At 74.3% G+C, this 56,679-nt stretch carries 58 protein-coding genes (2 of these 58 running past the window's edge); 11 read left to right on the top strand and 47 right to left on the bottom strand.

Annotated elements, in window-relative coordinates; all coding sequences use genetic code 11:
* The 3 genes from CELF_RS03660 to CELF_RS03650 all read right to left on the bottom strand — a co-directional run.
* A protein-coding gene (locus CELF_RS03660; RefSeq protein ID WP_013769901.1) for a MarR family winged helix-turn-helix transcriptional regulator crosses the window boundary here: on the bottom strand, positions 1-389 show its 5' portion. 34 nt of this gene lie to the left of the window's left edge; the window shows 389 of its 423 coding nt (coding positions 1-389); it begins with the start codon at positions 387-389; its stop codon lies beyond the left edge, outside the window.
* A 98-nt stretch (positions 390-487) separates the two neighbouring features.
* The gene (locus CELF_RS03655; protein ID WP_013769900.1) at positions 488-1,090 is read right to left on the bottom strand and encodes a CAP domain-containing protein; all 603 of its coding nucleotides are present in this window, start codon (positions 1,088-1,090) and stop codon (positions 488-490) included.
* Positions 1,087-2,412 carry a UDP-glucose dehydrogenase family protein gene (locus tag CELF_RS03650; RefSeq protein ID WP_013769899.1) on the bottom strand — a complete coding sequence of 442 codons (1,326 nt, stop codon included), beginning with the start codon at positions 2,410-2,412 and terminating at the stop codon, positions 1,087-1,089. Before CELF_RS03650 ends, CELF_RS03655 begins: the two co-directional genes overlap by 4 nt.
* A 317-nt stretch (positions 2,413-2,729) precedes the next feature.
* Between CELF_RS03650 and CELF_RS03645 the strand changes: the two genes are divergently transcribed.
* A complete protein-coding gene (locus CELF_RS03645) occupies positions 2,730-3,863 on the top strand; it encodes an acyltransferase family protein (RefSeq protein WP_013769898.1) in 1,134 nt (377 codons plus the stop codon).
* 16 nt (positions 3,864-3,879) lie between these two features.
* Here CELF_RS03645 and CELF_RS03640 read toward each other — a convergent pair whose 3' ends face one another.
* From CELF_RS03640 to CELF_RS03610, 7 genes are all read right to left on the bottom strand, one after another.
* Positions 3,880-5,082, bottom strand: a complete 1,203-nt coding sequence (locus CELF_RS03640; RefSeq protein WP_013769897.1) for a polysaccharide pyruvyl transferase family protein — start codon at positions 5,080-5,082, stop codon at positions 3,880-3,882.
* Positions 5,079-5,924, bottom strand: coding sequence for a glycosyltransferase family 2 protein (locus CELF_RS03635; protein ID WP_013769896.1), 846 nt, complete (start codon positions 5,922-5,924; stop codon positions 5,079-5,081). Before CELF_RS03635 ends, CELF_RS03640 begins: the two co-directional genes overlap by 4 nt.
* Positions 5,921-6,859 (bottom strand): glycosyltransferase, encoded by a 939-nt coding sequence (locus CELF_RS03630; protein ID WP_013769895.1) that lies wholly within the window; start codon positions 6,857-6,859, stop codon positions 5,921-5,923. Before CELF_RS03630 ends, CELF_RS03635 begins: the two co-directional genes overlap by 4 nt.
* Positions 6,856-8,157, bottom strand: coding sequence for an MATE family efflux transporter (locus CELF_RS03625; RefSeq protein ID WP_013769894.1), 1,302 nt, complete (start codon positions 8,155-8,157; stop codon positions 6,856-6,858). The genes CELF_RS03630 and CELF_RS03625 overlap by 4 nt, the downstream gene beginning before the upstream one ends.
* On the bottom strand, positions 8,154-9,323 hold the full coding sequence (locus CELF_RS03620; RefSeq protein WP_126297659.1) for a hypothetical protein: 1,170 nt from the start codon (positions 9,321-9,323) through the stop codon (positions 8,154-8,156). The genes CELF_RS03625 and CELF_RS03620 overlap by 4 nt, the downstream gene beginning before the upstream one ends.
* Before the next feature lie 167 nt (positions 9,324-9,490).
* The gene (locus CELF_RS03615) at positions 9,491-10,681 is read right to left on the bottom strand and encodes a glycosyltransferase WbsX family protein (RefSeq protein WP_013769892.1); all 1,191 of its coding nucleotides are present in this window, start codon (positions 10,679-10,681) and stop codon (positions 9,491-9,493) included.
* Between the two features lie 67 nt (positions 10,682-10,748).
* A complete protein-coding gene (locus CELF_RS03610; RefSeq protein WP_013769891.1) occupies positions 10,749-12,239 on the bottom strand; it encodes a sugar transferase in 1,491 nt (496 codons plus the stop codon).
* A 277-nt stretch (positions 12,240-12,516) separates the two neighbouring features.
* On the opposite strand from CELF_RS03610, the gene CELF_RS03605 reads away from it, so the two are divergent.
* Positions 12,517-14,082, top strand: coding sequence for a tyrosine-protein kinase domain-containing protein (locus CELF_RS03605; protein WP_013769890.1), 1,566 nt, complete (start codon positions 12,517-12,519; stop codon positions 14,080-14,082).
* Positions 14,083-14,166: 84 nt separating this feature from the next.
* On the opposite strand, the gene CELF_RS03600 is transcribed toward CELF_RS03605, so the two are convergent.
* The 3 genes from CELF_RS03600 to CELF_RS19880 all read right to left on the bottom strand — a co-directional run bounded on the left by CELF_RS03600 (position 14,167) and on the right by CELF_RS19880 (position 17,357).
* Complete coding sequence (locus tag CELF_RS03600; protein ID WP_013769889.1) at positions 14,167-14,685, bottom strand: hypothetical protein; 519 nt, start codon at positions 14,683-14,685, stop codon at positions 14,167-14,169.
* Positions 14,686-14,797: 112 nt separating this feature from the next.
* On the bottom strand, positions 14,798-16,660 hold the full coding sequence (locus tag CELF_RS03595; protein ID WP_013769888.1) for a DUF4012 domain-containing protein: 1,863 nt from the start codon (positions 16,658-16,660) through the stop codon (positions 14,798-14,800).
* Between the two features lie 169 nt (positions 16,661-16,829).
* On the bottom strand, positions 16,830-17,357 hold the full coding sequence (locus tag CELF_RS19880; protein ID WP_013769887.1) for a hypothetical protein: 528 nt from the start codon (positions 17,355-17,357) through the stop codon (positions 16,830-16,832).
* Between the two features lie 122 nt (positions 17,358-17,479).
* On the opposite strand from CELF_RS19880, the gene CELF_RS03580 reads away from it, so the two are divergent.
* A complete protein-coding gene (locus tag CELF_RS03580) occupies positions 17,480-17,932 on the top strand; it encodes a VanZ family protein (protein ID WP_041553768.1) in 453 nt (150 codons plus the stop codon).
* Positions 17,933-17,936: 4 nt separating this feature from the next.
* Here CELF_RS03580 and CELF_RS03575 read toward each other — a convergent pair whose 3' ends face one another.
* A complete protein-coding gene (locus CELF_RS03575) occupies positions 17,937-19,436 on the bottom strand; it encodes an NCS2 family permease (RefSeq protein WP_013769885.1) in 1,500 nt (499 codons plus the stop codon).
* A gap of 125 nt (positions 19,437-19,561) precedes the next feature.
* Between CELF_RS03575 and CELF_RS03570 the strand changes: the two genes are divergently transcribed.
* Positions 19,562-20,179 (top strand): arsenate reductase/protein-tyrosine-phosphatase family protein, encoded by a 618-nt coding sequence (locus CELF_RS03570; protein WP_013769884.1) that lies wholly within the window; start codon positions 19,562-19,564, stop codon positions 20,177-20,179.
* A gap of 10 nt (positions 20,180-20,189) precedes the next feature.
* Positions 20,190-20,468 carry a DUF2530 domain-containing protein gene (locus CELF_RS03565; RefSeq protein ID WP_013769883.1) on the top strand — a complete coding sequence of 93 codons (279 nt, stop codon included), beginning with the start codon at positions 20,190-20,192 and terminating at the stop codon, positions 20,466-20,468.
* Here the strand turns inward: CELF_RS03565 and CELF_RS03560 are convergent.
* The 12 genes from CELF_RS03560 to CELF_RS03505 form a co-directional block, all read right to left on the bottom strand.
* The gene (locus CELF_RS03560; protein WP_013769882.1) at positions 20,432-20,920 is read right to left on the bottom strand and encodes a hypothetical protein; all 489 of its coding nucleotides are present in this window, start codon (positions 20,918-20,920) and stop codon (positions 20,432-20,434) included. The two genes, CELF_RS03565 and CELF_RS03560, sit on opposite strands and share 37 nt — an antisense overlap.
* Positions 20,917-21,279 (bottom strand): response regulator, encoded by a 363-nt coding sequence (locus CELF_RS03555; RefSeq protein ID WP_013769881.1) that lies wholly within the window; start codon positions 21,277-21,279, stop codon positions 20,917-20,919. Before CELF_RS03555 ends, CELF_RS03560 begins: the two co-directional genes overlap by 4 nt.
* A gap of 85 nt (positions 21,280-21,364) precedes the next feature.
* Positions 21,365-21,826, bottom strand: a complete 462-nt coding sequence (locus tag CELF_RS03550) for a chemotaxis protein CheX (RefSeq protein ID WP_013769880.1) — start codon at positions 21,824-21,826, stop codon at positions 21,365-21,367.
* Positions 21,823-22,206, bottom strand: coding sequence for a response regulator (locus CELF_RS03545; RefSeq protein WP_013769879.1), 384 nt, complete (start codon positions 22,204-22,206; stop codon positions 21,823-21,825). The genes CELF_RS03550 and CELF_RS03545 overlap by 4 nt, the downstream gene beginning before the upstream one ends.
* Positions 22,203-23,282 (bottom strand): CheR family methyltransferase, encoded by a 1,080-nt coding sequence (locus tag CELF_RS03540; protein WP_013769878.1) that lies wholly within the window; start codon positions 23,280-23,282, stop codon positions 22,203-22,205. Before CELF_RS03540 ends, CELF_RS03545 begins: the two co-directional genes overlap by 4 nt.
* Positions 23,279-24,427 carry a protein-glutamate methylesterase/protein-glutamine glutaminase gene (locus tag CELF_RS03535; protein WP_013769877.1) on the bottom strand — a complete coding sequence of 383 codons (1,149 nt, stop codon included), beginning with the start codon at positions 24,425-24,427 and terminating at the stop codon, positions 23,279-23,281. Before CELF_RS03535 ends, CELF_RS03540 begins: the two co-directional genes overlap by 4 nt.
* Positions 24,424-24,843: a type 1 periplasmic-binding domain-containing protein gene (locus CELF_RS03530; protein WP_013769876.1), complete on the bottom strand. Its 420-nt coding sequence runs from the start codon at positions 24,841-24,843 to the stop codon at positions 24,424-24,426. The genes CELF_RS03535 and CELF_RS03530 overlap by 4 nt, the downstream gene beginning before the upstream one ends.
* 55 nt (positions 24,844-24,898) lie before the next feature.
* Positions 24,899-26,518, bottom strand: coding sequence for a methyl-accepting chemotaxis protein (locus tag CELF_RS03525; RefSeq protein ID WP_013769875.1), 1,620 nt, complete (start codon positions 26,516-26,518; stop codon positions 24,899-24,901).
* 109 nt (positions 26,519-26,627) lie between these two features.
* Positions 26,628-27,044, bottom strand: coding sequence for a chemotaxis protein CheW (locus tag CELF_RS03520; protein WP_013769874.1), 417 nt, complete (start codon positions 27,042-27,044; stop codon positions 26,628-26,630).
* Positions 27,041-29,470, bottom strand: coding sequence for a chemotaxis protein CheA (locus tag CELF_RS03515; RefSeq protein ID WP_013769873.1), 2,430 nt, complete (start codon positions 29,468-29,470; stop codon positions 27,041-27,043). The genes CELF_RS03520 and CELF_RS03515 overlap by 4 nt, the downstream gene beginning before the upstream one ends.
* 47 nt (positions 29,471-29,517) lie before the next feature.
* Complete coding sequence (gene csrA, locus CELF_RS21360; RefSeq protein WP_013769872.1) at positions 29,518-29,832, bottom strand: carbon storage regulator CsrA; 315 nt, start codon at positions 29,830-29,832, stop codon at positions 29,518-29,520.
* Positions 29,833-29,884: 52 nt separating this feature from the next.
* Positions 29,885-30,340, bottom strand: a complete 456-nt coding sequence (locus tag CELF_RS03505) for a PLD nuclease N-terminal domain-containing protein (RefSeq protein WP_013769871.1) — start codon at positions 30,338-30,340, stop codon at positions 29,885-29,887.
* A 217-nt stretch (positions 30,341-30,557) separates the two neighbouring features.
* On the opposite strand from CELF_RS03505, the gene CELF_RS03500 reads away from it, so the two are divergent.
* From CELF_RS03500 to CELF_RS03490, 3 genes are all read left to right on the top strand, one after another.
* Positions 30,558-34,013 (top strand): hypothetical protein, encoded by a 3,456-nt coding sequence (locus tag CELF_RS03500; protein ID WP_013769870.1) that lies wholly within the window; start codon positions 30,558-30,560, stop codon positions 34,011-34,013.
* 112 nt (positions 34,014-34,125) lie between these two features.
* Complete coding sequence (locus tag CELF_RS03495; RefSeq protein WP_013769869.1) at positions 34,126-34,647, top strand: DUF2243 domain-containing protein; 522 nt, start codon at positions 34,126-34,128, stop codon at positions 34,645-34,647.
* Between the two features lie 5 nt (positions 34,648-34,652).
* Complete coding sequence (locus CELF_RS03490) at positions 34,653-35,534, top strand: cytochrome c oxidase assembly protein (RefSeq protein WP_013769868.1); 882 nt, start codon at positions 34,653-34,655, stop codon at positions 35,532-35,534.
* A 10-nt stretch (positions 35,535-35,544) separates the two neighbouring features.
* Here the strand turns inward: CELF_RS03490 and CELF_RS03485 are convergent, their stop codons facing one another.
* From CELF_RS03485 to CELF_RS03410, 16 genes are all read right to left on the bottom strand, one after another.
* Positions 35,545-36,987 (bottom strand): MFS transporter, encoded by a 1,443-nt coding sequence (locus CELF_RS03485; protein WP_013769867.1) that lies wholly within the window; start codon positions 36,985-36,987, stop codon positions 35,545-35,547.
* Positions 36,988-37,107: 120 nt separating this feature from the next.
* Positions 37,108-37,806 (bottom strand): cation efflux transmembrane domain-containing protein, encoded by a 699-nt coding sequence (locus CELF_RS03480; RefSeq protein ID WP_013769866.1) that lies wholly within the window; start codon positions 37,804-37,806, stop codon positions 37,108-37,110.
* Positions 37,803-38,135 (bottom strand): ArsR/SmtB family transcription factor, encoded by a 333-nt coding sequence (locus CELF_RS03475; protein ID WP_013769865.1) that lies wholly within the window; start codon positions 38,133-38,135, stop codon positions 37,803-37,805. The genes CELF_RS03480 and CELF_RS03475 overlap by 4 nt, the downstream gene beginning before the upstream one ends.
* Before the next feature lie 90 nt (positions 38,136-38,225).
* A complete protein-coding gene (locus CELF_RS20135) occupies positions 38,226-39,497 on the bottom strand; it encodes a hypothetical protein (RefSeq protein WP_013769864.1) in 1,272 nt (423 codons plus the stop codon).
* A complete protein-coding gene (gene flhA / locus CELF_RS03465; RefSeq protein ID WP_013769863.1) occupies positions 39,475-41,532 on the bottom strand; it encodes a flagellar biosynthesis protein FlhA in 2,058 nt (685 codons plus the stop codon). The genes CELF_RS20135 and flhA overlap by 23 nt, the downstream gene beginning before the upstream one ends.
* Entirely contained in the window at positions 41,529-42,731 is a 1,203-nt protein-coding gene (locus CELF_RS03460; RefSeq protein WP_013769862.1) for an EscU/YscU/HrcU family type III secretion system export apparatus switch protein, read from the bottom strand. The genes flhA and CELF_RS03460 overlap by 4 nt, the downstream gene beginning before the upstream one ends.
* Positions 42,732-42,886: 155 nt before the next feature.
* The gene (locus tag CELF_RS03455; protein ID WP_041553760.1) at positions 42,887-43,645 is read right to left on the bottom strand and encodes a flagellar biosynthetic protein FliR; all 759 of its coding nucleotides are present in this window, start codon (positions 43,643-43,645) and stop codon (positions 42,887-42,889) included.
* 14 nt (positions 43,646-43,659) lie between these two features.
* Positions 43,660-43,932 (bottom strand): flagellar biosynthesis protein FliQ, encoded by a 273-nt coding sequence (gene fliQ / locus CELF_RS03450; RefSeq protein ID WP_013769860.1) that lies wholly within the window; start codon positions 43,930-43,932, stop codon positions 43,660-43,662.
* A 5-nt stretch (positions 43,933-43,937) separates the two neighbouring features.
* Positions 43,938-44,705 (bottom strand): flagellar type III secretion system pore protein FliP, encoded by a 768-nt coding sequence (gene fliP / locus CELF_RS03445; protein WP_049791425.1) that lies wholly within the window; start codon positions 44,703-44,705, stop codon positions 43,938-43,940.
* On the bottom strand, positions 44,657-45,148 hold the full coding sequence (locus tag CELF_RS03440) for a flagellar biosynthetic protein FliO (protein ID WP_013769858.1): 492 nt from the start codon (positions 45,146-45,148) through the stop codon (positions 44,657-44,659). The genes fliP and CELF_RS03440 overlap by 49 nt, the downstream gene beginning before the upstream one ends.
* On the bottom strand, positions 45,148-45,864 hold the full coding sequence (gene fliN / locus CELF_RS03435; RefSeq protein WP_013769857.1) for a flagellar motor switch protein FliN: 717 nt from the start codon (positions 45,862-45,864) through the stop codon (positions 45,148-45,150). The genes CELF_RS03440 and fliN overlap by 1 nt, the downstream gene beginning before the upstream one ends.
* Positions 45,861-46,790 carry a flagellar motor switch protein FliM gene (locus CELF_RS03430; RefSeq protein WP_013769856.1) on the bottom strand — a complete coding sequence of 310 codons (930 nt, stop codon included), beginning with the start codon at positions 46,788-46,790 and terminating at the stop codon, positions 45,861-45,863. The genes fliN and CELF_RS03430 overlap by 4 nt, the downstream gene beginning before the upstream one ends.
* 136 nt (positions 46,791-46,926) lie before the next feature.
* A complete protein-coding gene (locus tag CELF_RS03425) occupies positions 46,927-47,439 on the bottom strand; it encodes a flagellar basal body-associated FliL family protein (RefSeq protein WP_013769855.1) in 513 nt (170 codons plus the stop codon).
* Between the two features lies 1 nt (position 47,440).
* The gene (locus tag CELF_RS03420; RefSeq protein WP_013769854.1) at positions 47,441-48,346 is read right to left on the bottom strand and encodes an OmpA/MotB family protein; all 906 of its coding nucleotides are present in this window, start codon (positions 48,344-48,346) and stop codon (positions 47,441-47,443) included.
* Positions 48,343-49,128: a motility protein A gene (locus CELF_RS03415; protein WP_013769853.1), complete on the bottom strand. Its 786-nt coding sequence runs from the start codon at positions 49,126-49,128 to the stop codon at positions 48,343-48,345. The genes CELF_RS03420 and CELF_RS03415 overlap by 4 nt, the downstream gene beginning before the upstream one ends.
* Entirely contained in the window at positions 49,128-49,397 is a 270-nt protein-coding gene (locus CELF_RS03410) for a flagellar FlbD family protein (protein ID WP_376698499.1), read from the bottom strand. Before CELF_RS03410 ends, CELF_RS03415 begins: the two co-directional genes overlap by 1 nt.
* A 291-nt stretch (positions 49,398-49,688) precedes the next feature.
* Here CELF_RS03410 and fucO point away from each other — a divergent pair, with 291 nt between their 5' ends.
* The 3 genes from fucO (at position 49,689) to CELF_RS03395 (ending at position 52,671) form a co-directional block, all read left to right on the top strand.
* On the top strand, positions 49,689-50,840 hold the full coding sequence (fucO, locus tag CELF_RS03405; protein ID WP_013769851.1) for a lactaldehyde reductase: 1,152 nt from the start codon (positions 49,689-49,691) through the stop codon (positions 50,838-50,840).
* A gap of 125 nt (positions 50,841-50,965) precedes the next feature.
* Entirely contained in the window at positions 50,966-51,505 is a 540-nt protein-coding gene (locus tag CELF_RS03400; RefSeq protein WP_013769850.1) for an RNA polymerase sigma factor, read from the top strand.
* Positions 51,502-52,671, top strand: a complete 1,170-nt coding sequence (locus tag CELF_RS03395) for a hypothetical protein (protein WP_013769849.1) — start codon at positions 51,502-51,504, stop codon at positions 52,669-52,671. The genes CELF_RS03400 and CELF_RS03395 overlap by 4 nt, the downstream gene beginning before the upstream one ends.
* A gap of 102 nt (positions 52,672-52,773) precedes the next feature.
* Here the strand turns inward: CELF_RS03395 and CELF_RS03390 are convergent, their stop codons facing one another.
* The gene (locus CELF_RS03390; RefSeq protein WP_013769848.1) at positions 52,774-53,952 is read right to left on the bottom strand and encodes a flagellar hook protein FlgE; all 1,179 of its coding nucleotides are present in this window, start codon (positions 53,950-53,952) and stop codon (positions 52,774-52,776) included.
* Between the two features lie 30 nt (positions 53,953-53,982).
* Positions 53,983-54,438, bottom strand: coding sequence for a flagellar hook assembly protein FlgD (locus CELF_RS03385; RefSeq protein ID WP_013769847.1), 456 nt, complete (start codon positions 54,436-54,438; stop codon positions 53,983-53,985).
* A 73-nt stretch (positions 54,439-54,511) separates the two neighbouring features.
* The gene (locus CELF_RS03380; RefSeq protein ID WP_013769846.1) at positions 54,512-55,942 is read right to left on the bottom strand and encodes a flagellar hook-length control protein FliK; all 1,431 of its coding nucleotides are present in this window, start codon (positions 55,940-55,942) and stop codon (positions 54,512-54,514) included.
* Complete coding sequence (locus CELF_RS03375; RefSeq protein WP_013769845.1) at positions 55,939-56,679, bottom strand: C40 family peptidase; 741 nt, start codon at positions 56,677-56,679, stop codon at positions 55,939-55,941. The genes CELF_RS03380 and CELF_RS03375 overlap by 4 nt, the downstream gene beginning before the upstream one ends.
* Positions 56,676-56,679: the final stretch of a flagellar FliJ family protein gene (locus CELF_RS03370; RefSeq protein WP_013769844.1), read on the bottom strand. Its footprint extends 422 nt past the window's final position; the window shows 4 of its 426 coding nt (coding positions 423-426); the start codon falls outside the window, past its right edge — the gene reads right to left on this strand; it ends in the stop codon at positions 56,676-56,678. Before CELF_RS03370 ends, CELF_RS03375 begins: the two co-directional genes overlap by 4 nt.

The raw sequence follows: 56,679 nt of genomic DNA, 5'->3' as shown, positions 1-56,679 counted from the left end.
GCGTCGGCGAGGAGCTGGCGCTCCTCCTTGGTCATGCCCTTGAGGCGTTCGGTCAGCCAGGCGTCGCGGCGGCGGCGGGTCTCGACGACCTCCGCGCGGCCGGCGTCGGTGAGCGTGACGACGACCTGGCGGCCGTCCGTGGGGTGCTCGTCCTTCTGGACGAGACCCAGCTCGACGAGGCCGTTGACCGTGCGGGTCATGCTCGGCGGCTGGATGCGCTCGGCCTCGGCGAGCTGGCCCGGGGTCATGGGCCCGAGCTTGGTGAGCCACGCGAGGACGACGAACTGCGGGTCCGTCAGCCCCTGCGCGCCGCGCTCCGCCCGGATGCGGCGGGCCGCCTGCCCGACCGCGACGCGGAGCTCTCCGGCGAGAGCGGGGGCGGTGGGCATGGTGATTACTCTAGTTCATTACCTTGCGTAACGACACTCAGGGGGGTCGGCCGGACGGGTGACGCTCACCACCCCGCGGCTCGGCCCAGCCCCGTGGCTCAGCCCAGGAACACCTGCGCGCACGTCAGCTCGCCGTCCGGCTCCCGCGCGCAGCCGATGCCGACCTGCATCAGGGTCGGGTCCAGCAGGTTCGCGCGGTGCCCGGCCGAGCCGAGCCACGCGTCGACGACGTCCCGTGGGCCGGCCGCCGCGCGGCTCAGGTTCTCCGCCGCGAGCTCCACGTCGCACGTCGCCATCGCGTCGTCCAGCGGCGCGTGCTCCAGCTCCGCCGCCCCGACCAGGGCGGTCGCGCGACCCGTCGCCACCTGCGCGGCGCAGTCCGACCACGCGAGCGCAGCGACGCCCTCGTCCGCCCGCGCCTCGTTGGTCGCCGCGAGCAGCCGGCGCGCGTACGCGTCGGGCGCCTCGTCCACCGACCAGCCCGCGAGCGCGTCCGGGGACGACGGCGTCCCGCCCGACGACCCGCCCGACGACGCCCGACCCGACGAGGCGGGGCCCGTCGGCGCACCGTCCGACGACCCACCCCCGACCCAGCCCAGCGCCACCGCGAGCGCCAGCACCGCCCCCAGCAGCCCGAGCGCGACCAGCACCCACCCGACGACGGCCGTCCGCCGCCGGGCCGGCCCGTCCCCGACCGTCAAGGGCGACCCAGCGCCCGGTACGTCCAGCCCGCGGCCCGCCAGTGCGCCGGGTCCAGGACGTTGCGGCCGTCGAGGATCCGCTTGTGCGCCACGACCGCCCCCAGCGCGTCCGGGTCGAGGTCGCGGTACTCCTGCCACTCCGTCGCCAGCAGCACCACGTCCGCGTCGACCGCCGCCTCCAGCGCCGTCGCCGCGAACTTCATGTCGGGCCACTTCGCCTGCGCGTTGCCGATCGCCTGCGGGTCCGTCAGCGTCACGTGCGCACCCTGGAGCTGCATCTGCGCGGCCACCGACAGCGCCGGCGAGTCCCGCACGTCGTCGCTGTCCGGCTTGAACGACGCCCCCAGCACCGCGACCCGGCGCCCCACGATCGACCCGTGGCACACCTCGCGCGCCAGGTCCACGACGCGCACCCGGCGACGCATGTTGATCGAGTCCACCTCGCGCAGGAACGTCAGCGCGTCGCTCACGCCCAGCTCGCCCGCGCGCGCCATGAACGCCCGGATGTCCTTCGGCAGGCAGCCGCCGCCGAAGCCCAGCCCCGCGTTGAGGAACCGCCGGCCGATGCGCGCGTCGTAGCCGATCGCGTCCGCCAGGCGCGTCACGTCCGCGCCCGTCGCCTCGCACAGCTCCGCCATCGCGTTGATGAAGCTGATCTTCGTCGCCAGGAACGAGTTCGCCGCGACCTTGACCAGCTGCGCCGTCGCGTAGTCCGTCACCACGAGCGGCGTGCGGTCCGCGAGCGGTGTCGCGTACACCTCGTCGAGCAGCACCCTCGCCGCCTCGCCCGCCGCCGTCGGCACGCCCTCGTCGTCCGTCGGCAGCCCGTACACCAGGCGGTCCGGGTGCAGCGTGTCCTTCACCGCGAAGCCCTCGCGCAGGAACTCCGGGTTCCACACGAGCGTCGCCCCCGTGCCCTCGAGCCGCGCCGCCAGGTTCTCCGCCGTCCCCACCGGGACCGTCGACTTGCCCGCCACCACGTCGCCGCCCGACAGGTACGGCGTGAGCGCCTCGAACGCCGACTCCACGTACGACAGGTCCGCGCGGAACTCGCCGTGCACCTGCGGCGTGCCCACACAGAGGAAGTGGACCTGCGCACCCGCCGCGTCCGCCATGTCCGTGCTGAACGACAGCCGCCCCGTCGCCTTCGTCTCCGCGAGCAGCTCGGGCAGCCCCGGCTCGAAGAACGGCGCCTCGCCCGCCTCCAGCGACGCGACCTTGCGGGGGTCGACGTCGATGCCGACGACCTCGTGGCCGAGCTTGGCCATGCACGCGGCGTGCACCGCGCCGAGGTAGCCGCAGCCGATGACGGAGATGCGCATAGGGGTCCCCCTGTGAGATAGCGGTGTGTCTGGTCAACGTAGCGTTCGCGCGCGGGCCAGATCTGCCGCCGACCGGGTGGAATCAGTACAAATCCGGGTGATCCGGCCCGGACGCGCACGGCGCTCCCGGCGGCCGATGCCGAGGCACCGTGATCGACGTCGCGACTCTCGGTGCTCACCGCGCGACGGCCTCGTGCCGATGCGTCACCGTAGGGGTCGACGCGGGGTGCTTCGACTCCTCGGCACATCGAGAGCGCGAGACGAGGGACACGCGGTCCGCGCGTGGTGCGACCACGACGACGCGACAGCGGGGGGACATGAAAGAGCAGACGAGAACCAGGCTCGACGGCCTAGAGGCGCTTCGATGGTTCGCCGCTGCGGCGATCATCGTCTACCACGCCGCGACGATCCCCGGCCGAGCGCCGGCAGACGGCGTCGTGGCCGTCGTCCGGTCGTTCGACTACGGCGTGCCGCTCTTCTACGTGCTGTCGGCGTTCGCGATCTGGTACGGCTACAGCCAGCTCGTCCGGACGTGGCCCGGCGCGCGCCACTTCTACCGGCGCCGCTTCTTCCGGATCGCGCCGATGTTCTACGTGATGCTCGCCTTCTACTGCGTGATGCTCGGGTTCGACGTCGAGCCACGCAAGCTTCTGACCTCCGTCATGTTCGTGTTCAACCTCGTTCCGTCCGACGTCGAGGGCATCGTCTGGGCCTCGTGGTCGATCGGCGTCGAGATGCTCTTCTACGCGATCGTTCCGCTTCTCGCGCTGGCGATCCGGAACGGCCGGCGGGCGACGGTCTTCCTCGGAGCAGCGATCGGCGTCCAGGTCGTCTGGCACGCGGCCTTCGAGGGTACGACCGGTACCGCAGCGAAGTTCGGGCAGTTCTCGCTGCTCAACTACCTGTGCTTCTTCGCAGCCGGGATCGCCGCGCTCTACGCCTACCAGCTCGCCGAACGTGACGAGAGGCGGCGCTTGCGCGTCGGCCGAGCCCTGGTTGCCGTGTCGCTGGTCTCGGTCGTCGCGCTAGTAGCCCTGGGCTCCCACTCGGCGCCGCTGGTGCGATCGACGTGGGCGGTCGTGCTCGCCGCCCTCGTCGTCGGCGTCGCCCTGGCCCCCGACCGCGTCCTGGTCAACCGGGCCACGCGGTCGCTCGGAGCGGCGAGCTTCAGCCTGTACCTGCTTCATCCCGTCGTGCTCGGCTTCCTCGATCGGGCCGGGGTGACCGACCGGGCGTACGAGACGGCAGGGGGCGTGGGTGGCTTCGTCGTCATCGTCGCCCTCACCTTCGCGGCGGTCATCCCGGCGTCGCTCATGACGTACCGATGGATCGAGCGTCCGGCGTACCGGTGGGCGGGCCGCGGAGCGCTGCGCGGCCCGCGTCCCGCGCCGAAGGACCGGGAGCCGGTCCAGGGGCCGGCGGACGCCGCTGTGCCGGACCAGGTGCGCTGACCAGCCCCGCCCCTGGTCAGGCTCCGGCGTCCCGACGCCGAAGGAGCTGGGCGCGGGCCGAGCCGAGAGGGCCGGCGGCGATCTGGCGCAGCTCGGCGACGCGCAGGTCCAGTCGCTTCTCGATGCTCGCCCGGCGGTCGAGGGCGTCGGTCACCCGTGCGCGCAGCGCCTCCTCGCTGACGTCATGCATGTCGAGCTCCAGCTCGGCGATGCCGAGGTACGTCGCCGCCTCGTGCATCTTGTTCTCGTAGGAGAGCGACACGCACGGCACGCCCGCCATGCCGCTCAGGACCAGCCCGTGGTACCGCATGGAGACGACGGCCTCGGCCTGCGCGAGCGCGGTCCGGTAGTCGTCGAGTTCACCGACCTCCACGACGCTCGCGGGGCAGCCCGCACTCGCCAGCTCGTCGAGCAGGAGCTCGTGGATCGAGTGCTCGGCCTCGGGCCCGGTCAGGTGCGGGACGATCCGCACCTGGAGCCCGCGCGCGGCTGCTACGTCGGCAACCGCCCGTGACAGGACGGTCCGTAGGAACCGTCCGTCGTCGAAGCCACGAAACGCCGGATGCCAGGTGCCGAGCCGTGTCGGCACGACCGCGATGTACGGCGCGCCGGTGCGGGGTCGGGACGACTCGACCGGCGGGTCGGCGAGCAGGAGCGCCGTGTCCACCCCGAGGTACGCACCGACACGGTGCGAGGCGAGCCAGCGTGCGGAGGCAGCCTCGCGCACGGCGACCTCGGACCGCCGCAGGACGTACAGCGCCAACCTGTCGAAGACCGCGGAGCCGCTCGACACGACGGTGTTCTGCACGAAGCGGAGCCGGACGCCGCTCCTGACGAGGATGACCAGGGTCAGGAGGTAGGTCCAGTCCTTGTACACACCGAGGTTGGAGCCCGCCGGGGCGACGAAGACGGCGTCGGCCGCGCGGCATCGATCGACCATCTCCGCGAGCCCACGGTCGGCCCGCCGCGACAGGGGCCACAGCAGAGCAGTGAGCGCCAGACGCGGCCGCTCGTCGTTCGTCCCCGCGAGCACGCGCGGCATGTGGTGCCTGACTGCCGCACCGCCCGTCGAGATCCGTCGCCCGTTCTTGTGCCAGATGTAGAAGACATCGACCGTGTCGGCACCCAACTCGCGCTGCAGCCCCTCGACCAGCGCCACTCCCGCCGCGTCGTCGCCGTAGTTGTTGGTGTGCTGATGCACGACGGCCACGTGCGTCATCGGGGACCTCCATCGTTCGCTGCGTCCATCCGGCTGGTCACGTCCTGCAACGCCTGGCGTGCGTGGGCCGTGCGGGAGCCGTACCTCGCCCCCGCCGGCCCTCGCCACGGCATCACGAGCAGCGGGTAGGCGGCGAAGAACCGCGCGGCCGACCCGATCTCGTACCTCCAGTGGAGCGGGGACCAGCGAGCGGTGTCGCGGCTCCACTCGTGCACCCAGCGGACGTTCGGGTCGACGAGCACCGGAACCCCCCGCGACCACGCACGCAGGCCCAGCTCGTGGTCCTCGTAGTAGATGAAGTAGCGGCCGTCCCAGCCGCCGAGGCGACGCATGGTCGCGGTGGTGCCGGCTACCGCCGCCCCCATCACCCAGTCCACCGGAAGGAGGTCGGCGCCCGGCGCCGGCGCGTACTCCGCGACGCGCGCGAAGGGCACCCGCACGCCGCGGTGGGCGAGCTTGTCCACCACGAACGGCAGACCGCGCCCGTTCGGCTGCACGCTGCCGTCCGGGAACGTCAGCTGAGGTGCGACGACCGCCCCTGCGCAGGCTGTCGCCTCCAGGCGGTGCAACGAACCGGAGGCCACCGTGACGTCGGGGTTCACGAACGCCACGAACTGCGTCTCGACCTGCCGCAGCGCGCGGTTGTTGGCCCGCGAGAAGCCCACGTTCGACGGCTGTCGGAACACGGTCGCGCCGAGCTCCTCCGCGACCGCCACTGAGTCGTCCGTCGATGCGTTGTCGACCACCACCCAGCGGAACGAACCGTCGAACCCGCCCCAGCACCGACGGAGTGCGCCGGCGCTGTTGTACGTGACCGTGATCGCGGTCCAGTCGTGTGTCACCACTCCCCTTGCCCCTTCCGACGCGGCGCGGCCACGAGCAGCGCGAGGGCGCGGGCCGGCGGCACACGCCTCGCGAGCACGTCCCCTGTCACGAGGCGCACGAGTCGCCACGTCAACGTGCCACCGGCATAGGCCTCGAGGGCGGCACGATCCCGGTCCCGTGGCTCCGAACGCGCCAGAACGGTTCGGGCGACGCGGACGCGCCACCCGAACCTCTCCCTGCGGATCTCGTCGAGCAGGGCAGACGGCTTCACCGACCCCGTCGCTCCCACCAGACGTCGCATCCTGCTCGTCAACCGGCCGGCCACGGGCTCACCGATCACGTTGCCGTCGTGCTGGCGGTAGGTCTGGACGACGGCGTGGCAGGTCGCGATCCCCCGGAGCACATGTGCGCACACGCCGAGCCAGTGGTCGTGGTAGGCCGCAGCGGTGGGAGCAGGGAACGGCAGCGCCAGCTCCAGGACGTCGGGTGACAGCACCGAGAAGCCGCCGGTGACCTGGTTGTCCGTCAGGAGTGCGGACAGACCGAGGTGCGTGCGGCGCGAGGAGCGCCGCGACCCGTGCTGCGAGACGGCCATCGCCTCGCCCTGCGCCAGCGAGGCGGCGGCGAGCAGCGGGGTCAGACGCTCGAGCTTGTCGGCGCACCACACGTCGTCCTGGTCGCAGAGGGCGACCCACTCGGCACGACGAGGCACGTCGCCGAGGAGTCGCTCGAACTGCCGGTAGTGCCCGACGTTGATCTGGTGCTCGATGATCGTGAACCGTGGGTCGCCCTCGCAGGCCGACCGCACCGCTCGCACCGCGTCCGGATCGGCGCCGTCGATGCCGACCAGGCACCGCCAGTCCGTGAGCGTCTGGGCCCTGAGCGACATGACCTGCTCGGCGAGATGCCCAGGGTTCGGCCGGAAGACGGCCATCACGACGTAGCCGGTCACGTCGTCTCCTCCGCGGCGCCGACCACACCCGGAGCGACCGGTTCCCGTCGGCGAGCCACCCGCACCAGCCACCACAGCGCGATCCAGACCGCCGCGATGCGGGCGCCCCAGGTGACGGAGACGCCGAGGACGGACGACCCGGCGACGCACGCGACGAGCGCAAGAAGGTACGGCACGGCAAGAGCGAGCTGCACGAGCGAGACGGCGCGGTGCGCGTCACGGGACTGCAGGTAGGCGATGAACACCTGGCTCGACCAGTTGAGCACCGTCGACGACACCGCGACTGCTGCGACGAGCGACGTCGTGAGGGTCGTGCTGCCCAACGGTTCGAAGAACGCGAGGACGCCCGCCTGAGCCACGGCGTAGGCGAGAGCGAACCCCGAGCCCGCCGCCACGAGCGACGCGAGGGCGAACCGCCCACCGAGGAGACGACCCAGCCTGCCTGAGTGCGACGCGGCGTCCGCGACGAAGCGCGGGAAGAGCACCGACAGCACGGCCGACGGCAGCACGTACGTCTTCATCATGAGCTCGGAGATCGCGACGTAGTAGACCCACAGCTCCACCGGTGGGGAGAGAGCGGCGAGGAAGAGCCTGTCGGCGTAGAGCAGTGCGGGGCCGACGACGCTCGAGACGCCCAGCCAGGTGGCGAGCGAACGCACCCCGTCCGTGGCGTCGCCGCGGGCGCGCAGCCCCGCGCCGACGGCCCCCCCGACGCGGGTCGCCCGGAAGAGGAACGCGGCGGACACGAAGCGGTAGCCGACGATGGAGGTGACGGCGAGTGCCAGACCGTCCTCCGTGACGCTGAAAGCCAACGCGGGCAGCAGGTAGGTGAACATGGCGTTCGCGGTGCGCTGGACGGCGATCGAGAGGAATCGCCCTTGCGCCTCGAGCGTGCCGATCAGCGGGAACTGGATCGATGCGGCGATCGGCACGAGACACAGCGCGACGAGCTCGGGCGGCGGTGGGCCGTCCAGTCCTCGCCGCACCGCCTGGACGAGCCCGAGCGTGACGAGGGCCAGGATGCCGCCGAGCGGAACGGAGATCCGCCAGAGCTGTCCGACGACGAACCCGGGAGAGGCCCCGCCCGACACGAGTCGGGACGCCGTCCTCGTCAGGCCGAAGTCCGTGAGTGCGAGGTAGCCGACGACCGTCCACGCGAGCAACAGCTGCGCCGCACTCGCCGCCGGCACGGCCGTTGCGACGACGACCGTGCCCGTCGCGCCCAGCACGGCCGGGAGCAGGCCGCCCGCGACCGAGGTCGCGAGCGAGCGGTGGATCTCGCTCGTCTTCCGTGTCATCGGACGGGAGAACCCTCGCGAGGGCCCGAGGTCGTGACGGCTTCGAGCCGCTCCGCGCGCGCGGCGGCCCGGGCACGCGCGTCGCGCGCGCGCCGCGAACGGGCCGCCGCGATCGTCACCCAGATGAGCTGGGCACTGAACGCGGTGTAGACGAGCATGTTGCTGAAGAACGAGAAGAAGTACAGCGTCGCAAGGATCGCCATGGCCTCTTCCTGCAACGGGCTGCCACGGACCGCCCGCGTCACGCCGACGCCCACCAGGACGAGGACGGCCAGGACCGCCACCGCACCGACGAGCCCCGCCGTGCCGACCGCCGACCCGAACGTCGTCGACGCCGTCAGCTGCGGAGAGACGAGGAAGGCGTTCTTGTCGAAGGCGTCGACGTCGAGCGCCTGTGCGACCGGGACTCCCACGGTGTCGGGCACCAGCTCGTAGAAGACGAGACCTGCGAGATCACACTCCTGACCGCACACGCCGCCGTCGGCGTACTCGAACGCCGCGTTGAGGTTCGCCAAGGGCGAGGCGAGGTAGAGGTACGGCCACAGCCACACCGTCGGGACACCGGTGCCTGCGAACTCGGAGCTGGCGCGCGCGTAGTTCACGATCGCGCTCGACGACCCCTGCTGGCCGGTCGCCTGCTCGACCTGGAAGCTCAGGCGGGCGTTGCCGAACTGCCCGAACGCGAGCAGGAACACGCCGACCGCGCCAGCTGCCACGACGAGGCCGGAGAAGCGCATCCTGCGGGCCCGCACGAAGACGATCAGACAGGAGAAGGCCAGGAACGACACGGCGCTCCGGCTTGCCATGGAGAGCAGCAGCGCAGTGACCCAGCCGAACATCCCGAGGTGACCGATCGTCCGTTCCAGCATGAGTGCGCGGAAGAGCCGCACCCCGTAGTAGCCGGTGAACGACAGAGCGGCGACATGAAGCCCGGGCAGGCCGAAGCTGTAGATGTCGTAGGGCGCTCCTCGGAGGATCAGCACGAGCGGGATGCCGCCGCTCGCCGCGTACGCCGCCACGAAGTACACCGTGATCCCGGCGACGTTGGCGATCCTGACCCGTTCGCGGTCGGAGGTCGGGGGCATCCAGCGGGAGGCCAGCGCGAGCGTGACGAAGACGACGAGCGCGAAGACGAGCAGCAGCCAGAACTCCGGCCTCGGACTCACGAAGAGCGTCGACCACCTGAGCTGGAGGAGGGCGGCGCCGAGGACCACCCAGAGGCAGAACGCGGCATAGGGGCTGCGCACGGCGCGATAGAGACTGCCGACGGCCGGGCTGCGCTCGGGCCGGGAGGACGGGGCCCCGACCGTGGCGCGGGCGCCACGGACCGCCGTCACGCCGAGCCCCGGCGCAGCCGCTCGACGTGGCGCACGACCGATCTCGCCGACTTCAGCGCGGACCCGAGTGCCGCGAGCATGACGCTGTACAGCTGCGGGCGCGTCCACGTGCGCCGTCCCGACGCGGAGCGGGACCTCGCGGAGGACGGGACGGACGACCCCGCGGTCATCGCCTCGAGGTACGCGAGCCCGCGCCGCGTGTCGGGCTCCAGGTACGCCCCTTCGGCCCACTCGTTCCACGCGTTCACGAAGAGCAAGCCGTCGCGGCCCCGTTGCGCCTCCTCCGCCTTCCGCGCGCGCGAAGCCCACGCGCCGAAGAGCTCGGGAGTCGAACCGACGTAGATCGTCGCGCGCTCCTGCCGCCGGGGCGTGTTGTCCCACCCGGGCGTCACACCGCGGTATCTCACGAACGGGGCGCCGGACCGGGTCGCGAATGTCCGGGCCAGCTTCTCGTACGACATCAGGCGACCACGGAAGTCGCGAGCGACGCCGTCCAGCGCGGCCGTGTGCACGTTCCGGATGGTGTTGCTGCCGACCGGCGGGAACTCGACGACCGCGTCGAAGCCCATCGGACGCGGATCCAGCCCGGGCTTGGTCTCGGCTGCGACGAGGTGCAACCCGCCGACGCCGGCATCCTCGGCCAAGCGCCGGAGCAGGCTCGTGGTGCCGAGGGGGTCAGGCAGCTGGTCGGCCCGGTGCACGACGAGCACGGGAGCTCCGTGCTGCCGGAGATAGTGCGGGGCGCGGAGATGCGGGAGCAGGTCGGCGAAGAGTCTCTCCTCGAAGCCGGCCTGGTAGCTCTGCGGCATCAGGACGTCGCGGGACTTGCCGTCCCAGCGCCGCGTCCATGACTCGTTCGCCCAGGACAAGCAGTACGGCAGCAGCTCGGGGTCCGAGCGCCACGCCTCGACCGGACGCTCCAGGAGGCGCCGGCCGTCGAACCAGTAGAAGTACAGGCAGAAGGCGTCGACCCCGTGGGCGCGCGCCAGGTCGCTCTGACGTCGCAGCACGTCGTGATCGGTGAGCGAGTAGTGCCCGAGCTCGCCCGGCTCGCGAGGCTGGTCGTGCCCGTCGAACTGGGGGCGAGCTCGTCGGACGTTGGTCCACTCGGTGAAGCCCTCACCCCACCACTGGTCGTTCTCCGGGATCGGGTGGAACTGGGGAAGGTAGAAGGCGATGGTTCTCAAGCCGTCCTCAGCTCTGTGTCGTCGCAGGGCGCGGGGGCGCGCAGCCCGCCCGGTCGGGTCGGCATGCCTAGTACGCACCGCTCCGCATAAGGACGACCTTGGCCGTCCGCACGAGGATGAGGAGGTCCGTGAACAGCGTCCAGTTCTCGACGTACGACACGTCCATGCGGACACCGGCCTCCGGGCTGAGGTCGGAGCGTCCGGAGACCTGCCACAGACCGGTGAGACCAGGCTTCACCAGAAGTCGTCGGTGCGCCGTCCTGTCGTAGTGCGCGACCTCCTCGGCGATCTGCGGCCGGGGGCCGACGAGGCTCATCTCGCCGCGCAGGACGTTGAAGAGCTGCGGGAGCTCGTCGAGCGAGAAGCGCCGCAGGAAGCGGCCGACCCGGGTGACGCGCGGGTCCTGCTTCGGCTTGTAGAAGAGTCCGATCTCGGTGACGCCTTCGGCGGCGAGCACCTCCGCGAGACGGTCGTGGGCGTCGGCGACCATGGAGCGGAACTTGTACATCCGGAACCGGCGCCCGTCCCGTCCGATGCGCTCCTGCGTGTACAGGACGGGGCCGCGGCTCGTGCAGGCGACGGCCACGGCGACGAGCGCGAGCAGCGGTGAGAGGACCACGACGGCAGCGGTCGCGCCCACCCAGTCGAAGACGGTCTTGGCGGCGTACTTCGCACCGGTGAACCGGGGCTCGTCGACGTACATCAACGGCAGGCCGGACACCGGCTGCATCGTCACCCGCGGGCCGGCGACGTCGACGAGCGAGAGCGTGAGCGCGAGGTCGACGTGGGACCCCTCCAGGTCCCATCCGAGCTGCCGGACGGCGTCCGAGGTGATGCTGTCCGATCCGGAGACGGCGACGGCGGAGGCGCGGGTCGCGACGGCGACACGCGCCGCATCGGCGAACGAGCCGAGCACCGGGACGCCCGCGACCGTCTCCCCCGTCGAGATCTCCCCCGACGGCACGCACACGCCGACGACGGCGTAGCCGGCACGGGGGTTACGGTGCAGGTCCTGGATGAGGCGGGCGGCCTTCTCGCGGTGGCCGATGACGAGGATGCCGGACTGCATGCGGCCCGCGTCACGACGGCGGTGGAGCCACAGACGCCAGGCGTACCGGCTGACGAGGATGAGGAGAAGACCGAGCGGTGCGGCGACGGCCAGGTACCCGCGGCCGATGTCCATCTTCAGGAGGTAGGCGACGATCGCGACGACCGCGAACAGGCGCCACGTCGCGCCGAAGACGCGTGCGTACTCGACGGGGCCGGTGCCGATGATGCGGCGGTCGCGGGAGCGCACGATCGCGAGCGCGGCGAGCCAGGCGGTCGCCAGCACGGCGGAGACGGCGAGGTAGGACGGGGAGTACTCGCCGGAGACGAGGGTGGGGACGTCGAAGCGGACGACGTAGGCGACGCCCACGGCGACGATGATGCAGAAGGCGTCGGTGATGGTGAGCCGCGCGACGTACCAGGGCCACCAGGGCGCGGTGTCGGCGGCGGTGCGCTCGCCGGCGGGCACGGCCGGGCCGGGCGTCGGTCCCGACGACGGGACGGCGCGCATCTCGACCACCGATTCCCCCAGTCGACGGTGGACACCACGAACGGCGCCATGCTACCCACGGCGACGGATTCACATTCCGGGCGAAGCGCTCGTGAGATACGACGGCGCAGGCCACGGCGGCGCAATTGTGTCGCGCCGCCGCCGGTCCCGCGCGGCGGACGTGGAAGGGGCCGGGCACGGTGTCAGCGTGCCGACCTGCCGGCGGGGCAGGAATGTGGTGCCGTGAGACAATTGCGCGCCGCCGGGAGGGGCCTGCGGCCGGACCGAGGGGCAATTCGTGGAGCTTCAGGACTATCTGCGCGTCCTGCGCAAGCGGTGGGTGTCGATCGTCGCGATCACGGCCCTGGCGACGCTGGGGGCCGTGGCGGCGTCGCTCGCGACGACGCCGATGTACCAGGCGACGACGCAGCTCTACGTGTCGGTGCAGGGCGGGGCGTCGACGTCCGACCTGCTGCAGGGCGCGAACTTCACGCGTCAGCAGGTCACGTCGTACGCGCAGCTCGTGAACAGCCCGAGCGTGCTGGGTCCGGTGATCGACGAGATGGGCATCGACGCGCGCGTCGAGCAGCTCGCGGGCCAGGTGCGGGCGGACTCCCCGCTCAACACGTCGCTCATCAACGTGACCGTCTCGCACGAGAACCCGGCGGTCGCCGCGGCGATGGCCGACGCGATCGCCGCGGAGTTCAAGGACGTCATCGCCGAGCTGGAGACCCCGGCGGGCGGCGGCGCCTCGGCGGTGAAGGTGTCGGTCGTGCGGGAGGCGGCGGCGCCGACGTCGCCCTCGTCGCCCAACCTCAAGCTCAACGTGGCGCTGGGGCTGCTGGTCGGCCTGGCGCTGGGCGTGGGCATCGCGGTGCTGCGCGAGGTGCTCGACACGCGCGTGCGCACGGAGGACGACGTCGCGCGGGTCACGGACACCTCCGTGATCGGCACGATCCCGTTCGACGAGGACGCCCCGAAGCATCCGCTCATCGTGCAGACGAGCCCGCACAGCCACCGCGCGGAGGCGTTCCGGCGCGTGCGCACGAACCTGCAGTTCCTCGACGTCGCGGACCGGCCGCGCTCGATCGTGGTCACCTCGTCGGTGCCCGGTGAGGGCAAGTCGACGACGTCGATCAACGTGGCGATCACGCTCGCGGACGCGGGCACGCGCGTCGTGCTCGTGGACGCGGACCTGCGGCGCCCGGCGGTCGCGAGGTACATGGGCATCGAGGGCTCGGTGGGCCTGACGACGGTGCTCATCGGGCGGGCGGACGTCGCGGACGTCGTGCAGCCCTGGGGCAACGGCAACCTGCACGTGCTGCCCGCGGGCCAGATCCCGCCGAACCCGAGCGAGCTGCTCGGGTCGCAGGCGATGGCACAGCTCCTCGAGACACTGACGTCGCGGTACGAGGTGGTGCTCCTCGACACGGCGCCGCTGCTGCCGGTGACGGACGCGGCGATCCTCGCGAGGCTCACGGGCGGCGCGCTCGTGGTCGCGGGGTCGGACAAGCTGCACCGCAACCAGCTCACGGAGTCGATGAGCTCGCTGGAGACGGTCGGCGCGCGCGTGCTCGGGATCGTGCTGAACCGCCAGCACCGCAAGGCGGGCGACCAGTACACGTACTACGACTACTCGCCGACGCCCGCGGTGGACGGGGCGAAGGGTCGCGCGGGCGGTCGCCGGCGGCGCTCGCGCACGGCCCCGACGGCCCCGACCGCCCCCGTCAACGGCACCCCGACGGGTGCGGTCCCGGTGCCGACGACGACGGGCTCGATCTGGCCGGGCGACGCGCTCAGCGAGGCCCGCGCACGCGGGCTGCAGCCCGGCCCGCAGCACCAGCGCGGCGGCCCCTCGGCCTAGGCAGGCTCCCCGCGCAGCGGGGCGGACGACGAGAAGGGCCCCACCGGAGCGATCCGGTGGGGCCCTTCGTCGGTGCGGGGCGCGTCAGACGCGCACGGCCTGCGCGCGGCGGCGGGCGATGACGACCGCACCGGCGCCGACGGCGAGCAGCGCGCCCGCACCCGCGGCGATCGGCAGGGCGTTCGAGCCGGTCGAGCTGAGCGCGGCGGGGGCGGCGGCACCGGCCACCGTCACGGCCTGGGTCGACAGCACCGCGCCGGAGGCGCCGTCCGTGACGACGAGCGTGAACGTGCCGGACTGCGCCAGCGTCACGGTGAAGACGGCGTCGCCCGCAGCGTCGGTCGTCTTGGTGAGCGACCGGGTGCCGGCGATCGTGATCGTGGAGTCGGGCAGCGAGGCCGGGTTCGACGTGACCGTGAGGGTCACGGGTGTGTTCGCAGGGCCCTTCACCGTGACCGTGAACGCCTGGCCGACGGCGGGCGTCGTGTCGGACACCGTGCCGTCGTTGCTGTAGTCGTCGGCGCCGTAGCCGAAGGCAGCGGTCGGTGCGAGGACGAGGCCGGCGACTGCGGCCGCAGTCACGATGGCGCGACGGGTCTTCATGGTGGTGCTCCCCCACGTTGGAATTCCGGACGTTCGTGCGGGTGCGTCTTTCCGGACATTCCCCCCACGGGCAACCGCTCACGAGGAGCGGTCGCGGTCACGGTACCGATTTTCACGGGCAGCTGGAAGGGATGCTCCAGGGCCCGGAACCGCCCGCAAGAGGAGTTGAACGAATGACCAGATTTCCTTGCGAGGACTTTCCGGTCAGGATCTCCAGGTCCATCGTCGCGTTTTGTCCGGGTGCGAGAGTGAATGTCCGCGCCGCGACGCCCAGGTCGTCGTGCACCTGGGCCAGCACCCCCTGGTCCCCGGAATTCACCCGCACGGACTCGAGGCGGCCGCCGGCGGGTGCATAGACGAGCACATTGGTCCGGACCTCTCCCGGCGGCACGACCCGGTCCGGTCCGACGACGTACTCGGGCAGCTCGGCCGCGTCGGCGGGCGCCGTGGACGTGAGGCTCACGGTCACGTCGACGAGCTGCGAGCCGTCGGGGCGGCAGGACGTCGCCTCGCCCGTCACCTGGAGGTCGAGGTAGTAGCCCATCTTCGCCTGGGTGCCGTCGTTGAGGTACACGCCGACGACGGCCGAGTCGTCCCCGGCGCGCCCGCGCAGCGCCCCGCCGAGCACGGTCGGGGCGAGCAGCTCCTGCTCCTCGGCGTGCGCCGACCACACGAGCAGGCGCCCCTCGCGGGCGGCCTGCGCGAGGGCGTCGACGACGCCGGCCGCGTCACCCTGCCCGCCCGCGACGGCACCGAACACGGTCGCGGCCGTCGACGCGAAGAACGCGTCCTGCTCGGCCGGGTCCTCCAGCCGGAGGTACACGCCGTTGAGCAGCTCGGCGACGGCGTTCTCCCGGGACAGCGTGCTGCCGTCCGCGAGCGTGACCGGCCCGGTGGCACCGAGCACGAGGGCGAGCGCCCCCGGGTCGACCGACAGCACGCCGTCGACCTCGCCGCCGACCTCCTGCTGCCAGATCGCGCGCGCGAGCTCCCCGGTCCGCGGGAAGTCGGGCGTGAAGGTCACGTCGCGCATGTCGGTGCCGAGCAGGGTTCCGAACAGCGCGGTCTCCGTCTCGGTGAGCGGCAGCGCGGGTTCGGCGAGTCCGGCGAGCTCGCCGCCGCGGCGCTGGTCGACGACCTCGACGCGCCCGTCGTCGACGCTCAGCAGCAGGACCGAGCCGGGGATGCCGCCCGTCGCGCGCGGCTCGGCGTTGTTCTGGACGAGGACGAGGTAGGTCCGCGGGCCGTCCGCGCCGAGCATCGGCGGCAGCAGGGCGGCGGCCCGGGCCGCGGTCGACGTGGTGGCGGCGACGTCGGCCACCTGACCGCGCAGCTCCTGCACAGGCTCGGCCACCTGGCCGACGAGCCGGGAGGTGTCCACGCCGTCGAGCTGCGCGACGGCGGCCTGCACGGCGGTGTCGGCCCCGACGATCTGCGGGGCGGCCGCGGCGAGCGGCGCGAGGTCGACGCGCCCGTCGACGGGCGCGAGGCCGGCCGGGTCGACGAGCGACACGGCGTCGACGAGCGGCGGCAGCCCGTGCTGCGCGAGGTTGTCGACGACGTCGGCGACGACCTGCACGGCCTCGGTCTGCGCGCCGACCCACGGCACCACGGCGGCGACCGCCCACACCGGTCCCCGGGTCCGCTCGCGCGCCGTCGCGGCGTCGTCCTGCAGTCGCGTCACAGTCGCCCGCGCACCCTCGACGTCGCCCGCAGCCGCCTGCTCCTGCAGGCGCACGACCTCCGCGCGGGCGGACAGCAGCGCGTCGCGCGCCGCGATCGCGTCGAGAGCGAGCCACCCGGCCGCGGCGAGCACCACCGCGACGAGGGCACCGGCACCGAGCAGGACCCGGGTCCGGCGGCGTCCCCGGCGCACCCGGGCGGGCACCGCGCGACGCCAACGCGGCTCGGGGGCGGCGGGCTGCTCCGGGACGCTCTGCGCGGACCAGGCGTCGCCCCAGTCCGGGTGTGTCACGCAGGGCCTCCCGCTCGGGTGGGTCGGGCGTCGGGCGTGCGACGTCCGGCACGCCGCCGCGCGACGCGGCTCGATGGTAACCACGGCCCCTGAGCGGGCCCCGGCACGCCGACGGCGCGGCCCGGGTCGTCCCCCGGCCGCGCCGTCGGTCGGCGCACGTGGGCGCCGCTCAGAGGGCGGCGCTGCGCCGGCGCGCGAGCAGCAGCGCCCCGACGCCCACGACGAGCAGAGCGCCGGCACCGACGACGTACGGGAGCGCGTCGGCGCCGGTCGAGCTCAGCGTGCCGCCCGTGCCGGTCGTGGTCACCGCGAGCACCTCGGTCGCGATCACGGCACCCGTCGCGGCGTCGCGCGCGGTGAGCGTGTACGTGCCTTCCTGGGCGAGCGTGACGGTGAAGGACACCGCCCCGGACGCGTCGGTCGTCCTGGTCAGCGACCGGGTGCCCGCGATCGTGATCGCGCTGTCCGGGATGGACGCGGGCGACGACGTCACCGTGAGCGAGACCGCCGTCGACGGCCGGTACTGGATCGTCACGGTGAACGGCTGGCCGGGCGCCGGTGTCGGGTCGGACACCGTGGCGACCACGCTCGGCGCCCGGTAGCCGTCGTCGGTGACCGCTGCGGTGGCCGCGCTCCCTGCGGACAGGAGCAGACCGCCTGCGACGAGCGCGGCGGCGAGATGGCGTCGAACGTTCATGTTTTTCCCCCTCGGCTTCCCCCATGGGCCGGTGGCGCGAGCACGCGCCTCGTCGAACGTACAACTGCCCGAGGCATCCGGAAAGTGGGAGCGTGACTCTCCGTGACGGCTACGGTGACCGGGTGCACCGCCTGCTCCACGCCCCACGCCGCGCGCTCCTCGTCGCCCTCGCCGTCTACCTCGCGTGCGTCGTGCGCGTCACGCTGTGGCCCGAGCCGGCGCCCGACGAGGCGTTCGGCGTGGTCAGGACGGTGCTCGCGTGGCTGCAGGGACGAGGCGTCGCCGTCACCTACGCGGGCGTGGAGGCGGTCGCGAACGTCGTGATGTTCGTGCCGTTCGGGCTCCTCGTCGCACTGCTGCTGCGCCGGCCGTGGCTCACCGTCGCGCTGGGTGCGCTCACGTCGACAGCCATCGAGGTCGCGCAGCTCGCGTTCCTCCCGACACGCGTGCCGACCGTGCAGGACGTCGCCATGAACACCGTCGGCACCGCGCTGGGCGTCGGCGCGCTCGCGCTCGCACGCAGACGAGCGGGCCGGGACCTCCCGACGGAGACCCCGGCCCGCGTGGGCGCCTGAAGCGTCAGATGCCCAGGGCGGTCTTGATCGGCCCGAGCAGGAAGTACAGGACGAACAGCACCGCGGCGCCCCACATGAGCGGGTGCACCTGCTTCGCCTTCCCGAGCGCGAGCTTGATGACGACGAACGAGATGACGCCCGCGCCCATGCCGACGGTGATCGAGTAGGCGAACGGCATGAGGACGATCGTGAGGAACGCCGGGATCGCGACCTCCCAGTTCTTCCAGTCGATGCCCGTCACCTGCATGACCATGAGGAAGCCGACGACCACGAGGGCCGGCGTCGCGGCCTCGAACGGGATGACGTCGACCAGCGGCGCGAGGAACGTCGCGAGCAGGAACGCGACACCCGTGGTGATCGCGGCCAGGCCCGTCCGGGCGCCGTCGCCGACACCGGCGGCCGACTCGATGTAGGACGTGTTCGAGGAGACCGAGCCCGCACCACCCGCCGCCGCGGCGAGCGAGTCGACGATGAGGATCTGCTTGGTGCGGGGCGGGTTGCCCTCCTTGTCGAGCAGCTCCGCCTCACCGCCGATCGCGACCATCGTGCCCATCGTGTCGAAGAAGTCCGCGAGCAGCAGCGAGAAGACGAGCAGGACGACCGCGACGACGCCGATCCTCTCGACCGAGCCGAACAGCGAGAACTGGCCGAGGAGCGAGAAGTCGGGGGTCGCGACGACCTGCTCCGGGATCTTCGGGACGTTGAGCTTCCACGCCTCCGGGTTGGGCGCGTCGGGCGTCGAGCCGCCGATCTTGAGGAAGTACTCGAGCACGATCGACAGGACCGTCGCGACCGCGATCGCGATGAGGATCGCGCCCTTGACCTTGCGGACCATGAGGATCACGGCCGTGAGCAGGCCCACGACGAACACGAGCAGCGGCCACGAGCCGAGCGACCCGGCGATGCCGAGCTCGACAGGCGTCGCCAGGCTCGACGGGATGCGCACGAAGCCGGAGTCGACGAGGCCGATGAAGGCGATGAACAGGCCGATGCCGACGCTGATCGCGGTCTTGAGCTCCAGCGGGACGGCCTTGAACACGGCCTCGCGGAACCCGGTGAGGACCAGCACGAGGATGATGAGGCCCTCGAGCACGACGATGCCCATCGCGTCCGGCCACGTCATGCCGGGCAGGAACGCGATCGAGTACGTGACGACGGCGTTGAGGCCGAGACCGGCCGCGAGCGCGAGCGGGAAGTTCGCGACCGCGCCCATGAGGATCGACATGACGCCCGCGACGAGCGCGGTGGTCGCGGCGACCGCGGCGAGGTTCGGGGCGTCGCCGCCGCCCAGGAACGCACCGTTGCCGCCGTCCGACTGGACGGTGCCGATGATGAGCGGGTTGAGGACGATGATGTAGCTCATCGTGAAGAAGGTCACGAGGCCGCCGCGGACCTCCGTGCCGATGGTCGAGCCGCGCTCGGAGATCTTGAAGTAGCGGTCGATCGCGTTGCGGGGTGGCGCGGGACGCTCGTCCTGCGCGACGGGGGCGCTGGGGGAAGCCATGCGCGCATCGTAGGAGAACGACCGGGAACCGCGGCCGGTTCCCTCACTCCGCAACATGATCGTCACACGCGGCCGTCCGGGTGGCCCTGCGCGGACCGTCCGCGGCCGCCCGGCATCATGGGACGGTGACCGTCTCCCCCGGCCTGCCCGGCGCCCCGTTCCGCGTGCTCACGGTGTGCACCGGCAACATCTGCCGCTCCCCCGCGGTCGAGCGGCTCCTCGCGGCCGGGCTCGCGGGCGGCTTCCGGGGCGGCCCGCCCGGACCGGGCGGCGTCGAGGTCGGGTCGGCCGGCACGCGCGCGGTCGTCGGTGCGCCGATCAGCCCGCAGATGGCCGTTCTGGTCGCCGGCCGGGGCGTGGCCGCCGACGCGTTCGCGGCCCGCCAGCTCCAGGAGTCCGTGGTCCGCGAGGCGGACCTCGTGATCGCCCTCACGCGCGCGCACCGCTCCGCGGTCGTCGAGCTGGTCCCCGCGGCCGTGCGCCGCACGTTCACGCTGCGCGAGCTCGCCCGGCTCGCCCCCCTCGTCGACCCCGCACAGCTCGCGGCGGCCGGACCGCGCCCCGCCGAGCGGCTGCGCGCCCTGCTGCCCCTCGCGGCCGCGCAGCGCGGCCAGGTCGCCGCGACCCCGCAGGACGACGACGTGACCGACCCCATCGGCGGCAGCGACGCACTGTACGCGCGCGTGTTCGCGCAGATGGAGCAGGCCGTCGAGGTGGTCGTCGGCGCGGTGCGCCGGCCGTAGGCTCGGCGTCGTGCCGTCGCTCGTCGAGAAGCTGCTGCGCCCCGAGCGCACCCCGCCCGCCCCGGTGCACGTCGACCTCGGTCCCGTGCTGCTCGTGGGCACGGCGACGTGGTTCGTGGCGCTCCTCGTGACCGGCGTGCTGGCTGCCCTGGGCGCGACCGGGTGGACGCCGGCCGTCGTGTGCGCGGCCGGCGTCGTCATCGGTCTGGGCGGCGTCGTCTGGGCGCGGCTGCACCCGACGACGCCCCCCGCTCAGACCACGACCAGCGAGAACCCGCCCCTGCCGTAGCCCGCCACGTCGACGTCGAGGTCGCACCGGCGCCCGAACGCCTGCGCGTGCCGCGCGACGTCCGCCGGGACGGGGTGGCCCGGCTCGAACACCGTCTCGAGCCGCACGTGCGGCGCGCCCTCGGCGTTGAACAGCGAGCCCATGACGTTGAGCACCTCGCTCGCGTTCTCGAGCAGGCCGTCCGGCAGGCCGCCGTGGTCGACGGCCTGCTGCGCCATCCGCACGGGCACCAGGCCGAGCGCACCACCCAGGTACGCGGCGAGCGGCACGTCGAGCAGCACGAGCGCGGCGACCGCGCCGATGTCGTCGACGTACATGCCCACGAGGCACCCGTCGCCCTTCGCGGGGTCCTGCGCGGACGCCCCCGTGAGCACCTCGACGTCGCGCCCGACGAGGCTCTCCAGCAGGCTGCGGACCTCGACCGCGTCCGCGAGCGGCGTCTGCGCGCTCATGCCAGCACCGGCTCGATGACCTCGCGGAACGCGTCCGCGGTGAACGGCTTCGCGATGAGGAACAGCGCGCCGGCCGCCTCGGCCGTGGCCCGCATCTCGGGCGAGCCCTCCGAGGTCACGAAGCCGAACGGCGTCTCGAAACCCGAGGCGCGCAGGGCCTCGAGCAGCTCGATGCCCGACATGTTGGGCATGTTCCAGTCCGACAGGACGACGTCGGGCTCGTCCGCGCGGACCGCCTCCAGGGCCTCCGCCCCGTCCGACGCCTCGCGGACGTCCCAGTCGTAGCCGGCCTGACGGAGCGTGCGGATGACGATCTGCCGCATGACGCGGCTGTCGTCGACGACGAGGACGCGGATCATGAACGGTTCCTTCCTTCGGTGCCACGCCCGCCGGTGGGTCCGGACGTGACGGCGGTGCAGGGGACGTGGGGCGCGAGGGTGCTCGTCATGCGGCCCCCAGCAGGACCCAGAGCTCGACGACGATGGGCCGGCCGCGCCACGACAGTGCCAGCTCCTGGACGCGCAGCGCGCCGTCGAGCACGGGCACGGTGGCCGCGACCGTCGGCAGGCCCAGCTTCGCGGCGTCCGGCATGAGGGCCTTGATGTTCCCGCCCACGACGTTCGCGAGCTCGCCGAACGCGTCGACCAGGTCGTCGTGCGAGACCTCCTCGTCGGCGGGCAGGCCGAGCAGCGCACGGGCCAGGTCGTGCGCGGTCGGGGTCGCCGTCGTCAGCACGGCGCGGCCGCTGATCTCGCCGAACATGTCGACCCACGCGTGCACGGCGTCCTCGACCTCGGGCGTCGGGCCGTCCCACGCGTTCAGGTGGCCCTCCTCCCCGTCGATCATCGACGAGAACACGTCGCGGGCGATGAGCAGGACCTGGTCGGTGGCGACGTCGGTGCTCATGCGGGTTCCTCCACGGGGACGAGGCCCAGGAGGTCGAGCTTGGCCCGGATCTCCTCGGCGGTGAACGGCTTGATGAGGTACTCGTGGGCGCCCGCCGCGAGCGCGCGCACGATCTGGGACTGCTCCGCCTCGGTGGTGACCATCATCAGCGTGACGGACCGCCAGTCGCGGTTCTTGCGGACGTGCGTGACGAGCTCGAGACCGTCCATGACCGGCATGTTCCAGTCGACGGTCACGAGGTCCACGGCGCCGTCCTGCGCGAGCACGTCGAGGGCCTGCTGCCCGTGCTCGGCGTGGGTGGTCTCGAAGCCGAGACCCTCCAGGACGTTCGAGACGATGCGGCGCATCGTCCGCGAGTCGTCGACCACGAGTGCTCTCATCGGCTCTCTCCTCGGACGGGTGCGGGCACGGGCGTGCGGGTGGTCGGCAGGACGCCGCGGGGTGCGGCGCCCGGGGGGACGGTGGGTGGGGCGACCGGGCGGACCGTGGCCGCGGGCGGGGCGGCCGGCGCGGGCACCGCGCGCACCGGGACGGACGGCGGGCTCGCCGGGCGGGGCAGCGTCCCGATCGACCCGGCGGCGGGCGTGAGCGTGCGCGGGGCGGCGAGGAACGGGCGGACGGCGGGCGCGCCCGCCGTCCCCGGGGACCCCGCCCGGTACACCGCGCCGCGGCCCACGGGGATCCGCTCCCACGAGTCGTCGAGGCCGATGGTCGTCTCGGCGGCGCCCAGCACGAGGTAGCCGCCGGGGCGCATGGCCGCCAGGACGCGGTCGAGCACGGCCTGCTTGACCGGCAGGTCGAAGTAGATGAGCACGTTGCGCAGGAACACGACGTCGAAGCCGCCGACGAACGGCGGGGCGTCGAGCAGGTTGTGCCGGTGGAACGTCACCTGCCGGCGCAGCGGCTCCTTGACGCGCCACCCCATGCCGTCGGCCTCGAAGTGCCGCACGAGCATCGGCGACGGCAGCCCGCGGTTCGTCTCGAGCCGCGAGTACGTGCCCGTGGCCGCGCGGTCGAGCACCGTCTGGTTGATGTCGGTCGCGACGATCTCGACGGCCGTCTCGGGGCCGAGCGCGTCCGCGAGGGTCATCGCGATCGAGTACGGCTCCTGCCCCGTCGAGCAGGCGGCGGACCAGATGCGCAGCCGCGGCAGCGAGCCGTCGGGGCGGCGCAGGCCGGGCAGGATCTCCTCGGTCAGCGCCTGGAACGGCGAGCCGTCCCGGAAGAAGGACGTCTCGTTCGTGGTCAGCGCCTCGACGACGGCCTGCTCGTCCGCGGCCCGCGCGCTCGTGCGCACCTGCCGCACGTAGGCGTCGACGCGTGCGTGCCCCGCGGCCTGCGCGAGCGGCAGCAGGCGCGACTCGACGAGGTACTCCTTGCCGCTGTCGAGCTGGATGCCCGCACGGCGCTGGACGAGGTCGGCGACGTACTGGAAGACGTCGGAGGCGAGGCTCATCGCGGTGCTCCGCTCGGGTCGGGTGATCGGTGGTCGGTGCCGCGGGCCGACAGGACGTCCTGCACGGCCCCCGCGACGTCGTCGATGGGCAGGACCCGGTGGGCCAGCCCGGCCGCGGCGACGGCGCCCGGCATCCCCCACACGACGCTCGTCGCGCGGTCCTGGACGAGGACGGTGCCGCCGGCCTCGACGACGTCGGCGCACCCGTCGCGCCCGTCCGCGCCCATGCCGGTGAGGACGACGGCGAGGATCTCGCCGCGCACGGCCTTGACGGCGGAGCGGAACAGCACGTCGACCGCGGGGCGGCAGAAGTTGATCGGCGGCGCGTCCGTCAGCGCGGTGCGCAGCATGCCGGTGCGGGTGTCGACGACGAGGTGCCGGTCGCCGGGGGCGATGTACACATGCCCGGGGCGCAGCGGCTCGTCGTGCGCGGCCTCGACGACGGTCGTCGGGCCGAGCCGGTCGAGGCGCGCGGCGAGCTGGCGCGTGAACACGGGCGGCATGTGCTGCACGACGAGGACCGGCACCCGCGGCGGCGTGGTGAACCCGCGCAGCAGCCGGGACAGGGCCTCGGGCCCGCCGGTCGACGACCCGACGACGACGAGCTGCACCGGGTGCGGTGCGGGCTCGCGCAGCGGGCGCCGGGCCGGTGCGGCGGTCGCCGGGGCGCCCGTGGCGGCGCGCGGCGCGGCGAGCCGCGGCAGCGGGCGGCCCGTGGGCGCGACGGGTTCGGCGTCGCGCGGGACGAGCGCGATGATCTTCGGCACCAGCTCGCGGGCCACGCGCGCCAGGGCCTCGGCGACCGAGCCGGTGCCGTGCGGCTTGGTCACGTAGTCCGTGGCGCCCGCGGCGAGCGCGTCGAGCGTCGCGATCGCGCCCCGCTCGGTGAGCGTGGAGAACATGACGACGGGCATGCGGTGCCCGGCGGCACGCAGCGCGGCGACCGCCTCGATGCCGTCCATCTCCGGCATCTCGACGTCCATCGTCACCAGGTCGGGCTGGAGCTGCTCGACCTTCGCCTGCGCGAGCCGGCCGTTGGCGGCGACGCCGACGACCTCGATGCGCGGGTCGGCGGCGAGGACGTCGCTGACGATGCGCCGCACCACGACCGAGTCGTCGACGACGAGCACCCGGACGCGGCTCACGCGGCGCCCCCGAGCGCGAGCTGCACGTCGTGGGCGACCTCGTCGTCGTAGGGGACGACGACGACGCCCTGCGTGCGGGCCTGCGCGAGCACGTCGTCGAGCGAGCCCGAGTCGACCGGCACGGCGACGAGCGCGTGCGCGCCACCGTCGAGCAGCGCACGTACCTGCGTGACCTGCGTGGGGGCGTCGGCCGCGTAGTGCACGCGCACGCCGTACCCGAGCTGTGCAAGCCGGTGCACGATGACGTCCCCCTCCTCCTGCCAGCCCACCGCGGGCAGCGCGACCCCGACCAGCCGGGTCGACTGCCAGCGCGCGAGGGTGTCGCCGTCCAGCTCCCCGCCGCCCGTCTGGTGGGCGAACGCGGCTGCCACCGCGAGCGCCATCACCGACGCGGCCCATGCCTTGCGTCGCGACATCCCTGTCTCCTTCGTACCGCCGGGCCGTCCGTGACCCGGGGGGTGTGCACCTTCGTCAGAAGGTGAACGCGGACACCCGCTCACGCAGGTCCGCGGACATCCGGGCCAGCTCGGTGACCGAGCCGCCCATCTGCGCGAGGACTTGCGAGCTCGACGCGGCCGAGGTGGCCACGCCCGTGATGTTCGCGGCGATCTCGCCGGAACCTGTGGCGGCCTCGACGACCCCACGGGACATCTCGTTGGTCGTCGCGGTCTGCTCCTCGACGGCCGACGCGATGGTCAGCTGGTAGTCGTTGATCGACGCGATGATCGTGCCGATCTCCCCGATCGCGGCCACCGCCCCGGTCGTGTCGGCCTGGATCGCCTCGACCCGACGCGCGATGTCCTCCGTCGCGCGCGCCGTCTCCGACGCCAGCTCCTTGACCTCACCCGCCACGACCGCGAACCCCTTGCCCGCCTCACCCGCACGGGCCGCCTCGATCGTCGCGTTCAGGGCGAGCAGGTTCGTCTGCTCCGCGATCGACGTGATCAGCTTGACGACCTTGCCGATCTCCTGGCTCGACGAGCCGAGCCGGGACACCGAGTCGTTGGCGGTCGCGGCGGCGCCGGTCGCGGCCTGCGCGACCTTCGTCGCCTCGGTCGCGTTCTGCGCGATCTCCCGGATCGACGCGCCCATCTGCTCCGCACCGGCGGCGACGGCCTGCACGTTGCGGGACACCTGCTCGGCGGCCGCCGCGACGACGCCGGCCTGCGCGCTCGTCTCGTCGGATCCCGCGGCGACCTGGCTGGACGACGCGGACAGCTGCTCGGCGGCCGCGGCCACCTCGTCGGCGGTCTTCTGGACCTCCTCGAGCGTGGACCGCACGCCGCGCTGCGCCTTGGCGAGCGCGTCACGCATCTGGCCCATCTCGTCGCGGGACGTGCCGGGCACGGTGCGCGTGAAGTCGCCGACGGCCATGCCGTTGAGCGCCCGGCACACGTCCCACACGCTCTTGCGGATCCCGGCGGCGACCTTCACCCCGAGGAACAGCGACACCGCGAGGCCGACCAGCAGGGAGACCCCGAGGATCAGTCCGGCCCGGTCGACGCGGGCCTGCGCGGCGTCCGCCGTGCTCTGCACCTGCGCCGCCATCTCCGCCTCGACGTCCCGGAACGCACGGTCGAACTCGTCGATCGCGGGCTGGCCGATCGACTCGAGCGCCGAGGAGTACGCGTCGCCGTCGGACAGCGCCGCCGGCACCACCGACTCGTCACGCACCTCGACCCACATCCCGTACTTCTCGACGAACGTCGGCCACGTCTCGAGGCTGCGGCCGACGGGCGACTCGCCGAACGCGGTCATCGCGTCCGCCGTCTCGAGGTCGTTGCGGCGCTGCAGCTCGACCCACGAGCGGCGCACCACCGGGTTCTGCACCGCCGCGATCTGCGCGACGACCAGGCGCGACGTGTGCTGGCCCTCGTCGACCGCGCCGGCGAGGTCCGCGACCTCGGTCGCGATGACGTCGATCTCCCCCACGTCCTGCGCGGCGCGCTGCAGCGCGGTGAACGCGTACGCGCCCGACCCCAGCGCCACGACGGCCACCAGGCCGAGCAGCAGGAGCATCTTGGTCTGGATGCCGAGGTCGTTCAGGCTCTTGCGACGGTGCGGGGCACCGTCACGGGAGTTCTTGGTCATCACGTGCTCCTTGTGGGGGCTTCGTCGCCGTCGTCTCTCCGATCGGTCGCACCGGTGGCGCCGTGAGGCCTCACCAGGCACGTCACCCGGGCGGCGGCCGGTCGCGCGGTCAGGCGGCGGCGGCCTCGTCGACGTCGAGCACCAGGAGCAGGCGCTCGTCGAGCGTGCACGCCGACCGGATCAGCGGGCGCAGCTCGGCGTCCAGCGTCTCGGGCGGCGCGCCGACCTGGTCGGCCGGGACGTCGAGCACGTCACCGATCTCGTCGACGAGCAGGCTGACGGGCTCCCCGTCGACCTGGACGACGACCATCATCGGCTCGGCGTCGGCACCGAGCGGCGGAAGCCCGAGCCGCGGGCGCAGGTCGACCGTGAGGACGACCTGGCCGCGCAGGTTGACGAGCCCGGCGATCCCGGGAGGCGCGAGCGGGACGCGGGTGCGGGCGTGCGCCCGCAGCGCCTCCTGGACGCGCAGCACGTCGACGCCGTACAGGCCGTCGGCGATCGTGAACGTGACGTAGCGGCTCACGCGGCACCCTCCAGCGGGTCGTCCTCGAACTCGTGGTCGGCCGCGAGCAGCGCGGCCCGGATGTCGAGCAGCTCGGTGACGCGCCCGTGCACGATGGTCGAGCCGACCAGGCCGGGGGCGTCGATGTCGGAGTGCTCGGCGTGGTCCTCGATGATGTCGACGATCTCCTCGACGACGAGCGCCGCGCTGCGGGCCCCGCGCTCGTACACCACGAGCAGCAGCTCCTCGCGGTCGTCGCGGCGCGCCCCGACGAGGCCGTCGACGCGTGCGAGCGGCAGGATCGACCCGCGGTACTGCACGACCTCGCGTCCCCCGACCGTCTCGACGTCGGCGGCGCGCACGTGCTCGAGGCGGGCCACGCCGGCCAGCGGCATCCCGACCAGCCGGCCCTCGCCGATGCGGGCGACGAGCAGCTGCGCGGTCTGCGCGGCCTCCTCCGCCGCGGACCGGCTCGTGCCGCCGACGCTCGCGTGCTCGGTCTCGCGGAGCATCGCGCGCCGGGCGATCGCCTGGACGTCGAGGATGAGCGCGACCCGGCCGTCGCCGAGCACCGTGGTGCCCGAGTACGTGCCGACGGACTTGAGCTGTGCCGCGAGCGGGGTGACGACGATCTCCTCGGTCGCCAGGACCCGGTCGACGAGCAGCCCGAACCGGTGGTCGTCGGCCTGCACGACCACGATGACGCCCGGGCGGGACCCGGTCTCGTCGGTCAGCGCGAGGACGTGGCGCAGCGGCACCAGCGGCAGCAGCTCGCCGCGCAGCCGGTAGACGGGCGCGTCGTGCACGTGCTCGACCGACTGCTCCGCGCGCTCGTCCAGCGCCACGAGCTCCAGCACGTGCACCTGCGGCACGGCGTACACGTCGCCGTCGCACTCGACGGACAGCGACGGCATGATCGCGAGCGTCAGCGGGATCCGCAGCCGCCACGACGTCCCGACGCCCACGGTCGACTCGACGTCGACGGTGCCGCCGACGGCCTCGATCCGGGTCCGCACGACGTCCATGCCGACGCCGCGGCCCGACACGTTCGTGACCTCGGCGGCCGTCGAGAAGCCGGGCAGGAACAGCAGGCCGAGCATCTCCGCCTGACCGAGCGACGCGACCTGCTCGGGCGTGCGCAGGCCCTTGCGGACCGCGGACGCCGCGACCTTCTCCGGGTCGATGCCCCGGCCGTCGTCCCGCACCTCGACGACGACCTGGCCGCCCGCGTGGTACGCGCGCAGCTCCAGCACGCCCTGCGCGGGCTTGCCCGCCGCGACGCGCTCGGCCGGCGGCTCGATGCCGTGGTCGACCGCGTTGCGGACGAGGTGCGTCAGCGGGTCCTTGACCGCCTCGAGCAGGCTGCGGTCGAGCTCGGTGTCGCCGCCGACGAGCTCGAGGCGCACCTCGCGCCCGCACACCGCGGCGAGGTCGCGCACGACGCGCGGCATCTTCGACCAGACGTGCTCGATCGGCTGCATGCGCGTGCGCATGACGCCGTCCTGCAGCTCGGAGGCGATGAGGTTGAGCTGCTGCGCGGACCGCGTGAGGTCGACGTCCTGCGCCTCCGACGCGAGCCGGCTGAGCCGGTTGCGGAACAGCACGAGCTCGCCGACCTGGCGCATGAGGCGGTCGAGCAGGTCGACGTCGATGCGGACCGACGACTCGGCGGCGCCGCGCAGTGCCGCGACCTCCTCGAGCGGGGCCGCCGGCGGGGCCATGGTCGGCTGGTACGCGGGACCGGCGCCGAGGTCGGCCAGCGACGCGGCGGCGAGCGCCTGGACGGCCGCGGCCTCGATCGCGGCGTCGGCCGCACCGGGGGCGGCGCCCGCGGCGGGCGCGTGGGCGGCGGAGTGCACGAGCGCGGCCTCGGCGACCGGGGCCTCGCGGGGATGCGGCACCTGGGCCACGCGCGGCTCGGCGTGCTCGGCGTGCTCGACGACGGGTGCGGTCCGTGCAGCCTCGGCGGTTGCGGCCGGCGCAGCCTCGGCGGGTGCCGCCTCTGCGGGTGCCGCCTCGGCGGTCGGGGCCGGCGCGGCGGCCGTGGCGGGAGCGTCGGCGCGGCCCTCCTGCACGGCCACGATCGCGGTCACGACCGTGTCGACGTCCACGTCGCCCTCGCCGCCCGTGCGCTCGATCGCGTCGAGCAGCAGCCGGACGGTGTCGACGGTCCGCAGCAGCACGTCGGTCGTCGCCTGGTCCATCTGGCGGCGCCCGTCGCGCAGCTCGACGAGCAGGTTCTCCCCCGCGTGCGTGACCCGCTCGAGCCGGCCGAACGCGAGGAAGCCGCTCGTGCCCTTGATCGTGTGGATCGTCCGGAAGACGCTGCTCAGCAGTGCCCGGTCCCCGGGGCTGCTCTCGAGCGCCACGAGGTCGCGGTCCAGCTGGTCGAGGTTCTCGTGACTCTCGACCAGGAACTCGCGGACGATCTCGTCGATGTCCTCCACGTTCGCCTCCCCACCGGGGGGCGAACGGCGCCGGCCCGGCGCTCACCTCATCGGCCGGAGGGGGCCTCTGCTGAGGAGTCGGGGGCACCGGCCGCGCCGGGTGCGGGAGCCGCGGGGGGTGTCGCGGACGGGGTGCCCGGCGGGACGAGCCGCCGCAGCGCGGCGGCGGTGCTGTCGTCGGCGGAGGCGGCGTCGGCGTTCGCCGCGGTCAGCGCGTCGAGGACCTCGGCGCGGTGCACCCGGACGTCCCGCGGGGCGTCGATGCCCAGACGGACGCCGTCGCTGCGGACCTCGATCACCGTGACGACGATGTCGTCACCGATGACGAGCCGCTCACCGACGCGTCTGCTGAGCACGAGCATGCGGCCGACCCTACCGTCCGTGCGCCGTGCGGCCCGAGCGGCACGGGTCGCGTCACGCCTTCGGCGACTCCCGTCCCGGTGCACCGCCGGGCTCTCCACGGCGCTCGGGACCGCGCTCCCCCTCGGGACCACCGAGGCGTCGCTCGCGGTCGCGCAGCTGGGCCTCCCAGTCGCGCAGCATGCGTTCGTGCGTCGCGTCGGACTCGCGGTCGCGGCGCAGCCGGTCGAGGAACTCGGGGTCGTCGTCGGGTGCCGTGCGGCGCGGACGCTCGTACTCCGGGAACCCGGCGGTCCGTGTCGACGGCCACGGCACGTCCCGGCGGGGCACGTCGCGCGGGCGCCCGGCGACGAGCCACGCGACACCTCCGGCGATGGGCAGCAGCACGACGAGCACGATCCAGCCGACCTTGGGCAGGTTGCGCACGCGACCCTCGTCGGCCTGGATGCAGTCGATGAGGCAGTACACGAGGAGCCCGACCTCGACGACGATCGGCAGGTAGCGCAGCACGGAATCCCCCTCGGCGCCTGCGGTCCCGCGCCGCGGCGCTCGCAGGCTAGCGGAGCCGTGCGGCGCTCCGTGGGGGTTCGGCCGCCGTCTCCTCCGCCCGGACGTTGCTTTCGTCGGTGACACGTGTCACCGTATGGGAGCGCATCCACGGCCTCCCCGGCCGGCCGGTCGCGGGACCGGCGCACGCGCCACGACACACGACACGAAGGACACGGCAATGGCGTCGCAGACCCTCACGCCCGCACGGACGGACGAGCCCGACGGCACGTCGTCGCCCCTGACCAGCGGGCTCGTCGACCTCGACGGTCGGCGGTTCTACCGCATCGCGTCGTACGACGAGATGCCGCCGTTCTTCATGACGCTCGTGGGCGCGAGCGACCTGTGGCTGTTCATCTCGAGCACGGGCGGCGTGACCGCGGGCCGCGAGGAGGCCGACCGCGCGCTGTTCCCGTACGCGACCGACGACAAGGTGTCCGCGGGTGCGGGCCGCACGGGCGGCCTCACGCTGCTGCGCGTCGGCACGCCCGACGGGGTCCGGTTCTGGCAGCCGTTCGCCGACCGGCGGCCCGGCGACCCCGACGTCGAGCGCCACCTCTACAAGGACCACCTCGGCACGACCCTCGTCTTCGAGGAGACCCGTCCCGACGTCGGCCTGCGCATCCGGGTGACGTGGCGGACGTCCGCCCGCTACGGCATCGTCCGCGAGGTCGAGCTCGCGTCCGCGACCGACCGCGCCGTCGACGCCGACGTGCTCGACGGGTTCGTCGACCTGCTGCCCCCGGGCGTCACCGTGCAGACGCAGTCGGAGTTCAGCCGGCTCCTCGACGCGTACAAGCGCGCCGAGGTCGACGCCGCCACGGGCCTCGGGCTCGTCTACCTGAACTCGACGCTGACCGACAAGTCGGACCCGAGCGAGTCGCTCGCCGCGACCGTGGCCTGGCAGGTCGGGCTCGACGACGTCGAGCACCTGCTGTCCGCGCGGCAGGTCGGCGCGTTCGCCGCGGGCCGCCCGATCACGCCCGAGGACGAGGTGCGCGGCGAGAAGGGCGCCTACCTCGTGCGCACCCGCGTCACGCTCGCGCCGGGCGAGGTGCGGCGCTGGAGCGTCGTCGCCGACGTCGACCAGAGCGCCGCGGACGTCGTGCGCCTGCAGACCGAGCTCGCCGACCGCACCGCGGCCGCCGCCGCGCTCGCCGCGGACGTCGAGACGACGCGCACCGAGCTCGACCGGCTCGTCGGCACCGCCGACGCGGCCCAGCTCACGGGCGACGAGCTCGCGGCCGCCCACCACCGGGCGAACGTGCTGTTCAACGTCATGCGCGGCGGCGTCCTCGTCGACGGCTACACCGTGCACACCGACGACCTGCGCGCGTTCGTCGCCCAGCGCAGCCCGCGCACCGCCGCCCGGCAGGCGGACTGGCTCGCGGCGCTGCCCGCGACCGACCTCCTCGACGCGCTCGTCGAGCGCGCGGACGCGACGGGCGACCCGGACCTGCTGCGCCTCGTGCGCGAGTACCTGCCGCTCACGTTCAGCCGCCGGCACGGCGACCCGAGCCGCCCGTGGAACAAGTTCAAGATCGCCCTCACGGACGCCCAGGGCCGCACGCGCGTCGACTTCCAGGGCAACTGGCGCGACATCTTCCAGAACTGGGAGGCGCTGGCCTGGTCGTTCCCGGAGTACGTCGAGTCGATGGTCGCGGTGTTCCTCGACGCGACGACCGCCGACGGCTACAACCCGTACCGGATCTCGCGGTCCGGCATCGACTGGGAGGTCCCCGAGCCCAGCAACCCGTGGGCGAACATCGGCTACTGGAGCGACCACCAGATCATCTACCTGGTCAAGCTGCTCGAGGCGTCGCGCCGCTTCCACCCGGGCCGGCTCGACGCGCTCGTCGACCGGCCGCTGTTCACGCACGCCGACGTGCCGTACCGGATCGCGTCCTACGAGCAGACGCTCGTGGAGCCGATCGACACGATCGCGTTCGACACCGACGCCGAGGAGCGCGTGCTGCGCCGCGTCGAGACGGAGGGCGCCGACGGGCGGCTCGTGCACGGCGCCGACGGGGACCTCGTGCGCGTGTCCCTCGGCGAGAAGCTGCTCCTGCTGCTGCTCGCGAAGACGGTCAACATCGTGCCCGACGGCGGCATCTGGATGAACACCCAGCGCCCCGAGTGGAACGACGCCAACAACGCGCTCGTCGGCAAGGGCCTGTCCGTCGTCACGCTCGCCTACCTGCGCCGCGGCCTGGCGCTCGCCCGTGAGCTGCTCGCCGACGACCTCACGGTGACCGCCGAGCTGGCCGACCTGCTGGCCGACGTGCACGAGGCGCTGCGCGCGCACGCCGCACGCGTCGAGGACGGCTTCGACGACACCTCCCGCCGGGCCGTCATGGACGCGCTCGGCGCCGCGGGCACCGCGTACCGGACCCGCGTGTACGCGGGCTTCGGCGGCGCGCGCACCACGGTCGCCCTGGCCGACGTGCAGGGGTTCCTCGACCTCGCGCAGCGCTACGTCGACGCGGCCCTGCACGCCAACCGCCGCCCCGACGGGCTGTTCCACGCGTACAACCTGCTCGACCTGCGCGACGGCCGCGCCCGCATCGGCCGCCTGCAGGAGATGCTCGAGGGCCAGGTCGCGGTGCTGTCGTCCGGCGTGCTCACGCCCGGGGAGGCGCTCGACCTCGTCCAGGCGCTGCGCCGCAGCGCGCTGTACCGCGAGGACCAGCACTCCTACCAGCTCTACCCGGACCGCGAGCTGCCGACGTTCCTGCAGCGCAACCGCATCACCGCCGAGCAGGTCGCGACGGCCCCGCTGGTCGAGGCGCTCGTCGCGGCGGGCGACACCTCGCTCGTGCTGCGCGACGTGCGCGGCGAGCACCGGTTCGCCCCCGGGCTGCACAACGCGCGCGACGTGGAAGCGGCGCTCGACGCGCTGCCGGGCCGCGTGCCCGGGCTCTCGGCGGACGACCTGGCCGCCGGCCGCCAGGGCGTGCTCGACGTGTTCGAGCAGGTGTTCCGGCACGCCGAGTTCACCGGCCGGTCCGGGTCGTTCTTCGCGTACGAGGGCCTCGGCAGCATCTACTGGCACATGGTCTCCAAGCTGCTGCTCGCGGTGCAGGAGAACCACGAGCGGGCCGTCGTCGAGGGTGCGGACCCCGCCGTCGTGCAGGGCCTCGCGGACGCCTACGAGGACGTGCGCCTCGGCCTGGGCTACTGCAAGACCCCCGAGGTGTACGGCGCCTTCCCGGTCGACCCGTACTCCCACACGCCCGCGGGCCGCGGCGCGCGCCAGCCCGGCATGACCGGGCAGGTCAAGGAGGAGGTCCTCACCCGCCTCGGCGAGCTCGGCCTGCGGGTCGAGGACGGGCGCGTGCTCGTGCGCCCCGTGCTGCTGCGCCAGGAGGAGTGGACCACCGCGCCGGCGACGTTCACCTACCGCGACGTGGCGCAGGCCGAGCAGTCGCTCCCGCTGGATGCCGGGCAGCTCGCGTTCACGTTCTGCCAGGTGCCCGTGGTCTACCGGCGCGGGTCGGCCGTGCGGGTCGTGGCGCACCTCGCCGACGGGTCGCAGGTCGAGGGTGCCGACGGCGTGCTCGACGCGGCCGTGAGCGAGCAGGTGTTCCGGCGTACCGGTGACGTGGTCCGGATCGACGTGGAGGTCCCGGCCCGCTGACACCTCCCGGCTGCGCCCCCGTCCCTCGTGGGGCGGGGGCGCAGCCGTCGCATCCCCGGGGCACGCACGCACCCGGCGCGCGCCCGCCCGCGGGCCGGGTGATCCTGGGCCGATGACGGGGGGCGTGGTCGGGACCGACGGCCGGCGGCGGCCGGACCGCCGCAGGTCGCGGCTGTCCGCGCTCCTGGTCGGCGCCGGTCTCATGGCCGCGGTCGACGAGATCGTCTTCCACCAGCTCCTCGGCTGGCACCACTTCTACGACCGGGGCACGCCGCAGCTGGGGCTGCTGTCCGACGGCCTGCTGCACGCGGCCGAGCTCGTCGCGCTCGTCGTGGGTGCCTTCCTGCTCGCGGACCAGCACCGGCGGCGGACCCTCGCCCGGCGGGCGGCGTGGTCCGGCGCCCTGCTCGGCGCCGGAGCGTTCCAGCTGTTCGACGGCGTCGTCAACCACAAGGTGCTGCGCCTCCACCAGGTCCGGTACGACGTCGACCTGCTCCCCTACGACGTGGCCTGGAACGCGGGCGCCCTCGCCCTGCTCGCAGCGGGCGCGGTGCTGGCGCTCGTCGACCGGCCCGGCCGGACCGGTCGCGCGGGCGTCCCGGAGCCGCCCGGTGCAGGAGCCGGGGCGGGCTGAGCGCCGTGCTGCTCCTCGGAGCCCACGCGCACGGGCCGGGCGGTGACCTGGTCGGGTGGCTGCCGGCGGTCCTCGTCGCGGCGGTGGGCGTCGGCGCGTACCTGACGGCCGTCGCGCGCCGCGCACGGCCGGGCCGGCGACCGTGGAGCGGGCTGCGCGTGGCCGCGTGGGTCACGGGGACGGTGCTCGTCGCGGCGACGGTCGCGCCTCCCGCCGTCTCCCTGGCGCACGACCCGCGGGGCCACATGGCACAGCACCTGGTGCTGGGGATGCTGGCACCCCTCGCGCTCGTGCTCGGCGCGCCCGTGGCCCTCGCCCTCGCGTCCGTCCGTCCGGCGCGTGCCCGCCGCTGGGCCGCCGCCCTGCGCAACCCGGCAGTGCGCCCGCTCGCGCACCCCGTCGCGGGTGCGGTCCTCAGCGTCGGGGGGCTGTACGTGCTCTACCTGACGCCGCTGTACGCCGCGACGCTGCGCAGCCCCGCGGTGCACGCGGCCGTCGGGGTCCACCTGCTCGTCGCGGGCACGCTCTTCACGTGGTCGGTCGCCGGACCGGACCCGTCCCCGCTCCGCCCCGGACTGCGGACGAGGCTCACTGTCCTGGTCCTCGCGGCTGCTGCGCACGCGGTGCTCGCAAAGCTGCTCTACGTGCACGCCGCCGCGCTGCCCCCGGGCGGGAGCGGCTCGGTCGCCGAGCGCGAGGTCGCGGCGCGGTGGATGTACACGGGCGGCGACGTCGTCGAGGTCCTGCTCGCGGTCGCGGTGCTGGCCGGGTGGTACCGCCGCACGCGCCCACGGCGCGGCCCGTCGCCGGGAACGCGGGCAACGAGGGGAACGCCGGAACGGTCGCGCGGCGGGGCCGGCACGGTCCTGCCCGTCCCCGGGCGGTGAGCGGGCGCCGTCACGACGAGGTGTCGGCCGCGGCGGGGCCGCGCACCGCGGGGGTCGCCTCCGTCGGCGGCACGCCGACGCGGGGCGCGACGAGCGCCGCGGCCGCCGCGAGCACGACGGTCAGCGCGAACGCCACGACGAAGCCGCCCTGCGCGTCCGCCACGGCAGCAGCGCCGTCAGGTGCGGCGCCGGCCGCGACGAGGGCGAACAGCACGCCACTGACCGCGAGCGCGAGCGCGGCGCCGACGGAGTCGCCGATGGACAGCGCCGAGCTGTTCCTGCCCTGCGTCCCGGGCGGCGAGTAGCCGAGCAGCAGCACGTTCAGCCGGGAGGACGCGAGACCCATGCCGGCGCCCGCGAGCGTCCAGGTGGTGACGAGCACCGCGGGGTGCAGGTCGGCGGCGGCGGTGGCCCACGCACCGACGGTCGCGGCGACGACGAGGGCGGTGCCGACGCGGACGGCGTCGCGGCTCATGAGCCGCTGGCCGAGGCGGCCCTGCACGGCCGACATGGCGGACCACGCGAGGGCCGCGGTCGTGAGCGCGAGCCCGCTCGCGGTCGGGCCCCAGCCGTCGCGCGTCGCGAGCAGGTACGGCACGTACGCCTGCGCGCCGAAGAAGGCGCCGGACACGAGCAGCCGGGTCGTCAGCACGCTCGGCAGGCCGGGCCGTGCCCGCAGCGACCCCGGCGGCAGCAGCGGACGGACGGCGACGAGCGCCCCTGTGCCCGCGACGGCGGCGAGCGTCGCGGCGGCCGGCGGCGGCAGCTCGACGGCGAGGTTGAGCGCGAGGACCGCGGCCGCGACGAGCACCGCGAGAAGCACGCGCACGCGGGCCTGCGCGGCCGTGACGTCGGAGCCGGTCTCGGGGGGCCCGAGGGGACGCAGCGTGCGCAGCAGCGGCAGGCTCGTCGGGACGACGAGGACGGCGACGGCCAGGAACACCCACCGCCACCCGGCGGCCTCGGCGACGATCCCCGCGACCGCGGGGCCCACGAGCGACGGCAGCACCCACGCCGCGGAGAACCAGGCGAACGCGCGCGGGTGCAGCACCGGCGGGTACGCGCGCGCCAGCGTGACGAGCAGGGTGACGTTGACGGCGCCGCCACCGAGCCCTTGCGCGAGCCGGCCCGCGACGAGCACGGGCATCGTGGTCGCGAGGCCCGCGACGACGAGGCCGGCGACGAACAGCAGCGCGCCCGCGAGGAACGGCCGGAACGGGCCGCCGCGGTCGGACCACGACCCGGCGACGACCATCCCGACGACACCCGTGGCGAGCGGTCCGGCGAACGCGAACGCGTACAGCGCGTGGCCGTCGAGCACGTCGGCGACGCGCGGCATGACGGTGGCGACGGCGAAGGACTCGAACGCGACGAGGACGACGAGCGTCACGAGCGCAGCGGTGGTCGTCCGCCGCTCCCGCCACAGCGCGTCGACCGACGCCGGTCCGGTCACGGCGTCGGTCCGGGACGGTCGGCCGCGCCCGGGCGCGGCGGGTCGGTTGGTCGGGGCACCTGGCGACCCTAGCCCGGGCCGGGCGGCGATCCGCAGCGCGATCCGCACCCGGCGCACGGCTCAGCGTGCGCCCGCGTCGGGATCCGGGCAGCAGCTCCGGTCGGGGGTCGGCACGCCGGTGAGCGCGGCTCCGGGGGCGCACGCGTCGCCGCGCCACGCCTCGAGTCCTTCGCGAGCGGCGAAGCCGGCGATGGCGAGGGCGGCGACCGGATCCGCCCACCACCAGCCGAGCGCGGCGTCGAGGACCAGCCCCAGCAGGAGCACGGCGGAGAGGAAGGAGCACAGCAGGGTCTGCTTCGAGTCGGCGACCGCGGTGGCCGAGCCGAGCTCGCGGCCCGTGCGACGCTCGAACCAGGACAGCGCGGGCATGACGGCGAGCGACACGGCGGCGAGCACGATCCCGACGGTCGAGCGGTCGGCGTCGTGCCCGCCGAGCAGCGACCGCACCGCCTCGACCGTGACGAACACCGCGAGCGCGCCGAAAGAGAGCGCGATCGCCCGCAGCGCGACGCGTTCGCGCGTCTCGGGGTCGGGGGCGGCGAACTGCCACGCGACGGCGGCGGCGGACAGGACCTCGACGACCGAGTCCAGGCCGAACGCCACGAGCGCGGTCGACGACGCGACCGTCCCGGCGGCCAGCGCCACGGCGGCCTCGACCACGTTGTAGGTGATCGTCGCCGCGACGACCCAGCGGACCCGCCGCTCGAGGACCCTGCGCCGCGCGGCGGTGGGCGCGGGACGCGGCGCGGGCGCGGTCATCGGGTGCAGGTGCAGGCCGGGCCGCAGCACGTCGGGTCGACGACGAGCAGCAGCTGGAGCAGGTCGTCCAGGGCGGGGGCCAGGTGGGGGTCGGCGAGCCGGTACCACGTGCGCCGGCCGTCGGGCACCGACTCGACGAGCCCGCACCCGCGCAGGCACGCGAGCTGGTTGGACATGACCTGCCGCGAGACGCCGAGGGCGTCGGCCAGGTCGGACGGGTAGGCCGGTGCCTCGCGGAGCGCCAGCAGGACCCGCGCGCGGGTCTGGTCGGACAGGGCGTGCCCGAGCCGGGCGAGCGCGGCCGCGTGCGTGAGGGTGACGGTCTCCACCCCGCGAACAGTACAGAGGATCCTGAATCCACGACAGGCTGAACCGTCTGCCCGCGGAGCGGAGGACCGGCGGCGCGGGACGGGCGCGTGTCAGTCCCAGCGCGCGCGGTCCCCCAGCGCCTGGCTCAGCGCCGCCGCCCACGCGACCGGGGTCGCGGGCACGCCGTCGATCCACGCGACGGGGATGCCCAGCGCGAGCGCCGCGCCGGGCTCGGCGGTGTCGAGCAGCCCGCGCATCGCGACCGCGTCGACACGTGGCGCGACCGACCGCAGCCAGCGCCGCGCGTCGGCCGTGCGGGTGCGCGCGTCGAGCACCGCCCACACCTGGTCGGCGTCGCACGCGGCGAGCAGGTCGCGGGCGGCGGCCCGGTCCTCGGGGTCCGCGCCCACGGTGAGGGCCACGACCCACGGGTGCTCGGCGGCGGGTGCGCCTGCACGCCACGACGCGACCTGCTCGGGCGAGCCCATCCGGCCCGGAGTCCGGCCGCGGCCGCGACCACGGCCCGGCAGGGTCCCCGCGAGCCGGACCGCCTCCGCGGGGAGGCGGAGGCGCTCGGCCAGCAGGCCCGCGGCGGCGTCGGCGTCGTCCTCGGTGCCGAGCACGACGAGCACCGAGCCCGCGCTGCGCGGCAGCGGGGGCGCGGCGGGGACGGCGTCGAGCACGCCGGACAGGGTCAGGCGGTCGCCCACCAGGAGGGTGGCCGGGACGCCGATGTCCGCGAGCGCGGTGCGCAGGTCGTCGTCGGCGTCGTCCGTCCCGCCCTGGGTCGGCGGCGCGGCGGGCAGCGGGTCCGCGGCCGGGGAGGTGACCGGCGCGGTGACCGGCGCGGTGACCGGCGCGGTGGGCGGGGTCGCCGGGACGAACCCGTCGGCCGGCTCGCGCGGCTCGGGCAGCACCGGGGGCACGAACGCGGACGGCGGCTCGGCCGCCGCGGGACGCGGGACCACGGCCTGCAGCGCGCGGGCCGGCGGCGGGGCTGCCAGGCCCGGGTCGGGCAGCGGGTCGGCGGTCACCGCGCGGACCTGCTCCAGGACGTGCTCGAACGTCGGCCCGTCGTCGGCGGCGTCGGTGCCCGGGCCGTCCGAGCCTCCCGCGCCGCCGACCTGGTCCGCCTCGTCGGCCGCGGCGAGCAGCGCGGGCAGGCCGCCCGCGGGCACCGCGCGCAGCGCGGCCGGGCGCGCCACGGGCGGCGGCGGCACGTCGACCGTCACCTCGTACCGCTCACGCGCGAAGAACCCCCCGATGCCGCCCGTCCGGACGCGCTCCGCGCGGACGACCCGGGCCTGCGGGCCGAGCTCGGCGCGCACGTGCGCCATGAGCTCCGCGAGGTCGGTCCCCTCAAGCAGCAATCGCGTGGTCACCGCGCACCACCCCCACGGTCTCGACGGTCAGGCCGCCGCCGGTCACCTCGGCGTAGGACAGCACGGGCAGGCGCGGCAGGCCGAGCGCGACGAGCCGGCGCAGCGCGGGCCGCACGACCGGCGCGCACACGAGCACGACGGTCCGGCCGTCACCCTCCGCGTCGGCGACCGCGGCGCGCAGCTGGTGCAGCACGGCCTCGACACGCGTCGGGTCGACGAGCAGCTGCGTGCCGCCGTCGCCTGGCCGCAGGGACTCGACGAGCGTCTGCTCGAGAGCCGGGTCGAGCGTCAGGACGCGCAGCACACCGTCCTGGACGTAGGGCGCGGCGAGCGCGGGACCCAGCGCGCCGCGCGCCGCCTCGACGAGCCCCTCGGGGTCGGTCGAGAGCTTGGCGCGCAGCGCGAGCGCCTCGTAGATGCGGCCCAGGTCGCGGATCGGGACCTCCTCGGTGAGCAGACCCTGCAGGACGCGCTGCACCTCGCCGAGGCTGAGCAGCGACGGCACGAGCTCCTCGACGACGGACGGGTTGACCTTCTTCACGGACTCGGTGAGCACCCGCACGTCCTCGCGGCCCAGGAGGCGCGCGGCGTTCTGCGTGATGAGCGCGCCGAGGTGCGTGATGAGCACGGACACGCGGTCGACGACCGTCGCGCCGGACATCTCCGCGGCGTGCCGCAGCTCGGACGGCACCCACTTGCCGGGCAGGCCGAACACCGGCTCGTGCACCGTGGTGCCGGGCAGCGCGGACAGGTCGTCGCCGAGCGCGAGCATGTACCCCGCGGGCGCCTCGCCGCGGCCGACCTCGACGCCGGCGATCTTCACGACGTAGGTCGCGCGGGGCAGGTCGACGGAGTCGCGTGTGCGGACCGGCGGCACGACGATGCCGAGCTCCATGGCCGTCTTGCGGCGCAGCCCGCGCACGCGCGCCAGCAGGTCCTGGTCCGGGCCCGTGCCCACGAGGTCGACCAGGTCGGGCGCGAGCAGGATCTCGAGCGTGTGGACGCGCATCTGCTCGATGAGCTGCTCGGGGGTGTCCGACGGCGCCGCGACCGCGGCCGCCGCCGGGGTGGCCGCCGCCGCGTCGGCCTCGCGCTGCTCGCGGGCCTTGACGCGCTGCGCGACGAGGATGAGCGTCGCGCCGACCAGCAGGAACGGCAGCTTCGGCATCCCGGGCAGCAGCGCGAGGGCGACGGCGGCGCCGCCGGAGATGAGCAGCGCGGTGCGGGACTGGCCGAGCTGCTTCGCGGCCGCGGTCCCCATGTCGCCCTCGGCCGTGGCGCGCGTGACGACGATGCCGGTGGACACCGAGAGCAGCAGCGCGGGGATCTGCGTGACGAGGCCGTCGCCGATCGTCAGCAGGCTGAACCGCTGGAGCGACTCGCCCGCCGACATGCCCATCTGCACCATGCCGATGACGAAGCCGCCGACGAGGTTGATGACCGTGATGATGATGCCCGCGATCGCGTCGCCCTTGACGAACTTCGAGCCACCGTCCATCGCGCCGTAGAAGTCGGCCTCCGCGGCCACGTCGGCGCGACGGCGGCGCGCCTCGTCCTCGTCGATGAGGCCCGAGTTGAGGTCGGCGTCGATCGCCATCTGCTTGCCGGGCATCGCGTCGAGCGTGAACCGCGCCCCGACCTCCGCGACGCGGCCCGCACCGTTGGTGATGACCGCGAACTGGATGACCACGAGGATCAGGAAGATCACGAGGCCGATGACGAGCGAGCCGCCGATGACGAAGTGCCCGAACGCCTCGATGACCTGCCCCGCGTAGCCGTCGCGCAGCACGAGCCGGGTCGAGGCCACGTTGAGGCCCAGCCGGAACAGCGTGAACACGAGGATCAGCGACGGGAAGACGGAGAAGTCGAGCGGCCGCTTGACGTACATCGACGTCAGCAGGATCACGAGCGACGCCGTGATGTTGACGGCGATGAGCACGTCGAGCAGCGCCGCGGGCAGCGGCACGACGAGCAGCAGCACGATGCCGACGACGCCGGCGGGGACCGCCATGGGTGCGATGGACCGGGACTTCATCGGGAGGTCTCCTGAGCGGTGCGGGGCTCGGCGGCGGCGGGGCGGCGGCCGGCACGTGCGGCGTCGCGCACGGCGGCCCGTGCCGTCGCGCGGTGGTCGGTGGTGTCGTCGGGCGGCAGGGTCGAGCCGCCGGGGACGCGGTGCTGGCCGGACGCGGCGCCGCGGCGGCGCAGCGCCATGACGAACGCGAGGACGCGCGCGACGGCCGTGAACAGGTGCGCGGGGATCTCCTGGCCGAGCTCGCACGCGGCGTGCAGCGCGCGGGCCAGGGGCACGTCCTCGACCATGGGGACGCGCGCGTCGGACGCGGCGCTGCGGATCTTGGCCGCGACCGCGCCCGCGCCCTTGGCGACGACGCGCGGCGCGCCCGTACCCGGCTCGTAGCGCAGCGCGACGGCCACGTGCGTCGGGTTGACGAGCACGACGTCCGCGTTCGCGACCTCGGCCATCATGCGGTTGCGGCTCATCGCGAGCTGCTTGGAGCGGATCGCGCCCTTGAGCATCGGGTCCCCCTCGGTCCGCTTGTGCTCCTCCTTGACCTCGCGGAGCGTCATGCGGGTCTGCTTGCGGTTGCGCCGCCACACGACCACGACGTCGGCGACCGCGAGCAGCACGCCCGCGGCGATGCCGGTGCGCAGCAGGGTCGCCGTGCCGTCGGTGGCGATGCCGATGAGGTGCGACAGCGGCAGCCGGCCGGACGCGAGCAGCGCGGGCGCGATGGCCTGCACCGCGGCGAGCAGCACGAGCGCGACGGCCGCGGTCTTGAGCAGCGTCTTGATGCCCTGCCACCACGCCTGCCCGCCGACGAGCCGGCTCGCGACACCCTTGGGCTTGAGGTGGTCGGCGTGCAGCCGCAGGCGGTGCAGGTGCACGCCACCCTGCGCGGCGCTCACCGCGACCGCCGCGACCACCCCGACCGCGAACAGCGGCAGCAGCGTCGTGAGGATCGTCCCGAGGCCGTCGCCCAGCACCTGCACGACGTCCGTGCCGTCGGGGTCGGCGGCGACGTCGCGGAACGCCGCCATCTGGTCGAGCGCGGCCGCCCGCGCGCGGTCGACGACGAGCGGCAGCACCGCCGCGGCTGCGCCGAGGCCCACCCACGCGGACAGGTCCTGCGACCGGCCGAGCCCGCCCTTGCGGCGGATCTCACGCATCCGCTGAGGCGTGGCCTTCTCGGTGCGGTCTCCTCCTTCGCTCACTGTGCCCTCCTGCTCGCGAACCTCCGGGCGCGCGCGCCCTCCGGCGCGCTCACTGTGCCCTCCTGCTCGCGAGCCTCCGGGCGCGTGCGCCCTCCGGCGCGCTCACTGTGCCCTCCTGCTCGCGAACATCCGGGCGCGCGCGCCCTCCGGCGCGCTCACGGGAGCACCCCGAGCATCTCCCGCACCGAGCGCCCGGCGAGGGACTCGACGACGCCCGGCAACGCGAGGAAGGCGAGCGAGCCGAACGAGAGCGTGAGCAGGATCTTCAGCGGGAAGCCCATCGCGAACGCGTTGAGCGCGGGCGAGACGCGGGTCAGCAGACCCAGGCCGACGTCGGCGAGGAACAGCACGACCAGCAGCGGACCGGCGATCTGCAGCGCCGCGAGGAACATCTGCGTGAGGCCCTCGGTGAGGGTCGAGGCGAGCGCGGCGGGGTCGAGCAGCGCGCCGAGCGGGAGCGCGTCGAACGTCCGCACGAGCCCGGCGACGACGACCTGGTACGCGTCGGAGGCGAACAGGAGCACGAGCGCCGTCATCTGGTAGAGCCGCCCGAACTGCGCGCCGCTCGTCTGGCTCAGCGGGTCGTAGGCCGTCGCGAGCTGGAAGCCGCCGAACAGGTCGATGAGCGAGCCCGCGGACTGCACCGCGGAGAACACGAGCGAGACGAGGAACCCGAGCCCCGCGCCGATGACCGCCTGCGCGACGAGCGCGCCGACGAACGCGGGCGTCGTGTCGGACGGCACGGGCTCGAGCCGGGGCGCGACCGCGAGCGCGAGGCCGAGCGCGAGCGCGACCTTGACGAACGGCGGGACGGCGCGCTGCGAGAACGGCGGCGCGATCACGAGGAACGCGGCCATGCGGACGCTCGCGAGCATCGTCGTCTCGACGGCCTGCACGGGCAGCGTGATGCTGATCGGGTCCACGCGCCTCAGCCCCCGACGAGGGTCGGGATGCGCTCGAACAGCTCGTGCGTGAACGTCACGAGCTCGGAGATCATCCAGTGCCCGCACACGACGAGCGCCACGGCCGCGGCGACGGCCTTCGGCACGAAGCTGAGCGTGACCTCCTGGATCTGCGTGACGGACTGCAGCAGGGAGACGACGAAGCCGACGACGAGAGCCGTGACCAGCACGGGCGCGGAGAGCTTCGCGGCGAGGATCAGGGCGTCGACGCCCACGTCGAGGACGGCGGTCGTGTCCACGGCCGCTACCCGCTGCCCGTGTAGGAGCCGACGAGCGACGTGACGACGAGCCCCCAGCCGTCGACGAGGACGAACAGCAGGATCTTGAACGGCAGGGAGATCATCACCGGCGGCAGCATCATCATGCCCATCGACATCAGGGACGCCGAGACGACGAGGTCGATGACGAGGAACGGCACGAAGATGACGAAGCCCATGATGAACGCGGACCGCAGCTCGGACAGCAGGAACGCGGGCACGAGCGTCGCGAACGGCACGTCCTCGGGGGACGCCGGGTTCTCCTGGTCGGCGGCGCGGGTCAGCAGCGCCAGGTCCTGCTCGCGCGTCTGACCGAGCATGAACTCGCGCAGCGGGCCTGAGCCCACGTCGACGGCCTGCGAGAACGTCAGGGAGCCGTCGAGGTAGGGCTGCACGCCGACGCTGTTGATGTCGCTGACGACCGGGGCCATGACGAACAGGCTGAGGAACAGCGCGAGGCCCGCGAGCACCTGGTTGGGCGGCACGCCCTGCAGGCCGAGCGCGTTCCGGGTGAACGACAGGACGACGAAGATCTTCGTGAAGCTCGTCGTCATCAGGATGAGCGCGGGTGCGACGGACAGCAGCGTGATCGCGAGGAGCACGACGATCGAGCTGCTCGGCGTGCCGTTGACGCCGTTGACGGCGACCGTGACGGTGTCGCCGAGGGCCGGGGCGAGCGGCGCCGTCGGCGGGGTCGGGGCGTGGATCATCGCCGGACCGTGCGGTCCTGCAGCGAGCGGACCGCCTGCTTCCACGTGCCCGGGTCGAGCACCGAGCCGTGCAGGGGTCCGTGCTTGACGGCACCCAGCGGGGGCAGGGTCTGCACCGGCAGCGCGCCGGCGTCGTCGGCCGCAGGGCGCGGTCGAGGCGTCTCGACCACGGGACGCACGACGGGCGCGGGCTTGGCCGGGGCCGCCGGCGCGGGCTGCTGCACCTCCACGACGGGCGCCAGCTCGGTGAGGAACGTGACCTGCTGCTCGCCGTAGCCGACCAGGAGGCGGCGCGACCCGACGGCCACGACCGCGACCCCGGCGTGCCTGCCGACGGACTGGCGCCCGACGACCTGCAGCTGCGGCTCGCGGGACCGTCCGCCGCCCGCCGCGCGACCCGCGCCCCAGCGGCGTCCGACCCACCACACGAGGCCGACGACGCACGCGAGCGAGAGCACGACGCGCAGGAGCAGCATGACGGAGTCCATCAGCCGACCGAGCCGCCCGCGTCGTTGCCGGCCACGATCTCCGTGACGCGGATGCCGTACACCTCGTCGACGACGACGACCTCGCCGCGCGCGACGAGCCGGCCGTTGACGAGCACGTCGGCGGGGCTGCCGGCGGTGCGGTCGAGCTCGAGCACCGCACCGGGGGCGAGGTCGAGGACCTGCCGCACCGGCAGCCGCGTGCGGCCGATCTCCGCGGTGAGCGTCATCTCGACGTCGTAGAGCATCCGCAGGTTCGCGCGCGGCGTCGGGACCTGCGACGTGGTCGGGGTCGCGACCTTGGGGCTGCGCAGCCGCAGCGCGAACCACGCGGCGGGCTCCTCCGCGCCGTCGGCCCGCAGCGCGAGCACGTCGACGTCGTCCGCCAGCACCTCGGCGACCGCCTCGGCGCGGACCGTCTCCAGGACGCCGGCCCCGAGCGTGCGGGCCGCGGCCTCCAGGGCGGGACGCAGCGCGTCGGCGAGGTCGAGCGGCACCGCGGACGCCGCGACGGCGTCGGTCACGGCCGCACCCGCGACGAGCACGAGCTCCGCGCTGGGCGAGCCGACGAAGGACGCGACGAGCGCGGTCGCACCCGCGGGCACGTCACGGTGCGACGCGGCGACCGCGGCGAGCGGCAGGGCCGAGGGCACGAGGGCGGCCGCGGCGTCGGCGGCGGCCTGCGCGACGGGCGCGCCGGTGGCCGGGGTCTGGGTCATGCGGGGTTCTCCTCGACGGTGACGACCTGGCAGGCCAGTCGGGACCCGTGGCTGCCGGCGGCGGCACGGGCGAGCACGATGCCGTCGACGACCACGTCCAGCGGCTCGCTCGACGGGTGGGACAGCGGGAGGACGTCGCCGACCGTGAGGTTGACGACGTCGCGCGGGTGCACGGTCACGGGCCGGAACTGCACGGCGACGTGCACGGGCACGTCCTGCACGGCGCGCTCGAGCTCGGCGTGCGCGATCCGGGCCACCTGCCGCTCCTCCTCGGAGCGGGCGTCGGCGCCCTCGGACGAGCGCAGCGCACCGAGCAGCAGGTCGGACGGCAGCATGAACGTCATGCGGTCCTCGCGCTCGCCGACGCGGAGCAGGAACACCGCGACGAGCACGGTCTCCTGCGCGGCGACGACCTGCGCGAACTGCGGGTTGTACTGCACGGACCGCACGGTCGCGCTCATGGGCGTGACGCCCGCGAAGGAGTACTCGAGGTCGCCGATCGCGTGCTGGAGCAGGTCACGCACGAGCGTCCACTCCAGGTCGGTGAGCTCGCGGCCCTCCCGCTCGTCGCCGCGGCCGTCGCCGCCGAAGAGGTAGTCGATCCACACGAGGGTCGCGCCGACGGGGATCTGCAGGACCGCGGTCTGGCGGCTCGGCTCCATCGCGCACATCACCATCGCGGTGGGCGTGGGCAGGCCGCCGGTGTACTCGTCGTAGGTGCGCAGCTCGAGGTCCTCGAAGGTGACCTGGCTGACGACGCGCAGGCGAGCGGTGAGCTGCGTCGCGAACTGCCGGGCGACACGCTGGAAGGCCATCTCGAGGTGGCGGGAGTGCTCGCGCGCGAGGGTGAGCGGCCGGCGGAAGTCGTACGGCTCCGGCTCGGCGGTGCGCAGCCGGCGGACGGGCTGCGGCGCGGTGGGTGTCACGACCACCCCTATCGGCGGGCGCGCAGGGGTCGTGAGCGAAACCCCTGACTTCATCCCCGCCGTCGCGTCCTGCGACGGCACTGCGGGGCGGTGCGGGCACCCTCCGTGGTGCCCTGGGTCGCCGGCTGCGGCCGGCCTACTGCGTGACGTAGTTCGTCAGGTAGACGTCCATCACCTCGCCCTCGTACAGCTCCTCGAGGTGGTGCGCCAGCTCGCTCGTGAGCTGCTCGCGGACCGCCGGGTCGGACACCTCGGCGATGCTCCGGCCGGAGAACAGGGCGATGGCCGCGTCGAGCGCCTTGGACGGGTCGGGCGACTCGTGCGCGTCGGCGGTGACCTGCAGCGCGAGGCCGAGCCGCAGGTAGTGGCCGTCGGCCAGGTTGAGCGAGATGGGGTCGACGGTGACGACCTCGCCCGGCTCGGGCGGCGGCTCGACCGGCTCGGCGCCGCCCTTCGCGAACACCAGGAAGTACGCAGCTGCGGCAGCCCCGAGCAGCACGACCACCGCGACGACGACGATCAGCAGCTTCTTGGACAGGCCGCGCTTCTTCTTCTCCTCGGCGGGCGGCGGCGTGGGCGCCGCGGACGAGCCGCCGCCGATCTTCGCGCCGATCTTGGGGCCCGAGATGACCCTCTGCTCGATGGGCATGTCAGCCTCCGGTGAGCGACGGGAGCAGCGCCCGCACCTGCTCGGGTGCGGCGCTGAGGATGACGAGGTCGACGCGGCGGTTGGCCGCGAGCGCCTCCGGGCTGTCGCCCGCGACGAGCGGGCGGGTGTCGCCGAAGCCGACGGCCATGATCCGCGGGCCGGGCATGCCGTCGACCTCGACGAGGTGCCGCAGCACCTGCGTGGCCCGGTCCGCGGACAGCTCCCAGTTGGTCGGGTAGCGCCCGGAGACGGGGATGACGTTGGCGTGGCCCTCGACGGACACGTTCTCGCCGATGCCGACGATGAGCGGCGACGCGACGTCGAGGACGCGGCGCGCGGTGTCGGTGAGCTCGGCGCGCGCGGGCGCGAAGAACACGTCGTCGGCGACGAGGCCGAGCACGAGCCCACGCTCGTCGATCCGCATCCGCACGGCCTGGTCGAGGCCGTTCGCGGCGAGCGCCTGCGCGATGCGGTCGCGCAGCTCGGTGAGGTGCGCGGCCTCGGCCTGCGCGGCGGCGAGGGTCGCGGGGTCGACGGACGCGTCGGTCGTCGGGGTCGCGGGCACGGGCGGGACGGCGGCCTGCTGGCCGAGCCCGTCGTCGGCGCTCACCATGCCGGCCGTGCCGTCCGCGGGCGTGTTCTCGCTCTGGGTGCTCTTGCCGTCGAGCGTGCCGTCGGTGCCGTCGAGCACCGAGGGGGACGTCGTGGTGTCCATGAAGCCGGCCGCGAGGGAGTCGCGCAGCGCGATGTACTTCTCCTGGTCCACCTGGCTGATCGCGAACAGCACGATGAAGAGCGCCATCAGGACGGTGATCATGTCGGAGTAGCTCACGAGCCAGCGCTCGTGGTTGACGTGCTCCTCCTCGTGGCCGCCGCGGCTGCGCCGCCGCCCGCCGTGGCTGCTCACGCCGCCGCCTTCTTGGACTTGCCCTTGCCGGAGTCGGCGTCGTCGGGCAGCAGGCTGCGCAGGCGCTCGCCGACGAGCCGCGGGTTCGCGCCCGCCTGCACCGCGAGCAGCCCTTCGAGCGTCATCTCCATCTGCGTGCACTCGAGGTCGGAGATGCGCTTGATGCGGGTGCCGAGCGGCAGCCAGACGACGTTCGCGGACAGGATGCCCCAGAGGGTCGCGACGAACGCCGCGGCGATGGAGTGGCCGAGCGACGCGGGGTCGGACAGGTTCTCCAGCACGTGCACGAGCGAGATGACCGTGCCGATGATGCCGATGGTCGGCGCGTAGCCGCCCATGTCCTGGAAGTACTTGGCGTGCGCCCGCTCGCGCGCCCGCTTGGTCGCGATGCGGTCCTCGAGGATCGTGCGCAGGTCGTCCGGGTCGGTGCCGTCGATCGCGGCCTGCAGGCCCGCGCGCAGGAACTGGTCGTCGATGCTGCGGGCGGCGTCCTCGAGCGCGAGCAGGCCCTCGCGGCGGGCGCGGTCGGCGAGGCTCACGAGCGTGTCGACGGTCTGCGTCGGGTCGGGGATGCCGCTGCGCAGTGCGCGCGGCACGGCGGCGAACGACTCCTTGGCGTCGCGCAGCGTGTGGCCCGCGAGCCCGACGCCGAGGGTGCCCACCCAGACGAGCAGCAGGGGCGCCGGCAGCATGATCGACATGGGCTGCGCGCCCTCGAGGATCATGGCGCCGAAGATCGCCACGAGGGCGACGACGAGCCCGATGACGCCCGCGGGATCCATCACACGCTCCTGGGGCGCAGGGGCACCGCCGGGGCGATGGAGGGCTGCGCGGGGTCGTCGTCCTCGTCGCCGAGGTCCGGCACGAGGCCGATGTGCGGGTGGTGCTCGGCCTGGATCTCACGGGCGCGGGCGAGGATGGTCGCGCGGTGCTCGTTGACGAGCTCGATGACCTCCGCGAGCGACTCGGTGACGATGTACTTCGTCCCGTCGATGAGCGTGAGGATCGTGTCCGGTGCTGAGTCGATGCGTTGGATCAGGTCGGGGTTCACCCCGATCTGTCCTCCGTTGAGGCGCGTCACGACGATCACGGCGATACCCGTCCCTGGTCACCTGGTCCTGCAGCGGCTGTCCGCCGCCCGGGTCCGTCCGTGGACCCTGGTGCTCCTCCGATCGGCGGACCGCCGCACCGTATGAGGGTTTCCGGCCGACGAGCCGCGCACTCGTGTCACAGCGCGGCGTGTCGCCGCAGGTCGCAGGCCTGTCGGGACCTTGATCCCGCCCGTGGGACGCCCGGGTGGCGTGGAATGGTTGGAACGTTTCACGCAAAGGAGCGGTGCATCGTGGCGCAGCGGATGATCTGGAACCAGACGGCCTACTTCGGCGCAGGAGCGATCGAGGTGATCCCCGACGAGCTCGCCCGCCGCGGCGTCACCAAGGCGTTCGTCGTCACCGACCGGGCGCTCGTCGAGAGCGGCGTCGCGGGGCGCGTGACGGCCCTGCTCGACGCGGCGGGCCTCCCGTACGACGTCTACGACGACGTGCGGCCCAACCCGCCCATCGAGGACGTCCAGGCCGGCGTCGCCGCCTTCGCCGCGTCCGGCGCGGACGTGCTCGTCGCGATCGGCGGCGGCTCGCCGCAGGACACCTGCAAGGCGATCGGCATCATCACCGCCAACCCCGAGTTCTCCGACGTGCGCTCGCTCGAGGGCGTCGCCCCCACCCGCAACCCGTCGGTGCCGATCGTCGCCGTCCCCACGACCGCGGGCACCGCGTCCGAGACGACCATCAACTACGTCATCACCGACGTCGAGCGGCAGCGCAAGTTCGTGTGCGTCGACCCGCACGACATCCCCGTCCTCGCCGTCGTCGACCCGCAGATGATGTCCACCGCCCCGCGCGCCCTCAAGGTCGCCACGGGACTGGACGCCCTCACGCACGCCATCGAGGGGTACGTGACGAAGGGCGCCTGGGAGCTGTCCGACCTGTTCCACCTCAAGGCGATCCAGGTCATCGCCGGGTCGCTGCAGGCCGCGGCCGACGGGGACGCCGCCGCCGCCGAGCGCATGGCCCTCGGGCAGTACGTCGCGGGCATGGGCTACTCCAACGTCGGGCTCGGCCTCGTGCACGCCATGGCGCACCCGCTCGGTGCGTTCTACTCGGCACCGCACGGCGTCGCCAACGGCATCCTGCTCGCGCCCGTCATGGCGTTCAACGCCCCCGCGACCGGGGAGAAGTACCGCGACGTCGCCGCCGCGTTCGGCGTCGAGGACGCGCACACGCTGCCGCTCGAGGAGGCCCGGTCCGCCGCCGTCGAGGCCGTCGCCGCCCTCACGCGCGACCTCGGCAACCCGACCCGGCTGTCGGAGGTCGGCGCCACGGAGTCGGACGTCGCCGCGCTCGCCAAGGCCGCGTTCGAGGACGTGTGCGCGGGCGGCAACCCCCGCGAGGCGTCCGTCGCCGACATCGAGGCCCTGTACCGCTCACTCCTGTAGCGGCCCGCGGGCCGGTCGGGCCGAGAGGCCCGCGGCGTGGCAGGTCGGTCGCCCCCTCCGCGACAGACCTTCCACGCCGCGACCGGTGCCTGTTACCCCTGGCCCGTGCCGGACACTTCCCCGGTGTGAGCACCTCACCCCCGACCGACGCGCAGCGGTTCGCCGCCCTGTGGGAGCAGCACGCGCCGCGCGTGCAGGCGTGGACCCTGCGGCACGTCGACCGCGACACCGCGCAGGAGGTCGTCGCCGAGACGTTCCTCGTCGCGTGGCGCCGGCTCGCCGACGTGCCCGGCGACGCCCTGCCGTGGCTCCTCGTCGTCGCCCGCAACACGCTGCGCAACCACCGCCGCTCCGCCTACCGCGCGCGCCAGCTCCACGGGGTGCTCGCGGCTCTCGCACCACCACCGCCCGACGACCCCGCCGCCGCGGTCGCCGAGCGGCAGGCGCTGCTGCGCGCCCTGGCCGACCTGAGCACGTCCGACCGGGAGGCAGTCCTGCTCGTCGCGTGGGACGGGCTGACCGCAGCCCAGGCCGCCGAGGTGCTCGGCTGCTCCCCCGCCGCGTTCAAGATGCGCCTGTCCCGCGCCCGCCGGCGGCTCACCCGGGCCGCGGACGGCACCCCCGACACCACCGCCCTGCGCCTCGTCCCCGGGAGCACCCCGTGACCGACATCCTCGACCGCGTCCGATCGCTCGCCCCCGCCGCGCCCGTCGACCCGGACGGTCTCGCCGCCGCCCACGAGCTCGTCGGCAGGTGGGCCGCCGACGGGCACGCGGACCTGCCGCTCGGCGGCGCCGTCCGGCCCGGCCGCACCCGACGGGCCGGGCGCGTGGTGCTCGTCGGCGCGGCGGCCGTCGTGCTGACCGGCGTCGCCGTGGTCGTCGGCCCTGCCCTGACGGACCGCGGCACCGACACCGCCCCGCCCGCCGGCGCGATGTCCGGCATGTTCCCGCTGCCCGCCGCGGCGGCCGGCGACGCCCGGTGCCTCACCGACGTCCTGCGGGGCGGCGGCGGCTACCAGCAGCCCGCGCGGGAGCTGCTCGACACCCCCGGCCTCGACGCGGCGGCGCGCACGCTGCGCGACGTCGAGCCGGTGCGGCTCGGCATCGAGGTGTCCGACTTCCCGTGCGGGCAGGCCGTGCCGGCCGCCGTGTTCTACGCCCCCGACGGCTCAGGCGGGATCTCGCTGTACCCCGACGTCGCCGACCCGTGGCCCGGCCTGCAGGCCCCCGACGACCTCACCGTCCGCGGGCAGTCCGGCCGCACGTTGTCGCCCGACGCCGGGCACCACTTCGTGACCTGGGTCGAGCCCGACGGGACCCGCTGGTTCGTCGTCGCGAACGGCCTCGACGTGCCCGCGCTCACCGCCTGGCTCGACACCGTGCCGCTGTCGGGCACGACCGTCGCGCCCGACGCGACGGCACCGGGGATGCAGCGGGTGGCCGACCAGGCGGCGCCCGCGCCCGGCCCGAGCCGGGTCATCGCATGGGACCTCGGGTACGGGGATGCGGAGCCCGTCGACGCGGACGGCGACGGGTACGACGACGGCGTGCCCGCGGGCGTGATGTCGCTGCACGTCGAGGTCGGTGCGGCCGAGCCCGTCGAGTCCGCGCTGTCCTGGGCGATCCCCGGGCGGCAGGTCACGACCCTCGACGGCCGCGTGGCGGTGTGGAGCTCCGGGCACGAGGGCGGCTCCGCTCTGCGCTGGTCCGACGGCACGCGCACCTACCTGCTCATGGGTGCACCGACCCTGGACGACGCCCTCGCGCTCGCGCAGACGGTCCAGCCGGTCGCGCTCGACGACCCGCGCGTGGTCGCCCTGCTCGGCTGACCCGCTCGCGCGGACAGGGCAGCCGCTGCCGGCGCAGACGAGAGGGACCCGGTGCACGCGCACCGGGTCCCTCTCCGTCACGTCGCCGGGGGGCGGCGCGGGTCAGCGCTTGAGGTTCACCAGCTCCTGGAGGACCTCGTCGGACGTCGTGATGACGCGGCTGTTCGCCTGGAATCCGCGCTGGGCGATGATCAGGCTGGTGAACTCGCTCGACAGGTCGACGTTCGACATCTCCAGCGCACCGCCCGCGAGCGTGCCGCGGCCGCCCGTGCCCGCGGGGCCGACCTGCGGGTCCCCCGAGTTCACGGACGTGCGGAACAGCGAGCCGCCCGCCTTCTCCAGGCCCGACGGGTTGGTGAACGAGCCGATCGCGAGGCGGCCGATGGTCTGCTTGAGGCCGTTGCTGAACGCGCCCGTGATCGTGCCGTCGGCGCCGAGGGCGAACGACTGGAGCGTGCCCGCCGCCTGGCCGTTCTGCGTGCGCGCCTTCACCGAGTCGATGCCCGCGAAGCCCGTGAGGTCGGAGATGTCGACCGCCACACCACCGACCGTGAGGGTCGTCGGCGTGGTGAGCGAGCCGTCGGCAGCGAACGTCATGGGCGCGGCGACGACCGTCGCGGTGCCGTCCGTGGCGGCGACCGACCAGCCCGCCGCGGCCTTCGTGAACGTGAGCTGCAGCTCGCGCACGTTGCCCGTCGCGTCGTAGACGTCGATCGTGCGGTTGAGGATCGTGCCGTTCGCGGCCGCCGCGTCGAGGTTGCCCTCGTAGGACGCGGTCGACGTCGCGACGGCCGGCATGAGCGTGCCGGCCGGGACGCGCAGGTCGCTCAGCGGGCCGTTGGTGTCGACGACGCCGTTCACCGCGGCCCAGCCCTGCACGAGCGCACCCTCGCCCGGCAGCACCATCTGGCCGGTCGAGTCGAAGTCGAACGACCCGGCGCGCGTGTAGTACGACTCGGCACCCTTGCGGACCACGAAGAAGCCGTCGCCCTGGATCATCATGTCGGTGCTGCGGCCCGTCATCTGCGACGCGCCCTGCGTGAAGTTCGTCGTGATGCCCGCGACGCGCACGCCCAGGCCGACCTGCGCCGGGTTGGTGCCACCGACGCCGTCCTGCGCGCCGCCGCCGTTCTGCAGCATCTGGCTGAGCGTGTCCTGGAACTGCGTCTGCGACGACTTGAAGCCCGTCGTGTTGACGTTGGCGATGTTGTTGCCCGTGACGTCGAGCATGGTCTGGTGGCTGCGCAGACCGCTGATGCCGGAGAAGAGCGAGCGGAGCATGAGGGATTCCCTTCGGTCAGTGCTGCGCGGTCAGGCGCTGGCGCCGGTGGCGGTGGTCGTGCCGGCGGTCCCGGCGGAGGTGACGGAGGAGACCGCGTCGAGGGTGACGTCCGTGTCACCGATCTTCACGGTGGGCACCGAGCCCGCGTAGGACACCGCCGTCACGACGCCCTTCTGGGTCGCGCCGGCGGCGTCGGTCCAGGTGACCTGCTGCCCGACGAGCTGGGCGGCGGCCATGCGCATCTGGAGCGCGAACGACTCCCGCTGCGTGTCGGCCAGGGCGACGAGCGACTCCATCGTGGACAGCTGCGTCGTCTGGGTCATGAGCTGCGAGGAGTCCATCGGGGCCGACGGGTCCTGGTTGCGCAGCTGGGCGACGAGCAGGTCGAGGAACGCCTGCTTGTCGAGCTCCTTGGTGGGGACCTTCGTGCCGGAGGCGTCGGTCGTGCGGCTGGTCGCGCCGAGGAACGAGACGTCGATGCTCATGCTGCCTCCTGCGGGAGCGGGTGCGGGTGCCGGCGCCCGGGGGCGGCGACGCGGTCTGCGGCGGGACGGGCGGTCACAGGTCGACCTCCAGGCCCTGGCTCGTGCGCGCCGGGCCGGTGGCCGGTGCGGCCGGGGCCGCGTCGACGCCGGACGTGCGCGAGGGGGCGAACGGCGACGCCGGGGTGCGCTCGGCGTCGCGCGGGTCGCGGGACGGCCCGTCGCCACCGACGCCGACCTGCACGTCGAGTCCCCCGAGGTCGCGGCTCAGGTCGCGGCGCAGGTCGGCGAGCGACCCGCGCAGCGCCTCCCGGGACGCCTCCGTCCCGCCGACGAGCTCGACGCGCACCGACTCCGGGCCGATGTGCGCGACGACCCGGACGGGCCCGAGGTTCTCGGGGTCGACGGGGACCGTGAGGACGTGCCGCCCGTGCGCCAGGCCGCCGAGCGCCGTGAGCCGCGCACCGAGCTGCTCCGCGAACGGTGCCGGGGTGGCCGCGGGTACGGGGGCCGACGGGGTCGTCGGCGCGGCGGCGGTCGTGGTGGTCGCGGACGGGACCGGCACGGCCGGGAGCGGCGACGTCCCGGACGGGGCGGGCGTCGACGGTCCGGCCGCGGGGGCCGCCGGGTCCGCGGGTGCGGGCGCCGACGGTCCGGCGTCACCCGACGCCGTGGCCGTGACCGCGTTCCCCGGCACGGCGGTCGTCGTCGTGGTGCCGCTCGTCGTGGCGGCCGGCGCACCCGTCGCGGGGGCGCTCGTCCCAGGGGTCGTGGCCGTCGTCGACGCAGCCGCGGCCGTGGTCGTGGTGGCCGCGCCGGTCACCGCGGCGTCGGTGAGCGGCCCGGTGGCCGGTGCGGTCGACGCCGCATCGGTCGGCAGCGCGGCGGCGGTGGTGCTCGCCACGGTCGTCGAGACCGGGGCAGCGGCGGGGTCCACGACGGCGGCCGCACCCACGGCGGACGCGGCGGGCACCGGAGCGGCGGTCGGGAGGGTGTCTCCCGGCGCACCGGTGGTCGTGGTGACCGTCCCCGCGGCCGCCGCGAGCACGGCGGCGGTCGGGACGAGGACGACCGCCGGGGCGGTGGCGGCGGTCGCGTCGGCCGGAGCGCCCGCGCCCGCAGACCCCGCACCCGACGCGGTCGCGTCGGTGCCGGACGGGTCGGTGGCAGGGTCGCCCGACGCGGCCGAGGCGGCCCCCGTGGTGTCGTCCGCGGGACGGTCCGCAGCTCCCCCGGGCCGCTCGGTCGTGGCCGTGCGGTCGGCACGGTGGGCGCGGTCGGCACCGTCGGCGCGGTCCGTCGGGCGGGCGTCCCGGTCGGCCGACCGGGCGTCGCCCGGCGCGCGGTCCGCACCGGTGGTCGGGCGGTCCCCGCCGGGCTGCGCGGCGGCGACGGCGTCGAAGGTGCGCGCGAACGCGTCCCCCGCAGCCGGGGTGCCGCCCGCCGGGCGCGGCGCGCGCGTCGTCGACGCGGCGGGCACGGCCGGCGGGATGAGGGTCGCGCTCACGAGGCCACCCCCAGCGCCGGCACGGCGAGCGAGGACGACGAGGCGGCGCCGCCCGAGAGCGAGGTCAGCAGCTCGAGCGCCACGCGCTGGCTCGCCGCCGTGGCGGTCGCACCCGCCGGCGACGTCCCGGTCGCGGACCCTGCGGCGGCCGTGACCTCGGACTGCTGCGGCAGGATCCGACGGATCGCGGTGGGCGTCGTGTACACGTCCCGGACGACGACGTGCGCACCGGGCTTCGGCGCGTCGACCATCTTCCCCTCCCCCAGGTAGATGCCGATGTGGTTGCCGCCGCCGAACACGACGAGGTCGCCGGGCAGCGCCTGCGCGAGCGACGCGACGGGCTCGCCCATGCGCTGCTGGTCGCGCGCGACGCGCGGGACGTCGGTGACGCCCACGTCGGCGAGCGCGCGCAGCACCAGACCCGAGCAGTCGAGCCCGCCCTCGTCGAGCGACTCCCCGCCCCACACGTACGGGACGCCGACGTACTTCTGGGCCGCGGCGACGAACGACTGCGCGGTCGCTCCCCCGCCGGCCGTGGTCGCGGTGGCGCCGGACGTCCCGCTGAGCGACGCGAGCAGCGTCGTGAAGTCGTCGGCCGCGCCGGTCGTCCCGGTCACGGCGTCCCCGGCGACGGCCGCGGTCGAGGCGGACGACGGCGAGGCCACGGGGGCAGGCACGACGAGAGAACGCAGCTCGGCCATGCGCGCCTGCACGGAGGCGATCCCGTCGAGGCTCAT

Origin of the sequence: Cellulomonas fimi ATCC 484 (assembly GCF_000212695.1) — a bacterium.
In the GTDB taxonomy this organism is placed as follows: Bacteria; Actinomycetota; Actinomycetes; order Actinomycetales; family Cellulomonadaceae; genus Cellulomonas; species Cellulomonas fimi.
Note: the sequence above shows the minus strand (reverse complement) of the source record. Positions and strands in the feature narration are given on the sequence as shown.

What these genes read in the sequence shown, in the direction of transcription:
- CELF_RS03495 (WP_013769869.1), top strand. Translation starts at nt 34,126, where the DNA reads ATGACGGGGGGCGTGGTCGGGACCGACGGCCGGCGGCGGCCGGACCGC.
- CELF_RS03555 (WP_013769881.1), bottom strand. Translation starts at nt 21,279, where the DNA reads ATGATCCGCGTCCTCGTCGTCGACGACAGCCGCGTCATGCGGCAGATC.
- CELF_RS03385 (WP_013769847.1), bottom strand. Translation starts at nt 54,438, where the DNA reads ATGAGCATCGACGTCTCGTTCCTCGGCGCGACCAGCCGCACGACCGAC.
- CELF_RS03625 (WP_013769894.1), bottom strand. Translation starts at nt 8,157, where the DNA reads ATGACACGGAAGACGAGCGAGATCCACCGCTCGCTCGCGACCTCGGTC.
- CELF_RS03575 (WP_013769885.1), bottom strand. Translation starts at nt 19,436, where the DNA reads ATGGCTTCCCCCAGCGCCCCCGTCGCGCAGGACGAGCGTCCCGCGCCA.
- CELF_RS03610 (WP_013769891.1), bottom strand. Translation starts at nt 12,239, where the DNA reads ATGCGCGCCGTCCCGTCGTCGGGACCGACGCCCGGCCCGGCCGTGCCC.
- CELF_RS03600 (WP_013769889.1), bottom strand. Translation starts at nt 14,685, where the DNA reads ATGAAGACCCGTCGCGCCATCGTGACTGCGGCCGCAGTCGCCGGCCTC.
- CELF_RS03650 (WP_013769899.1), bottom strand. Translation starts at nt 2,412, where the DNA reads ATGCGCATCTCCGTCATCGGCTGCGGCTACCTCGGCGCGGTGCACGCC.
- CELF_RS03550 (WP_013769880.1), bottom strand. Translation starts at nt 21,826, where the DNA reads ATGAGCACCGACGTCGCCACCGACCAGGTCCTGCTCATCGCCCGCGAC.
- csrA (WP_013769872.1), bottom strand. Translation starts at nt 29,832, where the DNA reads ATGCTCGTGCTCAGCAGACGCGTCGGTGAGCGGCTCGTCATCGGTGAC.
- CELF_RS03415 (WP_013769853.1), bottom strand. Translation starts at nt 49,128, where the DNA reads ATGGATCCCGCGGGCGTCATCGGGCTCGTCGTCGCCCTCGTGGCGATC.
- CELF_RS03425 (WP_013769855.1), bottom strand. Translation starts at nt 47,439, where the DNA reads ATGCCCATCGAGCAGAGGGTCATCTCGGGCCCCAAGATCGGCGCGAAG.
- CELF_RS03440 (WP_013769858.1), bottom strand. Translation starts at nt 45,148, where the DNA reads ATGGACTCCGTCATGCTGCTCCTGCGCGTCGTGCTCTCGCTCGCGTGC.
- CELF_RS03390 (WP_013769848.1), bottom strand. Translation starts at nt 53,952, where the DNA reads ATGCTCCGCTCGCTCTTCTCCGGCATCAGCGGTCTGCGCAGCCACCAG.
- CELF_RS03640 (WP_013769897.1), bottom strand. Translation starts at nt 5,082, where the DNA reads ATGACGCACGTGGCCGTCGTGCATCAGCACACCAACAACTACGGCGAC.
- CELF_RS03525 (WP_013769875.1), bottom strand. Translation starts at nt 26,518, where the DNA reads ATGACCAAGAACTCCCGTGACGGTGCCCCGCACCGTCGCAAGAGCCTG.
- CELF_RS03560 (WP_013769882.1), bottom strand. Translation starts at nt 20,920, where the DNA reads ATGAGCGCGCAGACGCCGCTCGCGGACGCGGTCGAGGTCCGCAGCCTG.
- CELF_RS03645 (WP_013769898.1), top strand. Translation starts at nt 2,730, where the DNA reads ATGAAAGAGCAGACGAGAACCAGGCTCGACGGCCTAGAGGCGCTTCGA.
- flhA (WP_013769863.1), bottom strand. Translation starts at nt 41,532, where the DNA reads ATGAAGTCCCGGTCCATCGCACCCATGGCGGTCCCCGCCGGCGTCGTC.
- CELF_RS03480 (WP_013769866.1), bottom strand. Translation starts at nt 37,806, where the DNA reads ATGACCGCGCCCGCGCCGCGTCCCGCGCCCACCGCCGCGCGGCGCAGG.
- CELF_RS03375 (WP_013769845.1), bottom strand. Translation starts at nt 56,679, where the DNA reads ATGAGCCTCGACGGGATCGCCTCCGTGCAGGCGCGCATGGCCGAGCTG.
- CELF_RS03540 (WP_013769878.1), bottom strand. Translation starts at nt 23,282, where the DNA reads ATGAGCCTCGCCTCCGACGTCTTCCAGTACGTCGCCGACCTCGTCCAG.
- fliN (WP_013769857.1), bottom strand. Translation starts at nt 45,864, where the DNA reads ATGACCCAGACCCCGGCCACCGGCGCGCCCGTCGCGCAGGCCGCCGCC.
- CELF_RS19880 (WP_013769887.1), bottom strand. Translation starts at nt 17,357, where the DNA reads ATGAACGTTCGACGCCATCTCGCCGCCGCGCTCGTCGCAGGCGGTCTG.
- CELF_RS03530 (WP_013769876.1), bottom strand. Translation starts at nt 24,843, where the DNA reads ATGTCGCGACGCAAGGCATGGGCCGCGTCGGTGATGGCGCTCGCGGTG.
- CELF_RS03545 (WP_013769879.1), bottom strand. Translation starts at nt 22,206, where the DNA reads ATGAGAGCACTCGTGGTCGACGACTCGCGGACGATGCGCCGCATCGTC.
- CELF_RS03500 (WP_013769870.1), top strand. Translation starts at nt 30,558, where the DNA reads ATGGCGTCGCAGACCCTCACGCCCGCACGGACGGACGAGCCCGACGGC.